Source organism: Sulfitobacter sp. 1A10359 (genome assembly GCF_043558145.1).
GTDB lineage: Bacteria > Pseudomonadota > Alphaproteobacteria > Rhodobacterales > Rhodobacteraceae > Sulfitobacter > Sulfitobacter faviae.
Window position 1 is genome coordinate 111,279 of sequence record NZ_JBIFGB010000006.1, and the last position, 56,719, is coordinate 167,997.

Annotated in this window: 51 protein-coding genes, 2 tRNA genes and 1 pseudogene (2 of these 54 only partly in view); 42 read left to right on the plus strand and 12 right to left on the minus strand. The window is 62.8% G+C overall.

Translation table 11 applies throughout. The features are described from left to right. Positions 1 to 792: the 3' portion of an amidohydrolase family protein gene (locus ACGYK2_RS13790; RefSeq protein ID WP_271688999.1), read on the plus strand. Its footprint begins 414 nt before the window's first position; the window shows 792 of its 1,206 coding nt (coding positions 415–1,206); its start codon lies off the left edge, out of view; its stop codon occupies positions 790 to 792. Beyond that, the gene (locus ACGYK2_RS13795; RefSeq protein WP_271689000.1) at positions 777 to 2,255 is read left to right on the plus strand and encodes a chlorohydrolase family protein; all 1,479 of its coding nucleotides are present in this window, start codon (positions 777 to 779) and stop codon (positions 2,253 to 2,255) included. Before ACGYK2_RS13790 ends, ACGYK2_RS13795 begins: the two co-directional genes overlap by 16 nt. Positions 2,256 to 2,352: 97 nt before the next feature. On the opposite strand, the gene ACGYK2_RS13800 is transcribed toward ACGYK2_RS13795, so the two are convergent. Together ACGYK2_RS13800 and ACGYK2_RS13805 are read right to left on the minus strand one after the other, a co-directional pair. Continuing rightward, entirely contained in the window at positions 2,353 to 3,771 is a 1,419-nt protein-coding gene (locus ACGYK2_RS13800) for an amidase family protein (RefSeq protein ID WP_271689001.1), read from the minus strand. Between the two features lie 146 nt (positions 3,772 to 3,917). Further along, positions 3,918 to 4,724, minus strand: a complete 807-nt coding sequence (locus ACGYK2_RS13805) for an IclR family transcriptional regulator (RefSeq protein ID WP_271689002.1) — start codon at positions 4,722 to 4,724, stop codon at positions 3,918 to 3,920. A 147-nt stretch (positions 4,725 to 4,871) separates the two neighbouring features. On the opposite strand from ACGYK2_RS13805, the gene ACGYK2_RS13810 reads away from it, so the two are divergent. The 7 genes from ACGYK2_RS13810 to ACGYK2_RS13840 all read left to right on the plus strand — a co-directional run bounded on the left by ACGYK2_RS13810 (position 4,872) and on the right by ACGYK2_RS13840 (position 14,082). Further along, positions 4,872 to 6,428, plus strand: coding sequence for a M81 family metallopeptidase (locus tag ACGYK2_RS13810; RefSeq protein ID WP_271689003.1), 1,557 nt, complete (start codon positions 4,872 to 4,874; stop codon positions 6,426 to 6,428). A 33-nt stretch (positions 6,429 to 6,461) separates the two neighbouring features. Further along, positions 6,462 to 8,072 carry an ABC transporter substrate-binding protein gene (locus ACGYK2_RS13815; protein WP_271689005.1) on the plus strand — a complete coding sequence of 537 codons (1,611 nt, stop codon included), beginning with the start codon at positions 6,462 to 6,464 and terminating at the stop codon, positions 8,070 to 8,072. A gap of 112 nt (positions 8,073 to 8,184) precedes the next feature. Next, positions 8,185 to 9,126, plus strand: coding sequence for an ABC transporter permease (locus tag ACGYK2_RS13820; RefSeq protein ID WP_067266948.1), 942 nt, complete (start codon positions 8,185 to 8,187; stop codon positions 9,124 to 9,126). Position 9,127: 1 nt separating this feature from the next. Beyond that, entirely contained in the window at positions 9,128 to 10,015 is an 888-nt protein-coding gene (locus ACGYK2_RS13825; RefSeq protein WP_271689006.1) for an ABC transporter permease, read from the plus strand. Positions 10,016 to 10,018: 3 nt separating this feature from the next. After that, a complete protein-coding gene (locus ACGYK2_RS13830; protein WP_271689007.1) occupies positions 10,019 to 11,704 on the plus strand; it encodes an ABC transporter ATP-binding protein in 1,686 nt (561 codons plus the stop codon). Further along, the gene (locus ACGYK2_RS13835; RefSeq protein WP_271689008.1) at positions 11,701 to 12,873 is read left to right on the plus strand and encodes a M20 aminoacylase family protein; all 1,173 of its coding nucleotides are present in this window, start codon (positions 11,701 to 11,703) and stop codon (positions 12,871 to 12,873) included. Before ACGYK2_RS13830 ends, ACGYK2_RS13835 begins: the two co-directional genes overlap by 4 nt. 69 nt (positions 12,874 to 12,942) lie before the next feature. Then, on the plus strand, positions 12,943 to 14,082 hold the full coding sequence (locus tag ACGYK2_RS13840) for a M20/M25/M40 family metallo-hydrolase (protein ID WP_271689009.1): 1,140 nt from the start codon (positions 12,943 to 12,945) through the stop codon (positions 14,080 to 14,082). Positions 14,083 to 14,112: 30 nt separating this feature from the next. Here the strand turns inward: ACGYK2_RS13840 and ACGYK2_RS13845 are convergent, their stop codons facing one another. Further along, positions 14,113 to 15,006 (minus strand): AraC family transcriptional regulator, encoded by an 894-nt coding sequence (locus tag ACGYK2_RS13845; protein WP_271689010.1) that lies wholly within the window; start codon positions 15,004 to 15,006, stop codon positions 14,113 to 14,115. A 154-nt stretch (positions 15,007 to 15,160) separates the two neighbouring features. On the opposite strand from ACGYK2_RS13845, the gene ACGYK2_RS13850 reads away from it, so the two are divergent. The 7 genes from ACGYK2_RS13850 to ACGYK2_RS13880 all read left to right on the plus strand — a co-directional run bounded on the left by ACGYK2_RS13850 (position 15,161) and on the right by ACGYK2_RS13880 (position 22,028). Then, a complete protein-coding gene (locus tag ACGYK2_RS13850) occupies positions 15,161 to 16,108 on the plus strand; it encodes an SDR family oxidoreductase (RefSeq protein WP_271689011.1) in 948 nt (315 codons plus the stop codon). Positions 16,109 to 16,342: 234 nt separating this feature from the next. Then, the gene (locus ACGYK2_RS13855; protein WP_067266961.1) at positions 16,343 to 17,473 is read left to right on the plus strand and encodes a TRAP transporter substrate-binding protein; all 1,131 of its coding nucleotides are present in this window, start codon (positions 16,343 to 16,345) and stop codon (positions 17,471 to 17,473) included. Between the two features lie 75 nt (positions 17,474 to 17,548). Then, on the plus strand, positions 17,549 to 18,133 hold the full coding sequence (locus tag ACGYK2_RS13860; RefSeq protein WP_093928097.1) for a TRAP transporter small permease subunit: 585 nt from the start codon (positions 17,549 to 17,551) through the stop codon (positions 18,131 to 18,133). Beyond that, positions 18,130 to 19,548: a TRAP transporter large permease subunit gene (locus ACGYK2_RS13865; RefSeq protein WP_067266963.1), complete on the plus strand. Its 1,419-nt coding sequence runs from the start codon at positions 18,130 to 18,132 to the stop codon at positions 19,546 to 19,548. The genes ACGYK2_RS13860 and ACGYK2_RS13865 overlap by 4 nt, the downstream gene beginning before the upstream one ends. Further along, a complete protein-coding gene (locus tag ACGYK2_RS13870) occupies positions 19,538 to 20,893 on the plus strand; it encodes an amidase (RefSeq protein ID WP_271689012.1) in 1,356 nt (451 codons plus the stop codon). Before ACGYK2_RS13865 ends, ACGYK2_RS13870 begins: the two co-directional genes overlap by 11 nt. 10 nt (positions 20,894 to 20,903) lie before the next feature. Then, the gene (locus tag ACGYK2_RS13875) at positions 20,904 to 21,065 is read left to right on the plus strand and encodes a hypothetical protein (protein WP_169306085.1); all 162 of its coding nucleotides are present in this window, start codon (positions 20,904 to 20,906) and stop codon (positions 21,063 to 21,065) included. Between the two features lie 3 nt (positions 21,066 to 21,068). Next, complete coding sequence (locus ACGYK2_RS13880; protein WP_271689014.1) at positions 21,069 to 22,028, plus strand: D-glycerate dehydrogenase; 960 nt, start codon at positions 21,069 to 21,071, stop codon at positions 22,026 to 22,028. 13 nt (positions 22,029 to 22,041) lie between these two features. Here ACGYK2_RS13880 and ACGYK2_RS13885 read toward each other — a convergent pair whose 3' ends face one another. Together ACGYK2_RS13885 and ACGYK2_RS13890 are read right to left on the minus strand one after the other, a co-directional pair. Continuing rightward, the gene (locus ACGYK2_RS13885; protein ID WP_271689015.1) at positions 22,042 to 22,977 is read right to left on the minus strand and encodes a DMT family transporter; all 936 of its coding nucleotides are present in this window, start codon (positions 22,975 to 22,977) and stop codon (positions 22,042 to 22,044) included. An 18-nt stretch (positions 22,978 to 22,995) separates the two neighbouring features. Next, entirely contained in the window at positions 22,996 to 23,529 is a 534-nt protein-coding gene (locus tag ACGYK2_RS13890) for a TetR/AcrR family transcriptional regulator (protein ID WP_271689016.1), read from the minus strand. Between the two features lie 88 nt (positions 23,530 to 23,617). Here ACGYK2_RS13890 and ACGYK2_RS13895 point away from each other — a divergent pair, with 88 nt between their 5' ends. From ACGYK2_RS13895 to ACGYK2_RS13950, 12 genes are all read left to right on the plus strand, one after another. Further along, on the plus strand, positions 23,618 to 24,688 hold the full coding sequence (locus tag ACGYK2_RS13895) for an alcohol dehydrogenase family protein (RefSeq protein ID WP_271689017.1): 1,071 nt from the start codon (positions 23,618 to 23,620) through the stop codon (positions 24,686 to 24,688). 197 nt (positions 24,689 to 24,885) lie between these two features. Continuing rightward, positions 24,886 to 26,013, plus strand: a complete 1,128-nt coding sequence (locus ACGYK2_RS13900) for an ROK family transcriptional regulator (RefSeq protein WP_271689922.1) — start codon at positions 24,886 to 24,888, stop codon at positions 26,011 to 26,013. Positions 26,014 to 26,016: 3 nt separating this feature from the next. Then, positions 26,017 to 26,943: a carbohydrate kinase gene (locus ACGYK2_RS13905; RefSeq protein ID WP_271689018.1), complete on the plus strand. Its 927-nt coding sequence runs from the start codon at positions 26,017 to 26,019 to the stop codon at positions 26,941 to 26,943. Positions 26,944 to 27,092: 149 nt separating this feature from the next. Then, complete coding sequence (gene zwf, locus ACGYK2_RS13910) at positions 27,093 to 28,556, plus strand: glucose-6-phosphate dehydrogenase (protein ID WP_271689019.1); 1,464 nt, start codon at positions 27,093 to 27,095, stop codon at positions 28,554 to 28,556. After that, a complete protein-coding gene (edd, locus tag ACGYK2_RS13915; protein WP_271689020.1) occupies positions 28,553 to 30,361 on the plus strand; it encodes a phosphogluconate dehydratase in 1,809 nt (602 codons plus the stop codon). The genes zwf and edd overlap by 4 nt, the downstream gene beginning before the upstream one ends. 3 nt (positions 30,362 to 30,364) lie before the next feature. Continuing rightward, positions 30,365 to 31,018, plus strand: coding sequence for a bifunctional 4-hydroxy-2-oxoglutarate aldolase/2-dehydro-3-deoxy-phosphogluconate aldolase (gene eda / locus ACGYK2_RS13920; RefSeq protein WP_271689021.1), 654 nt, complete (start codon positions 30,365 to 30,367; stop codon positions 31,016 to 31,018). Between the two features lie 148 nt (positions 31,019 to 31,166). Then, the gene (locus tag ACGYK2_RS13925; protein WP_271689022.1) at positions 31,167 to 32,198 is read left to right on the plus strand and encodes a LacI family DNA-binding transcriptional regulator; all 1,032 of its coding nucleotides are present in this window, start codon (positions 31,167 to 31,169) and stop codon (positions 32,196 to 32,198) included. Positions 32,199 to 32,313: 115 nt separating this feature from the next. Further along, positions 32,314 to 33,618 carry a sugar ABC transporter substrate-binding protein gene (locus ACGYK2_RS13930; protein WP_136720473.1) on the plus strand — a complete coding sequence of 435 codons (1,305 nt, stop codon included), beginning with the start codon at positions 32,314 to 32,316 and terminating at the stop codon, positions 33,616 to 33,618. 118 nt (positions 33,619 to 33,736) lie between these two features. Beyond that, on the plus strand, positions 33,737 to 34,603 hold the full coding sequence (locus tag ACGYK2_RS13935; protein WP_136720472.1) for a carbohydrate ABC transporter permease: 867 nt from the start codon (positions 33,737 to 33,739) through the stop codon (positions 34,601 to 34,603). Positions 34,604 to 34,615: 12 nt separating this feature from the next. After that, entirely contained in the window at positions 34,616 to 35,446 is an 831-nt protein-coding gene (locus ACGYK2_RS13940; protein ID WP_136720471.1) for a carbohydrate ABC transporter permease, read from the plus strand. 15 nt (positions 35,447 to 35,461) lie between these two features. Then, positions 35,462 to 36,466 carry an ABC transporter ATP-binding protein gene (locus ACGYK2_RS13945; RefSeq protein ID WP_271689023.1) on the plus strand — a complete coding sequence of 335 codons (1,005 nt, stop codon included), beginning with the start codon at positions 35,462 to 35,464 and terminating at the stop codon, positions 36,464 to 36,466. 72 nt (positions 36,467 to 36,538) lie between these two features. Next, on the plus strand, positions 36,539 to 38,044 hold the full coding sequence (locus tag ACGYK2_RS13950; RefSeq protein ID WP_271689024.1) for a mannitol dehydrogenase family protein: 1,506 nt from the start codon (positions 36,539 to 36,541) through the stop codon (positions 38,042 to 38,044). A gap of 3 nt (positions 38,045 to 38,047) precedes the next feature. On the opposite strand, the gene arsJ is transcribed toward ACGYK2_RS13950, so the two are convergent. From arsJ to ACGYK2_RS13965, 3 genes and pseudogenes are all read right to left on the minus strand, one after another. Continuing rightward, on the minus strand, positions 38,048 to 39,310 hold the full coding sequence (gene arsJ, locus ACGYK2_RS13955) for an organoarsenical effux MFS transporter ArsJ (protein ID WP_271689025.1): 1,263 nt from the start codon (positions 39,308 to 39,310) through the stop codon (positions 38,048 to 38,050). Continuing rightward, entirely contained in the window at positions 39,307 to 40,305 is a 999-nt protein-coding gene (locus ACGYK2_RS13960; RefSeq protein WP_271689027.1) for an ArsJ-associated glyceraldehyde-3-phosphate dehydrogenase, read from the minus strand. The genes arsJ and ACGYK2_RS13960 overlap by 4 nt, the downstream gene beginning before the upstream one ends. After that, positions 40,302 to 41,144, minus strand: a pseudogene (locus ACGYK2_RS13965) (helix-turn-helix domain-containing protein). The gene ACGYK2_RS13960 and the pseudogene ACGYK2_RS13965 overlap by 4 nt, the downstream one beginning before the upstream one ends. Before the next feature lie 621 nt (positions 41,145 to 41,765). On the opposite strand from ACGYK2_RS13965, the gene ACGYK2_RS13970 reads away from it, so the two are divergent. Together ACGYK2_RS13970 and ACGYK2_RS13975 are read left to right on the plus strand one after the other, a co-directional pair. Beyond that, complete coding sequence (locus tag ACGYK2_RS13970; RefSeq protein WP_271689028.1) at positions 41,766 to 42,485, plus strand: LuxR family transcriptional regulator; 720 nt, start codon at positions 41,766 to 41,768, stop codon at positions 42,483 to 42,485. Between the two features lie 66 nt (positions 42,486 to 42,551). Then, positions 42,552 to 43,259, plus strand: coding sequence for an SDR family oxidoreductase (locus ACGYK2_RS13975; RefSeq protein ID WP_271689029.1), 708 nt, complete (start codon positions 42,552 to 42,554; stop codon positions 43,257 to 43,259). A gap of 15 nt (positions 43,260 to 43,274) precedes the next feature. Here ACGYK2_RS13975 and ACGYK2_RS13980 read toward each other — a convergent pair whose 3' ends face one another. Next, positions 43,275 to 45,080: a histidine kinase N-terminal 7TM domain-containing protein gene (locus ACGYK2_RS13980; RefSeq protein WP_271689030.1), complete on the minus strand. Its 1,806-nt coding sequence runs from the start codon at positions 45,078 to 45,080 to the stop codon at positions 43,275 to 43,277. A gap of 437 nt (positions 45,081 to 45,517) precedes the next feature. Here ACGYK2_RS13980 and ACGYK2_RS13985 point away from each other — a divergent pair, with 437 nt between their 5' ends. From ACGYK2_RS13985 to ACGYK2_RS13995, 3 genes are all read left to right on the plus strand, one after another. After that, positions 45,518 to 47,017, plus strand: coding sequence for an MHYT domain-containing protein (locus ACGYK2_RS13985; RefSeq protein WP_271689031.1), 1,500 nt, complete (start codon positions 45,518 to 45,520; stop codon positions 47,015 to 47,017). Between the two features lie 323 nt (positions 47,018 to 47,340). Then, a complete protein-coding gene (locus ACGYK2_RS13990; RefSeq protein ID WP_271689033.1) occupies positions 47,341 to 48,789 on the plus strand; it encodes a sensor histidine kinase in 1,449 nt (482 codons plus the stop codon). Positions 48,790 to 48,795: 6 nt separating this feature from the next. Further along, complete coding sequence (locus ACGYK2_RS13995) at positions 48,796 to 49,155, plus strand: response regulator (protein ID WP_271689034.1); 360 nt, start codon at positions 48,796 to 48,798, stop codon at positions 49,153 to 49,155. A 28-nt stretch (positions 49,156 to 49,183) separates the two neighbouring features. On the opposite strand, the gene ACGYK2_RS14000 is transcribed toward ACGYK2_RS13995, so the two are convergent. Beyond that, positions 49,184 to 49,260 (minus strand) — tRNA-Arg (locus tag ACGYK2_RS14000). A gap of 104 nt (positions 49,261 to 49,364) precedes the next feature. Between ACGYK2_RS14000 and ACGYK2_RS14005 the strand changes: the two genes are divergently transcribed. After that, positions 49,365 to 49,886 carry a superoxide dismutase family protein gene (locus ACGYK2_RS14005; RefSeq protein WP_271689035.1) on the plus strand — a complete coding sequence of 174 codons (522 nt, stop codon included), beginning with the start codon at positions 49,365 to 49,367 and terminating at the stop codon, positions 49,884 to 49,886. Positions 49,887 to 50,132: 246 nt separating this feature from the next. On the opposite strand, the gene ACGYK2_RS14010 is transcribed toward ACGYK2_RS14005, so the two are convergent. Beyond that, positions 50,133 to 50,207, minus strand: a tRNA-Thr gene (locus ACGYK2_RS14010). Between the two features lie 85 nt (positions 50,208 to 50,292). Between ACGYK2_RS14010 and ACGYK2_RS14015 the strand changes: the two genes are divergently transcribed. From ACGYK2_RS14015 to ACGYK2_RS14045, 7 genes are all read left to right on the plus strand, one after another. Further along, entirely contained in the window at positions 50,293 to 50,469 is a 177-nt protein-coding gene (locus tag ACGYK2_RS14015) for a hypothetical protein (protein ID WP_168612795.1), read from the plus strand. Positions 50,470 to 50,472: 3 nt separating this feature from the next. After that, positions 50,473 to 51,744: a UDP-N-acetylglucosamine 1-carboxyvinyltransferase gene (gene murA / locus ACGYK2_RS14020; protein WP_067266613.1), complete on the plus strand. Its 1,272-nt coding sequence runs from the start codon at positions 50,473 to 50,475 to the stop codon at positions 51,742 to 51,744. Continuing rightward, a complete protein-coding gene (locus ACGYK2_RS14025) occupies positions 51,741 to 52,211 on the plus strand; it encodes a DUF2948 family protein (RefSeq protein ID WP_067266611.1) in 471 nt (156 codons plus the stop codon). The genes murA and ACGYK2_RS14025 overlap by 4 nt, the downstream gene beginning before the upstream one ends. A gap of 30 nt (positions 52,212 to 52,241) precedes the next feature. Further along, positions 52,242 to 52,571, plus strand: coding sequence for a hypothetical protein (locus ACGYK2_RS14030; RefSeq protein ID WP_271689037.1), 330 nt, complete (start codon positions 52,242 to 52,244; stop codon positions 52,569 to 52,571). A gap of 50 nt (positions 52,572 to 52,621) precedes the next feature. After that, the gene (gene hisD / locus ACGYK2_RS14035; RefSeq protein ID WP_271689038.1) at positions 52,622 to 53,923 is read left to right on the plus strand and encodes a histidinol dehydrogenase; all 1,302 of its coding nucleotides are present in this window, start codon (positions 52,622 to 52,624) and stop codon (positions 53,921 to 53,923) included. 148 nt (positions 53,924 to 54,071) lie between these two features. Beyond that, positions 54,072 to 54,575, plus strand: coding sequence for a UPF0262 family protein (locus ACGYK2_RS14040; protein ID WP_269451601.1), 504 nt, complete (start codon positions 54,072 to 54,074; stop codon positions 54,573 to 54,575). Next, a complete protein-coding gene (locus ACGYK2_RS14045) occupies positions 54,576 to 55,037 on the plus strand; it encodes a low molecular weight phosphatase family protein (protein WP_271689039.1) in 462 nt (153 codons plus the stop codon). Positions 55,038 to 55,041: 4 nt separating this feature from the next. Here ACGYK2_RS14045 and ACGYK2_RS14050 read toward each other — a convergent pair whose 3' ends face one another. Next, a complete protein-coding gene (locus tag ACGYK2_RS14050) occupies positions 55,042 to 55,404 on the minus strand; it encodes a hypothetical protein (RefSeq protein WP_271689040.1) in 363 nt (120 codons plus the stop codon). 214 nt (positions 55,405 to 55,618) lie between these two features. Here ACGYK2_RS14050 and lepA point away from each other — a divergent pair, with 214 nt between their 5' ends. Then, positions 55,619 to 56,719 carry the 5' portion of a translation elongation factor 4 gene (lepA, locus tag ACGYK2_RS14055; protein ID WP_067266602.1) on the plus strand. Its footprint extends 702 nt past the window's final position, so the window shows 1,101 of its 1,803 coding nt (coding positions 1–1,101); its start codon is at positions 55,619 to 55,621; its stop codon lies off the right edge, out of view.

Genomic DNA, 56,719 nt, shown 5'->3' on the forward strand with positions numbered 1-56,719 from the left:
GCGCGCTATGCGGATGTCATGCAGATCGAGACGGTCGCCTTTCCGCAATCGGGCCTGATGATCCGCCCCGGCACGCTGGAATTGATGGACGAAGCCCTGCGCGAGGGCGCCGATATCGTCGGCGGGCTCGACCCCTGCGGCATTGACCGTGACCCCAAGGGGCAGCTCGACGCGGTCTTCGGGCTGGCAGAGAGACACGGCAAGCCGATCGACATTCATCTGCATGAGCCGGGGGAGATGGGGGCGTTTAGCCTTGAGATGATCCTCGATCGGACCGAGGCGCTGGCGATGCAGGGCAGGGTGACGGTCAGCCACGCCTTCTGCCTCGGCATGGGGGATCAGGCGCGGGTGGCGGGGCTGCTCGACCGGATCGCGGCGCTGGAGGTCTCGCTGGCCACCACTGCCCCCGCTGCGCGCCCGGTGCCCTCGGTCGCCGCCTGCCGCGAGCGCGGCATCGCGATCTGCGCGGGCAACGACGGCATCCGCGACACTTGGACCCCATACGGCAACGCCTGCATGTTAGAGCGTGCCATGCTCGTCGGCCTGCGCAACAATTTTCGCGCGGATGTTGAGGTTGGCTGGGCGCTCGACACCTGCACCACCGAAGGCGCGAAGGTGATGGGGCTTGAGGGCTACGGCCTCGCCGAAGGCTGCCGCGCGGATCTGGTGTTGGTCGATGTCGAGGCGGTCTCGGAGGCCATCACCCTACGCCCGCCGCGCCGCTTGGTCCTGTCGGGCGGCCAGATCGTGGCCCGCAATGGCGAGACGGAGGCGACATGGCAGAGCGCTTGAAACGCAGCGCCCTGACCGCCGCTTGGGTCGTGGGGCATGAGGACGGGCAACACTGCCTCTACCGCAATGGCACCGTGGTCGTGGAAGGCGAAAAGGTGCTGCACGTCGGCCATGACTTCGCGGGCGACGTGGCCGAGACAATCGACTTTGGCGAGGCGCTGATCGGGCCGGGGTTCATCGACCTCGACGCGCTGGCCGATCTCGACACCACTGTACTTGGCTATGACAACCATCCGCCTGAGTTAAAGGGCCGGGTTTGGCCCGAGAGTTACATGGCCGCTGGCCCGCGTGAGATGTACACGCCCGAGGAACTGGCCTTTCAGAAACGCTATGCCTTCACTCGGCTGATCCGCAACGGCATCACCACGGCGCTGCCCATTGCCTCGCTCTTCTACCGCGCTTGGGGCGAGACGACAGAGGAATTCGATGCCGCAGCAGAGGCGGCGGCGGACCTCGGGCTGCGGGTCTACCTTGGCCCCGCCTATCGCAGCGGCAATCTGGTGGTGAATGAAGATCGGCAAATCGGTTTTCACTATGATGAACCGCGCGGCTTTGCGGGGCTGGCCGAGGCCGAAGCCTTTATCGCGCGGCACGAAAACACCCACGGCGGGCTGATCCGCACCATGCTGGCCCCCGACCGGATCGAGACTTGCACCCCCGAGCTTCTGCGCCGCAGCGGTGCGGCTGCCCGCGCCCTCGGCGTGCCGATCCGCCTGCATTGCTGCCAGTCGCGGCTGGAATATGATCTGGTGCTGCAACAGCATGGCAAAAGCCCGTTGGAACTGCTGCGCGATACCGGTTTTTTTGCTCCGTCCACAATCCTGCCGCATGGGCTGTTCCTGTCGGGCCTCAACGGCATCACCCATGCCGCGCCCGATCTCGAAATCCTGAGGGCCTCCGGTGCCGCCCTTGCCCATTGCCCGCTGGTGATGGCCCGGAGTGGCAAGATCATGCAGTCCTTCGCACGGTTTCGCGACCTTGGCGTCCCCATCGGTATGGGCACCGACACGCATCCCGCCGATATGATCCAGAACATGGCCCTGGGTGTGATGACCGCCCGTATCGCGGAGGGTGATCCGACCACCGTCCGCGCCGCCGATTTCTACGATGCCGCCACCCTCGGCGGCGCAGCGGCCCTGAACCGTCCGGATCTGGGCCGGCTGGCCCCGGGAGCCGCTGCCGACCTGAACGTCATCCGGCTGGACAGCCCCGACATCGGGCAGCGCATCGACCCCATTCAGACGATCCTGCTTAACGGCTCAGGCCGCGACGTATCGGATGTGATGATCGCGGGGCGGTTCGTCATGCGCGATGGTGTCATCCCCGGCGTCGACGACATGGCCTATCACGCCAAAGCGCAGGCGCAGTTCGACCGGATGGTCGCGCAATATCCTGACAGGACGTTGTTCCATCCCCCGGTGGAGGAAATTTTCACGGGCAGCTACGGGGTCAAAGGCCCATAGCCGCTGTGGACGAAGCCTGCGACCGCCTGAGTTACCGCTAGCCGTTGGCCCGCCTCACAGTAGATGCGGGCCATCGGCGTCACGCTTTGAGGCTACTTCACGCCCCCCACAACCGCGTGCAAACCGGGGCAATCTCACCTTCGATCGCGGCCATCGCGTCAACGATCAGGTCCTCGCGCCAGCGGCGGCCTGCGATTTGCACGCCGATGGGCTGCGGGCCTTGGGGCAGTTCCGCGATATGCGTGGGGATGTTGCCCGCGGGCAGGCCGGTGAAGTTCATGACGAAGGACCAAAGCCCCTTCCCCAAGACTTCGCGCACGCCCTCCGGGCCTTCGGTGTCGCGCCCGGCGGTGAAGAAGGGGGCGAACATGAAGGGGGTCAGCACGAGGGGGTAGTCCTCAAGAAACAGCGACCATTCGCGCGCGTAATGGGTGCGTTTGGCCAGCATGGCAAGCTGTTCGGTGCCTTTGAAGGGCGGGTATTCGGCGTAGTAATCCTCAAAAATCGCCTTCAGATCGTCGGAGCCGTGGGTTCGGATGTCCTCGCCCATCAGCGCTTCGACTTCGCCCATCAGGGCGCGATAGCCGTTTTTGCCGGCTTCATAGGCAAGGGGCGGTTCCACCTCTTCGACGGCGTAGCCTGCGTTGGACAGGGCAGAGGCGGCTTTGTCGAGTGCGGTGGCCACATCCGGATGCAGGCCAAAGCCGAAATCATCGCGGGTGAAGGCCACGCGGATCGGGCCTTCGATCGGCGCGCCGCGCCAGGGCAGAGGCACATGGAAGGGGTCGCGCGCATCTGCGGCGATCAGGCTTGGCATCGATAGATGCAGGTCAGCCGCCTTGCGCACGATCAGCCCCTGCACCGACATGGATTGCGCCAAGAGACCGCGCTCGGCCTTTTGGCTGGGGTTGTAGGCGGGCACCCGGCCTAGGCCCGGCTTGACCGTCACCGCGCCATTGGCCGAGGCGGGGAAACGCAAGGAGCCGCCGATGTCGTTGCCATGAGCCAGCGCGCCGATCCCGGCCATGACAGCCGCGCCCGCGCCGCCGGAGGAGCCGCCTGCCGACAGATGCCGCCCCCAAGGGTTGTAGGTGCGCCCATAAAGCGGGTTGTCGGTATCGGCGCGAAAGGAAAACTCCGGCGTGTTGGTGCGCCCGATGACGATGGCACCCGCCTGTTTGAGGTTGCGCACCACCGGCGCATCCTCGGGCGCGATGATGTCTTTGAAGGCGGGGACGCCGTTGCTTGTGGCATGGCCCTTTTGGTCGACGTTGATCTTGATCGTGACCGGAACACCATGCAGCGGCCCTTTGGGCGCGTCGCTTTTGTCGAGGGCGGCAGCCTTGGCGCGGGCCTCATCGGCGAGGGTCTCGACCACCGCGTTCAAAGCCGGATTGACCTCCTCCATGCGGGCAATCGCCGCCTCGGTCGCTTCAACCGCCGAGAGTTTTCCTGCGCGGGTCGCGCTTGCGATTTCCTGCGCGTCCCATTGCCAAAGCGGTTTACTGTCGGTCATTCCGGTTCCTTTCGTTCAGTCGTTTTCAAAGCGGCATCCGCACCCTGATGGCGCGAACTTCGGAGAAAGAATTTAGCAACGCAAGTAAATTCGCGGCGAAATGCGTTGTCGGCGGTGCGGCTGGCTACATTCGAGGCTTTCAGCGATCACCCGGCCATGATGGCGCTGGCGGCCTCTATGGCGAGGGGGGCAGCCTTGGCGACAAATTCCTCCGGCGTGTATTCCGAAAGGGAGCCTGCGAGATGTATCGCGCTGAGCGGCGCGCCGTTCCGGTCGGTGATGGCGACGCCCACCGCGACCTCGCCCAAGGCATATTCATCACAGACCACGGCAAAGCGGTTTTCGCGGGCGATGCTAAGCTCGGCTATGATCGCTTCGGGGTCGGTCTTGGTGCTGGCGGTGAAGGGGTGCAAGGGCGCGCGGGTGAGGATTTCGCGCGCCGCGTCATCGGGAAGCTGCGCCAGCGCGGCACGCCCGCCAGCGGTGCAGAAGGTCGGCACGCTATGGCCCACGAGGGTGGCGAAAAAGGTCTCGCGTTTGCTTTGCATGCGCAGGGCATAGATCAGGCGCGTTTCGTCATAGAGGCTGAGATCGACCCGCTCGCGCAGGGATTTGCGCAGTTCCAGCAGGACTGGCGTGGCTTTCTGCACCACGGGGTCGAGCCGCAGCAGATCAAGCGTGTGATCCAACAGTCGGATGCCGGGCAGGTATCCGCGATCATCCCCGCTACGCCGTATATACCCGCTCTTCGTGAGCGTATGCACAAGCCGTTGGGCTGCGGATCGGTCGATGCCTGCGGTCTTGGCGATGTCGGAAAGGGTCATCGGCCCGGTCGCGTTGTGAAAGGCGCCCAGCACCTGCATTGCGCGATCTGCCGCCCGGACGAACAAACGGTCGTCCTCTGCCTGATTCTGCGCCGCCTGCGGGGCATCTTCACGGAAAAATCTACTCATAAATGTCCTGTAGTTGACGAATCGTTAAAGCGCCGCTTACGCTTGCTGTGCACTATAGCTGTATTGCAATGCGATACACAATGGGCGTGGCCCGCGGATGACGGGGCCGAGAAGGCGAAGGAGACGGGTTTGGAAAGTGGTTCTGGAATGCGCGTGGCTGTTGCGGGCTTTCTGCACGAGACGAACACATTCGCCCCCAATCCGGCGGATATGCAGGCTTTCCAACTGGGCGGTGGCTATGTCCCCATGGTGCGCGGCGCGGCGATGTTGCCCGCCTTCGAAGAGGTCAACCTCGGCATGGCGGGCGCGCTGCGGGTGGGCCAAGGGCAGGGCTGGGACATCGTGCCGATCCTCTGGGCGGGGGCGATCCCTTCGGCCCATGTCAGCCGCGACGCCTATGAGACGATTGCGGGTGAGATCATCGAAGGCATTCAGGACGCCGGGCCGCTCGACGGGGTCTTTCTGGACCTGCACGGCGCCATGGTGGCGGAGCATCTCGATGACGGGGAAGGGGAGCTTGTCCGCCGTCTGCGTGCGGTCGTGGGGCCGGAGGTGCCCATCGCCACGGCGCTGGATCTGCACGGCAATATCTCTGAAGATTTCGTTGCGAATGTCGATGTGCTTGTCGGATTTCGCACCTATCCGCATGTGGACATGGCCGATACCGGCGCTGCCGCGGCCCGCCAGCTCGACCGGATCATGACCACCGGCCAGCGCCCGGCCAAAGCCTTCCGCCAGATGTCATATCTGGTGCCGATCCCGTTTCAATCGACCGAAATGTCGCCGGGGCGTGAGCTTTATGAAGGGGTCGCCGCCTGTGAAGCCGCGGGGGCGCTCTCGGCCAGCCTGTTCATGGGCTTCCCGGCGACGGATATTCCCGATTGCGGCCCCGTGGCTGTGGCCTATGGCGAGACGCAGACCGCAGCAGACGCCGCCGCCGACAGGCTTGCCGCGGCCTATGAGGCGGCCGCGCCCGCCTTCTTGGAAAATGAGGCCTATGATCCCGACAGGGCGGTGGCCGAAGCGCTGTCGCGTGCCGCCGGGCCGGGGCGTGGGCCTGTGGTCATCGCCGACACCCAAGACAACCCCGGCGCGGGCGGCGTTTCGGCCACCACGGGCATGTTGCGCGCGCTCGTCAAGGCCGAGGCCCAGAACGCGGCCATCGGGTTGATCGTTGACCCCGCCGCCGCCGAGGCGGCGCATCAAGCCGGGGTCGGAGCCGAGGTTAACCTGCGCCTTGGCGGCCATGCCGACATCGCGGATGACGCGCCATTTGAAACGGCGGCGACCGTGCAGCATCTGTCTGACGGAACGCTGCGCGCGACCGGCCCCTATTACGGCGGCACGGCGCTGGACCTCGGCCCTTCGGCCTGTCTGCGCATCGGCGGGGTCCATGTCGTCGTGACCAGCCGCATCGCCCAGATGGCCGACCGCGAGATGTTCCGCTTTGTCGGCATCCAACCTGAAGAGATGGATCTTTTGGTGGTCAAAAGCTCCACCCATTTCCGGGCAGACTTTGCCCCCATCGCGCGCGACATCCTTGTCGCCTGTGCGCCGGGGCCGATGCCCCTCAATCCAGCCGATTTGCCCTTCACGCGCCTGCGCGCAGGACTTCGGCTGTCTCCGAATGGCCCCCGTTTCGGGGCCAAGGGTGCCCAAAGCGCACCACCCGACCAGGGCGGCAAGACCGCCTTGGCCCAATAAAAACCAAAAGATCACTCAACAAGGGAAAACCACATGATACCTCTACGATCGGCACTGAAACAGTCGCGCGGGCTTGCCGCCGCCTTTGCCGCGACCACGGCGCTTTTGGCACCCGGCTCTCTGGCGGCGCAGGATGGCGAAACGACCATCACCGCGGTCATGCACTCGGGCCTGCGGGTTCTCGATCCGGTCATCACCACCGCGCATATCACCCGCAACCACGGTTATATGGTCTATGACGTCCTGACTGCCGTGGACGAAAACTTTGAGCCGCAGCCCCAGATGGCCAGCTGGGAGGTCTCGGATGACGGGCTCGTCTATACTTTCACCCTGCGCGATGGGCTGATGTTCCATGACGGCGCGCCGGTGACTGGCGAAGATGTCGTGGCCTCGCTTAAGCGCTGGGGCAAGCGTGACGGCGGCGGGCAGTTGATCTTTGACGTGACCGAGAGCCTTGAGGCCAGCGACGAAAAGACCGTCGTCTGGACCCTGACCGAGCCTTTCGGCCCGCTTTTGTCGGTGATCTCCAAACAATCGGCCGTGCCGCCTTTCATCATGCCCAAGCGCGTGGCCGAAACTTCGGCGGATGAGACGATCACGGAATATATCGGCTCCGGCCCCTTCGTCTTTAACCAAGATGAATACGAACCCGGCGTGAACGTCACCTACGAGAAGTTCGACGACTACGTCCCGCGCGACGAGGAAGCCTCGTGGATGGCGGGTGGCAAGGTGGTCAATGTCGACCGTGTGGTCTGGACCACGATGCCCGACGCGCTGACCGCGATCAACGCGCTTTCGGCAGGCGAGATCGACTACCTAGAGCAGGTGCAAATTGACCTGCTGCCGATCCTCGACGCCAGCCCCGAGGTCACGGTCGAGACCCGCGATGACCTTGGCTATGTCACCATCGGTCGGCCCAACCACCTGCACCCGCCCTTTGACAACAAGCTCGTGCGTCAGGCGGCGATGGCGGCGCTGGACCAAGAATCCATGCTGCAAACGATGCAGGGCGACCCGGCCTATTACAATGTCTGCGGCGCGATCTTTGGCTGTTCGACCCCTCTGGGCGACGAAGCGGATGCTGAGATCGTGACCGGCGGCGCGGATCCGGAAAAGGCGAAGGCCTTGCTCGAAGAGGCGGGATATGACGGCACGCCCATCGTGCTGATGGCGCCAACGGATGTGATCAGCCTGATCAACCAGCCGGTGGTGGCGGCCCAAGCCCTGCGCGAGGCGGGTTTCGAAGTCGACATGCAGTCGATGGACTGGCAGTCGGTCGTGCAGCGCCGCGCCCAGCAAAGCCCGGTCTCTGAGGGCGGCTGGAACATGTTCTTCACCAACTGGATGGTGCCCGAGATTTCGGACCCGCTGACCAATGTGATGGTCAGTGGCCGTGGCGACGAGGCGTGGTTCGGCTGGCCCGATGACCCCAAGGTCGAAGAACTGCGCGCGAAGTTCATGAAGGCCGAAGGGCCCGAGGCGCAAAAGGAAGTGGCCGTCGAGATCCAGAAACACGTCATGGATAACGTCAACTACATCATGATGGGTGAATATCTGATCCCGCAGGCGCGTCGCAACACGATCCAGAACATGCTGCCATCGCCCGTGCCGGTGTTTTGGAACATAACCAAAGAGGCGGAGTAATCCAGCCTTTCGGAGGGCGCGGCCGCCGCGCTCTCCACCGTCATCTCTGCCCGCAGGCAGCGCCCCCGCTTCCGGGCCTGCCTTCTTTCCGCCGAAAGGGACCTTCCGGAAAATGCTCGTCTATATCCTGAAGCGCGTTTTGGCCACGATCCCGGTCATGCTGATCGTCGCCATCTTCGTCTTCCTCCTGCTGCGTCTCACCCCCGGTGATCCGGCAGCCATTCTCGCCGGCGATGCCGCCACCCCCGCACAGCTTGAACGGATTCGTGACCGTCTGGGTCTGAACGATCCGCTGCTGACACAGTTCTTCACATGGATTGGGCAATTGCTGCGCGGCGATCTGGGCGTATCGCTTTTGTCGAACACCTCAGTGGCGGGCATGTTGGGCGACCGGCTGGGGCCGACCATCAACATCGCGCTGATGACCATCACCATCTCTGTCCTGCTGGCTGTGCCGATGGGCGTGATCGCCGCATGGCGTCACCGCACATGGGTCGACTTTCTGGTGATGTCCTTCTCGGTGCTGGGCTTTTCGGTGCCGGTCTTCGTGATCGGCTATATCCTGATCCAAATCTTCGCCATCGAACTGCGTTGGGTGCCGGTGCAGGGCTACAAGGCGCCTTCGGAGGGCATCGGGCCGTTCTTCTCGCGCGCCATTCTGCCCTCGCTCACGCTGGCCACCATCTATGTGGCGCTCATCGCGCGGATGACGCGGGCCTCCATGCTCGAAGTGCTGGGCGAAGATTACATCCGCACCGCGCGGGCCAAGGGCGTGCGCGAGAATGTCGTGCTGTTTCGCCATGCGCTGCGCAATGCCGCCGTGCCGATCCTGACCATCATCGGCACCGGTTTCGCGCTGCTGATCTCGGGCGTGGTGGTGACGGAAAGCGTCTTTAACATCCCCGGCATCGGGCGGCTTACGGTCGATGCAATCCTCGCGCGCGACTACCCCGTCATTCAGGCGATGATCCTGCTGACGGCGGGCATCTACGTCTTCGTGAACCTCTTGGTTGACGTCTCCTATTCATTCTTCGACCCAAGGATCCGGTACTGACATGATCGAGCAACACCAATCCCGTCACAGCGCCTTTCAGGTGCTGACCGGACTGCTTTCCCTGCCTGCGGGCGCAAGGGTCGGTATCGGCCCGCTGCTGGCGGCGCTTATCCTCCTGGCCATCGTGCTGGCGTCGATCTTGGCACCGCTTTACGTGCCATATGACCCGCTGGCGATGAACTCTGCCGCGCGGCTCAAGCCGCCTTCCGAAGAGTATCTTTTGGGCACCGACCCCTATGGCCGCGACACGTTTTCGCGGGTGATGACCGGCGGGCGCGTGTCGCTGCTGATCGGGGTTGGGGCGGCCTTGGTCAGCGTCGCCATCGGCTTGGCCATCGGCCTTGTCGCCGGTTTCTTTCGGGTGGCGGATGGCATCATCATGCGGATCATGGACAGCCTGATGGCGATCCCCGCGATCCTGCTGGCGATTGCGCTGGTGGCGCTGAACGGGCCATCGCTCGGCTCGGTTATCATCGCAATCACGGTGCCGGAGGTGCCCCGCGTGGTGCGGCTGGTGCGCTCGGTCGTGCTGTCGGCACGGGAGGAACCCTATGTGGAGGCAGCCATCGCGCTCGGCTCGTCGATGCCCAAGATCCTGATCCAGCACCTGATGCCCAATACCATGGCGCCGCTTATCGTCCAAGGCACTTATATCTGCGCCTCGGCGATCCTGATCGAGGCGATCCTGAGCTTCCTCGGCGCGGGCGTCAGCACGGAGATCCCCACATGGGGCAATATCATGGCCGAGGGGCGGACTTATTTCCAGATCAAGCCGGGGCTGATCTTCTGGCCGGGGCTGCTGCTGTCGCTTTGCATCCTGTCGATCAACCTTTTGGGCGATACCGCGCGCGATCTGCTCGACCCGCGCATGAAGAAACGGGAGGGCTGAGAGATGCAGTTCAAGACCAAAGACTTCTCGGAGGCGCGTGAGGTGCTCAAAGTGCGCGATCTGCGCATCGGGTTGAGCGGGCGTCCACAGGCCAAACCGGTGATTGACGGCATCGACCTGACCATCCGCGCGGGCGAGACGCATTGCTTGGTGGGTGAATCTGGCTCAGGCAAATCCGTGACCTCGCTGGCGGCTATGGGGCTTCTGCCGAAATCGGCGCTGGAGGTGCAAAGCGGCAGCATCACGCTGGACGATTTCGAGATCACCAGCGCCAGCCACGCGCAAATGCGCCAGCTGCGCGCGCGGCGGATCGCGATGATCTTCCAAGAGCCGATGACCGCGCTGAACCCGGTGCTGCGGGTGGGCGAGCAGATCATGGAAGTGCTCAACATGCACAGCGATCTGAGCCAATCCGAGGCCAAGAAACGCACGCTCGACATGATGGATCAGGTGCATCTGCCGGATGTGAACCGCATCTTCAGCGCCTTCCCGCACCAGCTTTCCGGCGGGCAGCGCCAGCGCATCATGATCGCCATGGCGCTGATCCTCGACCCCGATCTGCTGATTGCGGATGAGCCGACGACGGCGCTCGATGTGACCACGCAGTTGCAGATCCTCAAGCTCATCGCCGAGATGCAAGAGCGCCACGGCACCGCCGTGCTCTTCATCACCCATGACATGGGCGTGGTGGCCGAGATCGCGGATACCGTGACGGTGATGCAGCAGGGCAAGATCGTCGAACGCGCGCCGATTGAAAAGCTGCTGACCAAGCCGGAGAAGGAATATACCCGCACCCTGCTGACCGCCGTGCCCAACCTCACCCCGCGCCCCGCAAGGGCGGCGGCATCGCAAAGCGAAGTGGTGCGTGTGGCCGGGCTCGACATGACCTATGGCGGCGGCGGTTTCCTGCGCCGCAGCGAGGGTGTGAAAGCCGCGCAGGATGTCAGCTTTACCATCAAACCGGGGCGGACGCTGGGCATCGTTGGGGAGTCCGGTTCGGGCAAATCCACCGTGGCGCGGGCCATCATGCGGCTGATCGACCCGACAGCGGGGAGCGTGAATGTCGCGGGGACCGAGATCGCCAAACTCTCGCGCCGTCAGCTGCGCGATCACCGCAAACATCTGCAAATCGTGTTCCAAGACCCTTACCGCTCGCTCAACCCGCGTTGGACCGTGGCGCGCAGCCTTTGCGAAGGGCCGATCAACTTCGGCACCCCGCGCGAAGAGGCGATGCGCCATGCCGCTGAGCTGATGGAGCTGGTGGACCTGCCGCGCGACGCACTCGACCGCTACCCTCATCAATTCTCAGGCGGGCAACGCCAGCGTATCGCCATCGCGCGGGCGGTGGCGATGAAGCCCGATCTGCTGGTCGCGGATGAGGCTGTCTCGGCCCTTGATGTGAGCGTGCAGGCGCAGGTGCTCGATCTTTTGGATGACATTCAAGAGAAGTTCGGCGTGGCCATGCTGTTCATCACCCATGACCTGCGCGTCGCCGCGCAGATTTGTGACGAGGTCTTGGTCATGCAGCGCGGGCAGGTCGTCGAATACGGCCCCGCGGGCGATGTGTTGGCCAACCCGCATCACGACTACACACGCAACCTGATCGAAGCGGCGCCGGGCCGCCATTGGGATTTTGCCAACTACCGCGCGCTCGGCAGCGCCACCATGACGACAGGAGCCACCGCATGACCGTCCTTCCCAAGATCGAAGCCTTCGCCGCCGATCTCACCGCCATCCGTCAAGACATCCACGCCCATCCCGAACTGGGGTTCGAAGAGGTCCGCACCGCGGGCATCGTGGCCGAAAAGCTCCGCGCCTACGGTGTGGATGAGGTGCACGAAGGGCTGGGTGGCACCGGGGTTGTCGGCATCATCAAGGGCGCGGGCGGTGGCAACCGCCGTGTCGGGCTGCGCGCAGATATGGACGCGCTGCCGATTGTGGAGGATTCCGGCGTGCCCTATGCCTCGACCAACCCCGGGCGGATGCATGCCTGCGGTCATGACGGCCACACCACCATGCTTTTGGGGGCTGCACGCTATCTGGCGGAGACGCGCGATTTCGACGGCACCGTGGTGCTGATCTTTCAACCTGCCGAGGAAGGTTTGGGCGGCGCGCGCCGGATGCTGGAAGAGGGGCTCTTCGAGAAATTCCCCTGCGACGAGATTTACGGCATGCACAACGATCCAAACTCCGAGCCGGGCGTGGTCAATGTCACCCCCGGTGCGGCCATGGCCGGGGCGGCCTTCTTTGACATCACCGTCAAAGGCACTGGCAGCCACGCCGCCATGCCGCATCAGTCGCGCGATCCCATCGTCATCGGCACGGCGCTGGTGCAGCAGTTGCAATCCGTCGTCAGCCGCAACACGCCGCCGACCAAGCCGATCGTGCTGTCGGTCACCAAATTCAACGCAGGCTCGGCCTATAACGTGGTGCCGGATGCGGCCAGTATTGCGGGCACAATCCGTTATTTCCATGAGGATGTGATCGAAATGGCCGAGGCCCGGATGCGCGAACTCTGCGCCGGTATGGCCAGCGCCTATGGGATCGAGATCGAAGTCGACATCCGTAACGTCTTTGACGTGTTGATGAACGACCCCGAACTGACCACCGCCTATGTCGAAGCGGCGGCCAGCGTGGTGGGGGGCGAGAATGCCCATGTCTCGACCGAACAGGCCAGCGGGTCCGAGGATTTCGCCGATATGCTGAAGGTGGTGCCGGGGGCCTATTGCCGCGTGGGCCATGCGGGCAGCGTGCCTTTGCACAACCCCGGCTTCGTGCTGGACGACGCCATTCTGCCTGTCGGTGCCTCGATCTATGCGCGGATTGTCGAGACGCGCCTGCCAAAGGTCGGCGGCTAGGCCCTTGCGCCATTCTTTTAATTTAAGCCAACCGCCCGCTGTCGCGCGGCGGAGGAAAGGATATTGAACATGCCCAACCCGCTCGATCTGCCTTTTGATACCGAAGAGATGCTCACCGGGCTGCGCCCATGGATCGAAACCGAAAGCCCCACATTCGACGGGGCGGCGGTGAACCGGATGATGGATGTGGCGCAGCACGATCTGGCGGTCTTGGGCGCGCGGACAGAGCGTATTCCAAGCCCGATGGGGCTGGGCGACAGCCTGCGCGCTGAGATGCCCCATCCCCGCGCGGGCGAGGGGGGCATTCTGCTTTTGGGTCATATGGACACGGTTCACCCGCTCGGCACCTTGGCGAGCCTGCCTTACAAACGCGAAGGCGATATCTGCTACGGCCCCGGTCTGATGGACATGAAGGGCGGCAACTACGTCTACCTCGATGCGCTGCGCAAGCTACAGGCCGCCGGGGTCGAGACGCCGCTGCCGGTGACGGTGCTTTTCACCCCGGATGAGGAGATCGGCACCCCCGCCACACGCCGTCTGATCGAAGAGGAGGCGAAGCGCCACAAATACATCCTCGTCCCCGAACCTGCCCGCCCCGACGGCGGCGCGGTGATCGGGCGCTACGCCATCGCGCGGTTCAACCTCCAGACCCGGGGGCGCCCCAGCCACGCGGGCTGGGCGCTCGCCGAAGGCCGCTCGGCCATCGCGGAGATGGCCAAGGCCGTGGGCACGATCGAGGGCATGACCACCGAGGATTGCACCTTCTCGCTCGGGGTCTTTCACGCGGGCCAATGGGTCAACTGCGTGTCCTCGGTCTGCGATGCCGAAGTGCTCACCATGGCAAAAACGCAAGAGCAGCTCGACGCAGGCGTGGAAAAGATGATGGCGCTGAACTCGGACGAAGGCGACGTGATCATGGAAATCCGCCGCGGCGTCACCCGCCCGGTTTGGGAGCCCGACCAGCCCGGCACGATGGCGATGCTGAAGCTCGCGCAGGAGATTGGGGGCGAACTGGGGATCGAGATCACCGGAAGCTCTGCCGGGGGCGGATCGGACGGCAATTTCACCGGCTTTCTTGGCCTGCCGACGCTGGATTCCATCGGCGTGCGCGGCAAGGGTCTGCATACGTTGCAGGAGCATATCTATGTCGACAGCCTCACCGAACGCGCCAAGCTGGCGGCGGGGTTGTTCTGTCGGCTGACGGCTTAAGGGGGGGGGGGGGGGGGGCGGAGACCCCCTCTAAATCACCCCCGCTGCTATCTGCTGCGCGTCGCCCCATTCGCGGGGGGATTGGCCGTACATGCGTTTGAACTCTCGGCTGAATTGCGAGGCACTGACATAGCCCACCGCCATTGCCGCTTCGCCGACCGTGGCGCCGCCTGCGATTTTGACGGCGGCATTGTTCAGGCGCATGGATTTGACGAATTGTATCGGCGACATCGTCGTGACCTGTTTGAACTTGCGGTGAAATACCGCGCGGCTCATGCCCGCGCGTTGGGCCATCGCGTCGATAGAGATGGGCGCGTCGAGATGGGCCGCGACATGCGAGATGGCCCGCGCCACGGCATTGCCTGCCCCGAAGGCCCGCCGCGCGAAGAGCCCTGCCTCTCCTTTCAGGATGGCGTAGTAAAGTTCGCGCAGGCGCGCTTCGGCCAGCACGGCGCGGTCGGTTTCGCTTTCGCTCAATTGCAGCAGACGCAGCAGTGCGTCGGAGAAGGCCCCGTCCCATGCCGCGAGTTTGATCCCCTCGGCGCGCAGGTCGGCGGGGGCAGGGGGCAGCAGGCTCCCCGCGCTTTCCATTTCAAGCGAAAGCTCCGCCATAAGTCGCGCGTCCAGAGCGATGTAGACGCCGAATAGAGGGGTCTGGGGCGAGGCGCTTGGCGTGCCCGCTTTGACCGGCATCGACATGGGGCAGCACATATAGCGGCTGTCGTCATAGACATAGCGCTGACCGTCGAGCACGGCCTCTTTCGCGCCGCTGACGATGGCGATGACAGAGGGTTCATAGACCGCGGGCGCGCATGGGATCGCGCTGGTCGCCCGGAAATACTGAACGCCCTTGATGCCGGTCTCGGTCAGCCCGTCGGTATGGCTGTGCCGTTCGATGATATGGCGGATTTGGTCTTTGCTCATGCGTGCAGATTAGGACCGCATGAGTGTTTCATGCAATGGCTGTGAGAGGATCAGGCAAGTAATCGCGACGATCCGGTCTATTTCCGTAGGGGGCTGAGATTTATCTGCAGGGTCAACGGGGCGCGATGCCTCAGCAAAGCTAAGGAACGAGACCATGACAGATAAGACTTTCGGCGCGCACGGCTGGACCCCTGAGCAGATTGACGGGGTAGAGGGGAAGACCTTTGTGATCACCGGGGCCAATGCCGGGGCCGGGTTTCAGGCAGCGCGGACCTTGCTGAGTAAAGGTGCCGCGGTGGTGATGCTGAACCGCAGCGCGGAACGGTCGGCAGAGGCGGTGGCCAAGCTGAAAGACGAATTTGGCGCAGCGGCGCAGGTGCGTTTCATGCAGATGGACCTCGCCGATTTGCAGTCGGTGCGCCGCGCGGCGGCAGAGGTTCTGCGCGACATTCCCCGCATTGATGCGCTGATCTGCAACGCCGCCATCGCGCAGGTGCCAAACCGCCAGTTGACCAAGGCCGGCCACGAAAGCCAGCTCGGCACCAATCACTACGGCCACTTCCTGCTCTGCGGTTTGCTCTTCGACCGGATCGACGAAAGCAATGGGCGGATCGTGGTGGTGGCCAGCCTTGGCTACAAGATGGGCCTGCGCACCATCCAGTTCGACGACATGAACTGGGACAAGAATTACCGCGCCAACCCGGCCTATAGCCAAAGCAAGCTGGCGCAGATGATGTTTGCCTATGAGTTGCAGGACCGCGTCGCGCGGGCGGGGAGGAACGTGGCGGTCTATGTCTGCCATCCCGGCGCCTCGGCCACCTCTTTGATCAGCACCAGTGGCGGGCTGATGACCCGGTTCACTTGGTGGCTGATGTCGAAATTGCCGATCGTTCAAACGGCGGAGCGCGGCGCCTATCCCGAGGTCATGTGCGCCACCGAGGATGGGCTAGAGCAGCGCGCGCTTTACGGCCCCACAGGCCGGATGGAGATGGTCGGCCCCGTTGGGCGCGGCAGGTTGGAACCCTATGCCTATGACAAGGAGACGATGGTCAGCCTCTGGGAGCGGTCCGAGGTGGAAACAGGCTTTCGATGGGCGGTTTGAGGGGCGGGCGGGGCCTGTCTCCGCCCTGCTCAGAACGCGCGATATCCGCAGGCCATCCGCGCCGAAGGAGAGTGTCGATTTTTGCAGCTTTTGCACAATAAAGTTGCACTTGAAGAGTCCCTTGCGGACAATTCTTGCCAAATGAGATCATTTGGTTAGTCTCTGATCTCGGGTCGCCCGACCAATAGCGTATTTCAAGTAAGCAAAGGGGCGGCTACTCTGGGAGGAGGAAACATGACTGAGACTAAAAAGTTCAATCGACGTTCGTTCCTGACGAAGTCCGCACTTGCTGGGGGGGCGGCGACGGGGAGCATGCTGGCCGCACCGGCGGTGCTGGCTCAAGCGCCGATCGTCATCAAGATGCAGACGTCGTGGAACGACGCGAACATCTGGCAAGACTTTGCCCGCGACTACGCGACACGGGTCGAGGAGATGTCGGGCGGGCGTCTGAAGGTCGACGTGCTGCCCGCGGGCGCGGTCGTCGCGGCGTTTCAGGTGCTCGATGCGGTGAACGACGGTCTGATCGACGCGGCGCATTCGGTGCCCGTCTATTGGTACGGCAAGAACAAGGCCGCATCGCTCTTTGGCACCGGCCCGGTTTTCGGCGGCTCTGCCACCACGATGCTGTCGTGGTTCTATCAGGGCGGCGGTCAGGAACTCTATAACGAGCTGACGCAGGATATCATGGGCCTCGACGTTGTGGGCTACATGGGCTTCCCGATGTTCGCCCAGCCCTTCGGCTGGTTCAAGAATGAGGTCAATACCGTCGACGACCTGCAAGGCTTCAAATACCGCACCGTGGGTCTGGCCGCCGATCTGATGGCCAAGCTGGGCATGTCGGTGGCGCAATTGCCGGGCGGGGAGATCGTGCCCGCGATGGAGCGCGGCGTGATCGACGCCTTCGAGTTCAACAACCCTTCGTCGGACAAGGATTTCGGCGCGCAGGACGTGGCCAAGAACTACTACCTGTCGTCCTATCACCAAGCCTCCGAGAGCTTTGAGTTCCTGTTCTCCAAGATGTTCCTCGAAGACCTCGACCCCGATCTTCAGGCAATCTTGAAATACGCGGTCGAGGCGGCCTCGACCGCGAACACGGCCAAGGCGATGGACCGCTATTCGGCGGACCTTCAGTTCCTGCAAAACGAGGCTGGCGTGACCGTGCGGCGCACGTCCAAGGAAATCTTGGATGCGCAGCTTAAAGCATGGGATGAACTGATCCCCGAGCTGGAATCCGATCCCTTCATGAAAAAGACCCTCGACAGCCAGCGCGAATGGGTCGACCGCGTGGCCTATTACGAGTTGATGAACTCGCCGGATTACGGGCTTGCCTATGAGCATTACTTCCCCGGCAAGATCAAACTCTGATCCCGCAAACCCATAACATCACCGCGAACTCCGGCGCATGGCGTGCCGGGGTTCGTGCGAGATACCGAGGGCATCATGATATCTTTCATTCGGTTCGCCGATAACCTTTCCGCATGGTTCGGCAAGGCTTTTGCGTGGCTCATTTTGCTGATGTCCATCGGCACGGGCTACGAAGTTTTTGTGCGCTATGTGCTGAACAATCCCACGGCTTGGGCGCTGGATGTGTCCTTCATCATGTATGGCACGCTCTTTATGATGGGCGGGGCCTATACGCTGTCGCGGGGCGGCCATGTGCGGGGGGATTTCCTCTACCGGCTGTTCCAGCCGCGCACCCAAGGCATGATCGACCTCGTGCTCTATATCATCTTCTTTTTCCCCGGCGTCACCGCGCTGATCCTCGCGGGGTGGAAATACGCCGCACGGTCGTGGTCATATGGCGAAGTGTCGGTCAACAGCCCGGCGGGGGTTCCGATCTATCAATTCAAGGCGATCATCGTGGCGGCGGGGATACTGCTGTTCATCCAAGGCATCGCGCAGGTCTGCCGCTGTCTCATCGCCATACGTTCCAACTACTGGCTCGAAGCCGAGGAAGACGTCTTTGAGACCGAAGACCTCATGATGCGCGAAGCCAACAAGGCCGAAAAGGGCCATCTCACATGACCGATCCGCAAATCGCCCTGATGATGCTTGGGCTGTTCATCGTCTTTGTTTTCCTGGGCTTTCCGATTGCTTTCACGCTGATGGCGATGGGCATCGGCTTTGGCTATTACGCCTATTTCGACGCGCGCCGCATGTGGCGCAGTTTCGACCGGCTGGACGAGGGGGCCGGCCAATGGGAGCAATGGTCGACCTGGCTCGACGGGTTCTTCAACAACCGAATATTCGACCTTTTCGTGAACCAGACCTTCACGGTGATGTCGAACGAAGTGCTGACGGCGGTGCCGCTGTTCCTCTTCATGGGCTATATCGTGGAGCGGTCGAATATCGTCGACCGGCTGTTCACTACGCTCAACATCGCTTCCAAGAACATCCCCGGCTCCATGGGCGTGGCCGCGCTGATCACCTGCGCGCTGTTCGCCACCGCCACGGGCATCGTCGGCGCGGTGGTGACGCTGATGGGGCTGCTAGCGCTGCCCGCGATGCTGAAGGCGCGCTACAACCCGTCCTTTGCGGCAGGCATCATCTGCGCCGGCGGCACCTTGGGCATCCTGATCCCGCCCTCGATCATGCTGATCGTCTATGCGGCGGCGACGAATGTCTCCATCGTGCGGCTTTACGCGGCCGCACTGCTGCCGGGGCTGACGCTGGTGGGGCTCTACCTGATCTACATCATCGGGCGCTCGCTGTTGCAGCCCTCCTCGGCCCCGCGCCCCACGGCGGATGAGGTGCCAGACATGCCGATGGGCAAGCTGTTGCTGATGATCGCCACCTCCTTCCTGCCGCTGGCCTTCCTCATTTTCGCGGTGCTGGGCTCAATCCTCTTCGGCCTCGCCACCCCGACGGAGGCGGCCTCGATCGGGGCGCTCGGCGGCATCTTCCTCGCCTTCATTTACCGTGCGATGACATGGCAGCGGATGCGCGAGAGCGTGTATCTCACGGTGCGCACCACGGCGATGGTCTGCTGGCTTTTCGTCGGCTCCTACACCTTCTCGGCGGTGTTCTCCTACCTCGGCGGGGAGCATGTGATCTCGGAGTTCGTGCAGTCGCTGAACCTGTCGCCGATTATGTTCCTGATCCTCGCGCAGCTCATCATCTTCCTGCTCGGCTGGCCGCTGGAATGGTCCGAGATCATCATCATCTTCGTGCCGATCTTCCTGCCGCTGCTGGCCGTCTTCGAGATCGACCCGCTGTTCTTCGGCATCCTCGTGGCGCTGAACCTGCAGACCTCGTTCCTGACGCCACCGATGGCGATGTCGGCCTATTACCTCAAGGGAATCGCCCCGCCCGAACTGCGCCTGACGCAGATCTTCGCGGGTGTCATGCCCTTCCTGTTCTGCGTGATCCTGTCGATGATCTTGATGTATGTCTTCCCGCAGATCGTCTTCTACCTGCCGGAGGTGTTCTATGGGCGCTGAGGCACGGATGACCGCCCCGGCAGCCCTTGGCGTGGTCGAACTGCGGGACCGTTTGGCGACCGGCGCATTGGATGCGCTGGCGCTGGTGGAAAGCTACATCGCGCGGATCGAAGCGCGCGAGGAGGTGGTGGGCGCTTGGGCGTGGTTCGACCCCGAGTTTGCCCGCGCGCAGACCCGAACGCTCGACAATCATCGCCGGGCGGGCAGGCCGCTGGGGCGGCTGCACGGGCTGCCGGTGGGGCTGAAAGACGTGATCGACACGCGCAGCATTCCCACCGAAAACGGCGCGGCGCAGGACAAGGGGCGCGTGCCGCTGCGCGATGCTTTCATCGTGGAGCGGCTCAAGGCCGAAGGCGCGATCATCATGGGCAAGACGGTCACGACCGAACTGGCCTTCATGCATCCGAACAAGACCACCAATCCGCATAATCCGGCGCATAGCCCCGGCGGCTCGTCCCAAGGGTCGGCGGCGGCGGTGGCAGACGGGATGGTGCCCTTGGCCATCGGCACGCAGACCGGCGGGTCGGTGATCCGGCCTGCGTCCTTTTGCGGGGTTACCGGGTTCAAACCAACCTTCGGCGCGATCCCACGCCGGGGGGTGCTGACGCAATCGCCCTCGCTCGACACCATTGGCGTCTTTGCCAGCGATCCCGCTGGGGCCGCGCTGCTGGCCGAGGTGCTGTTTGGCCATGATCCCGAAGACAGCGCGACCGAGCTTGCCCCAACCCCCGCGCTCTTGGCCGAGGCGACCAGCGCGCCGCCGATCCCGCCGGTTTTCGGCTTTGTCCGCCCGCCGGGATGGGAGGATGCCGATCCGCAGTTGCACGCCGCTTTCGAGGAATTGGTCGCGGCCCTTGGCGATCAGGCTTTTGAGATGCCCCTGCCGCCGGTCTTTAACGAGGCTGCCGAGGCGCGCAAACGCATCAACTTTGCCGAGATGGCCTATCATTTCTACCCCTATCTGCGCGACGGGGCCGAGCTGCTCTCACCCGTGGCACGGGAGGCGATGGAGGCGGGCAATAAGGTGCTGGCCCGCGATTACCAATCGGCCCGCGACCTGCCCAAGGTGCTGACCGCCGCGCTGGAAGAACTGCTGACCCGTTGCGACGTGCTGCTCTGCCCCGCAGCCACCGGCCCCGCGCCGCGTGGGTTGGAGACCACCGGCGATCCGATTTTCAACGGTCTTTGGACGCTCTGCGGCAGCCCCTGTGTGTCGCTGCCGTTGATGACCTCGGAAGAGGGCTTGCCGATGGGGGTGCAACTGGTCGGCGGTCACGGTCAAGACGGGCGTTTGATGCGCAGCGCCCAGTGGCTTTTCGACTGGGCCGATGGTGCAACTGAATGAGGATGAGACCATGAACCGCCTACTTGCCCTGCTCGCCTTTGCCGCGATTGCGGTGTTTTTGCTGATCCTCGCCGTGGAGGTGCCCAGCATCGACCTGATCATCATCGTCGCGGTGACGCTGGCTTTTGTGGCCTATGACTTTTTCACCTCCAGTCGGAAAGATCGGGACTGAGCCATGGGCAAACCTGTCATTTGGATCACCCGGCAGCTCTCTGACGCCACACTCGACCGCGCGAGGCGGGATTACGAGGTGATCTGGGACCCCGCCGACAAGCCCGGCAGCGCTGAGGACATCATCGCGATGAGCGCGCGGGTCGATGGGATGATCCCCTGTCATTCCGAACATTTCAGCGCCGAGGTTGTGGCCCGGCTCGACCCTCGGCTCAAGATCATCGCGAACCATTCCGTGGGCGTCGATCACTGCGATCTGCCCAGCCTCAAGGCGCGGGGGATCGTGGTGACGAACACGCCCGGTGTTCTGTCGGATGCCACGGCGGAACTGGCGCTGATGTTGATGCTGGGGGCGGCCCGTCACGCGGTTGCCGGGGACCGGCTGGTGCGCAGCGGGCAGTGGCAGTCGTGGTCGCCTGCGATGCTTGTGGGCAAACAGCTTTCCGGCGCGCGGCTTGGCATCATCGGGATGGGTGGCGTGGGCCGGGCCTTTGCCCGCAAGGCGCGGGGGCTGGATATGGAAGTGCATTACCACAACCGCCGCCGTCTGGACCCGGAAGCGGAGGCGGGGGCGACTTATCACGCCGAATTGGACGACCTGCTGGCGGTCTCGGACTTCCTCTCGCTTCACTGCCCTGCCACGCCCGAGACGGTGGGCCTCATGAACGCCGCGCGTTTGGCGCGGCTGCCCAAGGGCTGCGTGATCGTGAACACCGCGCGGGGGAATCTGGTGGAGGAGGCGGCGCTGCTCGACGCGCTCACCTCGGGCCATGTCGGGGCGGCGGGGTTGGATTGCTTCGTGACCGAGCCGGGCGGCAACCCGGCCTTTGCGGCCCATGATAACGTGATGATGATGCCCCATGTCGGCAGCGCCACCGTGGCGACCCGTGATGCGATGGGCTTCAAGGCGCTGGACAATCTCGACCATTTCTTCCGGGGCGAGACGCCGCCGGATCAGCTTTAGCGGCAGCGGCCCTCTAGGTGGCGGGTGGCGGCGGAGCAGGGGTGTGCCGCCGCAGCCGTCGCGGGGCGGGCAGGGTGATGATGGCCAAACAGCCGATCACCAGCGCGACGCCGACCCAGCCCTGCGGGGGCAGGCGTTCGTCCACGATGACCACGGCCAGCACCGCCGCGACGACCGGCTCGAACAAGGTGATCACGGTGGCCGTGCTCGCCTCCACCCGGGCAAGGCCGTAGCCGAAGGCGATATAGCCCAGAAACATCGGCACAGCGGCCATGTAGAGCCCCACCCCGGCGTTGGTCCAAGAGGCCAGAAACGCCCCGCCCGAGACCGCCAGCACCGGCATCAGCAACAGCCCGCCCAGCCCAAAGGTCGCCCCCATGGCCACGGCAGAGCGGGTGCCTTGCAGCATCATCCGGCGCGCGCTCCACGAATAAAGTGCGTAGGTGAAGCCGCCGATCAGCCCCAGCAAAACGCCCAAAGGGACGGAAGGCGCGCTTGCCGCGCTGCCATGGGCATCGCCTTCGGCTAGGCAAATCAACCCCATGCCGATCAGCCCCACCGCCGCGCCAAAGGACCAGCGCAGGGTCAGGCGGCGGCCATCCAACAGGTATTCGATCAGCGCCGAGAGCAGCGGGGCGGAGCCGATGGTGATGACCGTCCCCACCGTCACCCCCGCCAGCCGCATCGCGCCGTAAAAGGCCAGCGGATAGACCGCCACGGCCAGCGCGCCGATGATCAGCAGGCGGCGCTGTTGCCAGAGCCGCGCGCGCTGGTTCAGAATGCCCCGACCGGCCCAGAGGGCCTGCGCGATCCCGCCTAGCCCCATGGCAGCGGCACCGATGGCGGCGGCGCTGACCTCGGGGGCGAAGGTGGCGGCGGTGCCGGTCGTGCCCCAGACCACGGCAGCGAAAAGGATGGCGATCACGCCCCATCGGTGGCCCTGCATCATGAAAACGTCCCTAGCATGTCATTGGTGCTGGCGCGCATCGCGCAGCAGCGTTTGGGCCAAATGCTGCGCGGCGGTCACCGCCTGCGCCCCGTGCAGCGGCCAAGTCTGTGTGAGCCCTTCGAGGATCAACAGCAACTCGGTCTCCGCACCCGGCAGATCGGCGGCTGCGGCGGCTTTGGCCGCGACCTCGGCCTTATGGCGTGAGAGCAAGGCGTGCAGTTTTTCGCTGCCGGGGTCGGCGGCGACGGCGGCGTGGAACAGGCAGCCGTGAGAGGTTTCCGTCGCCATCCACTGCCCGACGCGGGTCAGAATTGCCTCAAGCGCCTCGGTCGGGGTCTCGGGCAGATCGCCGAAGACCAGCGCCAGATAGCGTTGCTGCCGGTTCTCCAGCGCGGCCAGTACCATTTCGGCGCGGGAGGGGGTGTATTTGTAGAGCGTGCGCAGGCTCACCCCGGCCGCATCGCGCAGGTCTTCGACGCTGGGGTCGGCAAAGCCGCGGGTGGCAAAGGCACGTTCCAGCCCGGCGGCGATCTTGCTTTTGGTATCTGTCATGCTTGACGATGTAGAGGGGGCGCTCTACCTACGCAAGTAGAGTAATCATTCTACACTTTGCCATTCTGCCGCTGAAGGAGCCCGAGCGATGACCCTACCGAAGACCATGAAAGCGATGCTGCTGACCGGCCATGGCGGCTTGGACAAGCTGGAGTGGCGCGAGGATGTCGCGCTGCCAAAGCCCGCCGCCGGTGAGGTTCTGGTTCGCGTCGGCGCGGCGGCGGTGAACAACACGGATGTGAACACGCGCACGGGCTGGTATTCCAAAGCGGTGCGCGGCGACACCGGCTCGGCGGCGAGCGAGGGCTACGGCGGCGCGTCGGACGCCGATGGCGGATGGTCTGGCGCACTGAGTTTTCCGCGCATCCAAGGGGCCGATTGCTGCGGAGAGGTCGTGGCCGTGGGCGCGGGTGTCGATCAAGGCCGCATCGGCGAGAGGGTTTTGATCCGGCCCATGTACAGCCCTGCGGCCGCGGGGCCGGATGATCTCGTCACCTTCGGATCGGAGCGGGACGGCGGTTTTGCGGAATATGCCACCGCCGAGGCCAGCAATGCGCTGCGGGTCGATAGCGCGCTCACGGATGTTGAACTCGCCTCCTTTCCCTGCGCCTTTTCGACGGCCGAGGGGATGATCCAGCGGGCCGCCTTGGGGGCCGAACGTGTGTTGATCACCGGCGCCTCGGGCGGGGTCGGCTCGGCGGCGGTGCAACTGGCGAAACGGCGCGGCGCGCATGTGACGGCGGTGACCAGCCCCGGCAAGATGGAGGCGCTGAGGGCGCTTGGCGCGGATGAGACCTTCGACCGGGATGCGGCCCTGCCGGAGGACAGCTATGACGTGGTGCTCGACCTCGTCGGCGGGGCGGGTTGGCCCAAATTGCTTGACGCGCTGGTGACGCGTGGGCGCTATGTGACCTCGGGCGCGATTGCCGGGCCGATCGTGGAGTTGGACCTGCGCACGCTCTACCTCAAGGACCTGACCCTGATGGGCAGCACCCGGCAAGAGCCAAGCGTTTTTGCCGATCTGGTGGGCTATATCGAACGCGGGGAAATTCGGCCTGTCGTGGCGGAAAGCTATGCGCTGCGCGATCTGAAACAGGCGCAGGAAGCCTTTCTTGAGAAATCTCATATGGGGAAAATCGGCATTGCGGTGGTCGGTTAAACGCGAAGAAGGGCCGCTCATATCAGGATGAGCGGCCTTTCATCGCCAATAAGTAAATTAGATTGATTTAGTCGTTGACTTAACCCCTCCCATTTGGGATTTGTCCGTTGAAGTGCGGATGAACCGGAGGGGAGGCCAGTTTGCAGCAGCTACAGACTATCGCCGACCGGGCCGCGCGCGGGTCGAACCAAAGCGGGATGCGGGCCTATAACGAACGGCTCGTCCTGTCGCTGATCCGCCGCAGTGGCCCCACTTCGAAGGCCGAGATTGCCCGGCTTACGGGCCTTTCGGCGCAGACCGTATCCGTCATCATGCGCGCCCTCGAAGCCGAAGGTCTGCTGAAAAAGGGCGCGCGGGTGCGGGGCCGTGTGGGCCAGCCATCAGTGCCGATCAGCCTGAACGCGGAGGGCGCGTTTTTTCTGGGCCTGAAGGTCGGGCGCCGCAGTGTGGAATTGATCCTCACCGATTTCGAGGGGCAAGTGACCCGGCATAGCAGTGAGACCTATGCCCATCCCACGCCCGATGCGGTGATGACCTTTGCCGCGCGTGCTTTGCAAGATGCACTTGCCTCGCTTTCCGCCGAGCAGCAGGCGCGGATGGCCGGTCTGGGGGTCGCCCTGCCGTTCGGCATGTGGGAATGGGAGGTCGCCGGCGGCGATCTAAGCGCGTGGCAAACTTTTGATATCGAAGCCGCTTTGGCGGAGATGGTCGATCTGCCGATCTATATCTGCAATGACACCTCTGCCGCTTGTGGGGCGGAACTGGTCTTTGGCGCGCAGGACAAGCCGCGCGATTTCCTCTATTTCTACATCGGCTATTTCGTCGGCGGCGGGCTGGTGCTGGACAGCAAGCTCTACACCGGCAAAAGCGGCAATGCCGGGGCGCTCGGCTCTATGCCGTTGGCCGGGGATGCGGCGCGGCAATTGGTCGATGTGGCCTCTTTGGCGACTTTGGAAGGCGCATTGCAAAAGGCCGGAGAGACCCGCCGCGCCCCGTGGAGCGATCCGGCGGCCTGGGGCTTTGGCGGCGACATTTTGCACCCATGGCTCGACAGCACGACCGAGGCCTTGGCGCAGGCGATCCGCGCCGCGACATGTTTGATTGATTTCGACGCGGTGATGATCGACGGGTCGGTACCCGCAGAGGTTCGCGCCGAATTGGTCACCCGCACCCGCCGCCACCTCGCCGCCCGGCCCTTGCCGGGCGTCACCCTTCCCGAATTGCGCGAAGGCACCGTCGGCAGCGATGCCCGTGCGCTCGGCGCGGCGAGCCTGCCGCTTTCGGACCGTTTCCTCGTCGACCGTGACGCATTCTTGAAAGGCTGACAGATGATCCTTTGCTGCGGAGAAGCCCTGATCGATATGATCCCGACCCCGACCAAGGCAGGCCCCGATGGCTTTGTGCCCCATGCGGGCGGGGCGGTGTTCAACACGGCCATCGCATTGGGGCGGCTCGGCGCGCAGGTGGGGATGCTCTCGGGCCTGTCGTCGGACATGTTCGGGCGGCAGTTGGTCGACGGGTTGAAGGCAAGCCATGTGGATGTGTCGCATGTTGTCCTGTCCGACCGTCCGACGACGCTGGCCTTCGTGCGGCTGGTGGGCGGCCATGCGACCTATGATTTCTATGACGAAAACTCCGCCGGGCGGATGATCACGCCCGAGGATATGCCCGCCTTGTCCAGCGAGGTTTCGGCGCTTTATTTTGGCGGGATCAGTCTGGCCTGCGAGCCGGGGGCGGATGCCTATGCCGAGCTATTGGCGCGCAACGCCGAGGGGCGCGCGGTAATGATCGACCCCAACATCCGCCCCGGTTTTATCAAGGATATCGAACGCTATCGCCAAAGGCTCGACCGGATGCTGGCGCTGTCTGATATCGTGAAGGTGTCGGATGAGGATCTGAACTGGATCAACCCCGCGCCGCTGTCGCTGCGCGACAAGGTGGCCGAGTTGCTAAAGAAGGGCCCATCGGTTGTCATCCTGACCCGCGGGGGCGAGGGGGCGACCGGCTATCTGGCGAATGGCGAAGAGGTGCAAGTGCCCGCCGTGAAAGCCGAAATCGTCGATACGGTCGGCGCGGGCGACACGTTCAATGCAGGCGTTCTGGCCAAGATGTCGGAGCTTGGGCAGTTGCATAAATCTGCGCTTGTCACCCTCGCGCCAGAGGTGCTGTCCGAAGCGCTGGCCTATGGCGCGCGGGTTGCCGCCGTGACCGTTTCGCGGGCCGGGGCGAACCCGCCTTGGGTCGAGGAAATATGAAATGTTGAAGAACCGCTTATCTTTTTCGCTCAAATATGTTAGCGCTACCAGTAGCCGCCCGGAGGAGGGCGCGAAGGGGGTGGTGATGGCTTTGGGCAATCGAAAACAGGGTGCCATAGCGCACCTGCGCAGGCAGGAGGGCTGACCCCATGGTATCGCGCGTAATCCCCGTTGATCCTTTCGACCTCGTCATTTTCGGCGCGACCGGCGATCTTGCCCGGCGCAAGATTCTGCCCGGTCTGTTTCACCGCTTTACCGTCGGCCAGATGCCGGAGGCCGCGCGGATCGTCGGCGCGGCCCGTTCCGAGCTTGACGCCGAGGCCTTTCGCAAGATGATCCGCGACAGCCTGCTGGAGTTCGCCCCCAAGCTGGCCCAAGAGAGTGCCGCCTTGGAGCGGTTCCTTGTCATGGTGCATTACGTGCGCGTGGATGCCTCTGGCGATGCGGGCTGGGCGGATCTCAAAGACGTGATGCGCGATGATGTCGTGCGGGCCTTCTACCTCTCGGTTTCGCCGTCGCTGTTCGGCACGATTGGTGGCAAACTGCATGATCACGGCATCGCCACAGCCGAGAGCCGCATCGTCGTCGAAAAGCCCTTTGGCCATGATTTGGAAACCGCGCAGGCGCTGAACGCCGACTTGCGTGCCAACTTCGACGAAAGCCAGATTTACCGGATCGACCATTACCTTGGCAAAGAGACGGTGCAGAACCTCATGGCGCTGCGTTTCGCCAATGCGCTTTGGGAGCCGCTGTGGAATTCCACCCATATCGACCATGTGCAGATCACCGTGTCCGAAAGCCTCGGTGTCGAAGGGCGGGGCGAATACTACGATAAATCGGGCGCCATGCGCGACATGGTGCAGAACCACCTGATGCAGCTTTTGTGTCTGACGGCGATGGAGCCGCCTTCGCGCTTTGACCCCAACGCGGTGCGGGATGAGAAGGTGAAGGTGATCGAGGCGCTTGAGCCTGTGGCACAGAAGGACATCGCCCGCGGCCAGTACCGCGCCGCCAATGGCGCGGGCAGCTACCGCGACCATGCGGGCGACCCCGACAGCCGCACCGAAAGCTTTGTCGCGATGAAGGTCAAGATCGCCAATTGGCGATGGGCGGGCACGCCGTTCTACCTGCGCACGGGCAAAAAGCTGCGCGGGCGCAGTTCCGAGATCGCGGTGATCTTCCGCGACCCGCCGCATATGATCTTCCCCGCGATGGAGGGCCATAAGGGCAATGCGCTGATCATCCGGTTGCAACCGGATGAGGGCATCACCCTGCGCAACACCATCAAAGACCCCGGCCCCGGCGGCATGCGTCTGGCCGAAGTGGCGCTGGATATGACCTTTGCCGATGCCTTGGGCGAGCAGGGCACCCCGCAGGACGCCTATGAGCGGCTGATCATGGATGTGATCCGCGGCGATCAAACGCTCTTCATGCGCGGGGACGAGGTCGAAGCCGCTTGGGCTTGGGCCGATCCGATCATTCATGGCTGGGAAGAGACCCGGCAACCTCCGTATCCCTATGACCCCGGCAGCTCCGGCCCCGAAGAGGCGCTGATGCTGATGCACCGCGACGGCCGCCGCTGGCGCGAGATCACACGAAAGGACGAGACATGACCCTGCATTCCACGATTGACCGCGTCACCGACCGTATCATCGCCCGCAGCGAGGCGACCCGGCGGCCCTACCTCGACCGGATGGAGACCGCCCGCGCCAAGGGACCGGCCCGCGCGCATCTGTCTTGTAGCGGGCAGGCCCATGCCTATGCCGCCTCTGGCGCGGATAAGGACCGGCTGGCGACCACCAGCGCGGGCAACCTCGGGATCGTGACGACCTATAACGACATGCTTTCGGCGCATCAGCCGTTTGAGCGCTACCCCGATCTGATCCGCGAGGCCGTGCGTGCGGCGGGGGGCACCGCGCAGGTCGCGGGCGGGGTGCCCGCCATGTGTGATGGCGTTACTCAAGGCGAAGCGGGGATGGAACTGTCGCTTTTCTCGCGCGATGTGATCGCCTTGGCGGCCTCCGTGGCGCTCAGCCACAACACCTTTGACGCGGCGGTCTTTCTTGGGGTCTGTGACAAGATCGTGCCCGGGCTGGTGATCGCGGCGCAGGCTTTCGGCCATCTGCCCGCCGTCTTCCTGCCTGCCGGGCCGATGGAAAGCGGGCTGTCGAATGATGAGAAGGCCAAGGTACGCCAGCAGTTCGCCGCGGGCGAAGTCGGGCGCGACGCGCTGATGGCCGCCGAGATGGCAGCCTATCACGGGCCGGGCACCTGCACCTTCTACGGCACCGCCAACACCAATCAGATGCTGATGGAGTTCATGGGACTGCACCTGCCGGGGGCGAGTTTTGTGCCGCCGAACGGGTCTTTGCGCGATGCGCTGACCCAAGAAGGCGCGAAACGCGCGCTAGCGCTGAGCGCTTTGGGCAATGATTATACCCCCCTCGCCTCGGTTCTGGATGAAAAGGCCTTCGTGAACGGGATCGTTGGGCTCAATGCTACGGGTGGGTCGACCAACCTGCTGATCCACCTCATCGCCATGGCGCGGGCCGGGGGGATCATTCTGGATTGGGAGGATTTCTCGGATATTTCCGACGTCACGCCACTGCTGGCGCGGGTCTATCCCAACGGTCTGGCGGATGTGAACCATTTCCACGCCGCCGGGGGCTTGGGCTATATGATCGGCGAATTGCTCAACTCCGGCCATCTGCACCCCGACACCCATACCGTCGCGGGGCAGGGGCTGGAGCATTACACCGCCGAGCCGAAGCTGAAGGCCGAGGGTCTGGTCTGGGAGAAGGGCGCGGGCGAGAGCCTGAACGAGAAAATCCTGCGCCCTGCCAGCGATCCTTTCCAGCCCACCGGCGGGCTGCGCCGCATGGCCGGATCACTCGGCACCGCCTGTATGAAGGTCTCTGCCGTGGCACCCGAACACCACATCATCGAAGCCCCGGCGCGGGTCTTTGCAGATCAGAACGAGGTGAAGGCCGCTTTCAAGGCAGGCGAGCTGACCGACGACGTGATCGTCGTGGTCCGCTTCCAAGGGCCAAAGGCCAATGGCATGCCTGAGTTGCACAGCCTGACGCCGCTTCTGTCGATCCTTCAGGGGCGCGGGCAGAAGGTGGCGCTGGTCACCGATGGGCGCATGTCGGGCGCGTCGGGCAAGGTGCCTGCGGCGATCCACGTCAGCCCCGAGGCGGTCGACGGCGGCCCCATCGCGCGGGTGCAGGATGGCGATTTGCTGCGGGTTGATGCCGTGGCAGGGACGCTCGACGTGCTGGCCGAAGGATTCGACGACCGTCCCAACGTCACCGTTGATCTTTCTGCTTATCATGCCGGGACGGGGCGCGAGTTGTTCGCTATGTTCCGCGACACAGTCGGTTCTGCTACCACCGGCGCAACGATTTTTGGAGGCTGATCCATGACCCTTACTGCAAAAGACGCCAGCCGTCGCACCCGCGAAATCTGCGCGCTTGCCCCGATCGTGCCCGTGCTGGTGATCGAAGATGTCGCCGACGCCCGGCCCTTGGCCGAAGCACTGATCGCCGGGGGGCTTCCTGCTTTGGAGGTGACCCTGCGCACGCCTGCCGCACTCGACGCGATTGCCGCCATGGCGGAGGTCGCGGGCGGACATGTGGGGGCGGGCACGCTGGTCACCCCCGAAGACGTCCGCGCGGCGAAACGGGCGGGGGCGACCTTTGGTGTCTCGCCCGGTGCCACCGACGCGCTGATCGCGGCCTGCGAGGAGGAAGAGCTTCCCCTGTTGGCCGGTGCCGCCACGGCGAGCGAGGCGATGCGGCTGTTGGAGCGCGGCTATGACATGCTGAAGTTCTTCCCCGCCGAAGCCTCGGGTGGCGCGCCCGCGCTCAAGGCCATCGGCGCGCCCCTGCCGCAGATCACCTTCTGCCCGACGGGCGGTGTCAGCCCCGACAATGCGGAAAGCTACCTAAGCCTGCCAAATGTGCTTTGCGCGGGCGGCAGCTGGGTCGCGCCGAAAAAGCTGATCGATGCCGGGGACTGGGCCGGGATCGAAGCGCTGGCCCGCGCCGCGGCACAATTGGGCAAGGCCGGCTAACCCCGAAAGAAGGCCGGGCGCGGGCTTTCCGTTGCCCCCCGAAGGGCCGCGGAAAGCCTGACGCCACCAGACCCTTGCTGGCCGGCCGAACTCATCTCTATATTGACTTTAGTTTACGCGCGCAGCGTTTCGTCAAGGGAGGGTTAAGATGGGCCAGCAGAAGATCCGCAATATGGAGGAGTTTGCCGCCGTGAGCGGCATTTCGCGGCCCACTCTGTCGAAATACTTTAACGATGCCGACAGCGTGCGGCGCTCGACCCGGGAGCGGATCGAAGCGGCGCTGAGCCAGTATGACTATCGCCCGAACGTCTATGCGGTGAACCAGAACCGCCGCAAAACCCGCAACATCGGCGTGGTCGTGCCCAACCTTGCCGACCCGTTCTTTTCCGAGATTGGCCGCGAGGTGGAACTGGCCTGTCTGGCCGAGGGCTATAGCCCGATCTTGCTCAGCTCTCACGGCAATCCGGCGCAGGAGCGGGCCAATCTCGACTCGCTTCGGGCGCTGAAACCGGCGGGCGTGCTGCTGGCGCCCTTCGGCAAAGCCTCGGACCGCGACGAGATCGCGCGCTTTTGCAAGGACGTGCCAGTGGTGGCCTTTGACGCCAATGTCGAAGGGGTTTGCGAGGCTTTCGTCGGCACGGACAACTTCCAAAGCGTTGATTTGATCGTCGAATACCTTTGTCGCAGCGGTGAGCCGCCCTGTTTTTTCGAGATGAAGACCCCCAGCAACCCCAACGCCAACAAGCGCCGCCAAGCCTATCTGGAAGCGATGGAGCGGCACGGCTTTGCGCCGCATATCCATCAGGTGCCGGGTGAGGGGTGGAACTTTGAAGAGATCGGGGCGACCGAGGGCGGGAAGCTGATTTCGGCAGGGGCGTTTGAGACGGATACAGTGCTGTGCTCAAACGACCGTCTGGCCATCGGGATGCTATCGGCGGCTTATGAGCTGGGTCTGCGGGTAGGCCACGGCAAGGATTGCGCCATGCGGATCGCGGGGCAGGATGACCACCCGTTCTCGCGCTACACCTGCCCACCGCTGACCACCATCGCGCAGGATTACGGGGCCATCGCGAATCGTGCCGCCAGTACCCTGTTTCGCATCATCGAAAGCGAAACCCGGCTGGCCGAGCGCGAAGAGACGCTATTTGACGGCAAGCTGGTGATGCGTGCCTCTGCCTAAGCCATTGAGTTCGCAAGTTGCTCAGAAAATAGTTATCGCGCGTAAAATTTAATTTGACTGCGCGTTGCGTGGGTCGTTAGTCTCGGTGCATCATCTATAGAGGGAGGAACTATCGATGTTCTGCGATAAATCACTTTACGCCGCGACGGCCTTGGGCCTGATCATGGCGGGCGGCGCGGTTGCCGAGACGATCACCATCGCCACCGTCAACAACGGCGACATGATCCGCATGCAAGGCTACACCGACAAATTCACCGAAGAGACCGGCCACGAAGTGGAGTGGGTCACCTTGGAAGAGAACGTCCTGCGCCAGCGCGTCACCACCGACATCTCGACCAAGGGTGGCTCTTTCGACATCATGACCATCGGCATGTATGAGACGCCGATCTGGGGCGCGAACGGCTGGCTGGTGCCGCTGGATGACCTCAGCGAAGAATACGACGCAGACGATATCCTGCCCGCCATGGCCGGTGGCCTGAGCCACGACGGCACGCTTTATGCGGCACCGTTCTACGGCGAAAGCTCCATGATCATGTACCGCACTGATCTGATGGAAAAAGCCGGCATGGAAATGCCGAAAGACCCGACATGGGAATTCATCCGCGAAGCCGCCGCCGCGATGACCGATCGTGAAAACGACATCAACGGCATCTGCCTGCGCGGCAAGGCCGGTTGGGGCGAGGGCGGTGCGCTGATCACGGCGATGTCCAACTCCTTTGGCGCGCGCTGGTTCGATGAAGACTGGAATGCCCAGTTCGACACCGAGGCATGGGCCAACACGATCAACTTCTACAAAGACCTGATGGATGAAAGCGGCCCGGCGGGCTATGCCTCCAACGGCTTCAACGAGAACCTCTCGCTGTTCCAGCAAGGCAAATGCGGCATGTGGATCGACGCCACCGTGGCGGCCTCCTTCGTGACCAACCCCGAGGATTCCACGGTGGCCGACAAGGTTGGCTTTGCGCTGGCACCGGACACGGGCCTTGGCAAACGCTCCAACTGGCTCTGGGCATGGGCGCTGGCAATCCCGGCGGGCACTCAGAAAGAAGATGCCGCGAAAGAGTTCATCGAATGGGCCACCTCGAAAGACTATATCGAGATGGTTGCCGAGAACGAAGGCTGGGCAAACGTTCCTCCCGGCGCGCGCAAGTCGCTTTACGAGAACCCCGAGTACCAGAAAGTGCCCTTCGCGCAGATGACGCTCGACTCGATCCTCTCGGCCGATCCTGAGAACTCCACCGTCGATCCGACTCCTTACGTCGGTGTGCAATTCGCCGCGATCCCCGAGTTTGCAGGCATCGCGACCGACGTGAGCCAAGAGTTCTCTGCCGCCTATGCCGGTCAGCAGACCGTCGAAGAGGCACTTGAGAAGGCACAGGACCTGACCAACGACGCAATGGAAGCTGCTGGCTACCGTTAAGCCGCCGCTTCCACGGCTCAAAGGGCGGCGAACACCGCCGCCCTTTTCCGCCCCACCACCCGATATGATACCCTTCACCTAACAGCGGCATCCGCCGCCGGCAGAGGAGATGTGCCCGATGGCTACCCAACATTCCCGATCAGCGGCACGCCTGATGATGGCCCCGGCGGTGGTCTTGCTGCTTGGATGGATGCTCATCCCGCTGACCATGACGCTCTACTTCTCTTTCAAGAAATACCTGCCGATGCGCGGCGGTGATCTGGGTTGGGTCGGCTTCGACAACTATGTGCGCTTCGTCACCTCCAGCTCTTTCTGGCCCTCGGTGATGACCACGCTGATCATCGTCGGCGGTGTGCTGGCGATCACGGTCTGCCTTGGCATCCTACTTGCCCTTCTGTTGAACCAGCCGATGTGGGGGCAGGGCTTTGTCCGCATCCTTGTCATCGCGCCCTTCTTCGTCATGCCCACCGTGTCGGCGCTGGTGTGGAAGAACATGTTCATGGACCCGAACTATGGTCTCTTCGCGCATCTGTGGGAGTTCTTTGGCGCCACCCCGGTGCAATGGATGAGCCAAGCCTCGCTGTCGTCGATCATCATCATCGTATCCTGGCAATGGCTGCCCTTCGCGACGCTGATCCTGCTCACCGCGATCCAGTCGCTTGACCGCGAGCAGCTGGACGCCGCCGAGATGGACGGCGCGCCGGTGACCAAACGTTTCGCCTATATCACCCTGCCGCATCTGGGCCGCGCGATCACCGTGGTGATCCTGATCCAGACGATCTTTCTCTTGTCGATTTTCGCGGAGATTTTCGTGACCACGGGCGGGGCCTTTGGAACCAAAACACTGACCTATCTCATCTTCCAGCGCGTGCTGGAGAGCCAGAACATCGGCCTCGGATCGGCGGGCGGTGTCTATGCAATCATTCTCGCCAATATCGTCGCCATCTTCCTGATGCGCATCGTCGGCAAGAACCTGGACGCCTGAGGAGGAGACATCATGGCACGCGCAGTCACAAGGCAACGCAAGATCGTCAACACGGCCCTCGCTTGGGGCATTGGTTTCCTGATCTTCTTCCCCATCCTTTGGACCATCCTTACCAGCTTCAAGACCGAAGCACAGGCCATCGCCGATCCGCCGATCTTCCTCGGCTTCGATTGGACACTGGCGAATTACGAGGCGGTTCTGGAACGGTCGAACTACGGGCGCTTCCTGTGGAACTCCATCGTCATCGCGGGTGGCTCGACCATCCTTGGCATCATGATCGCGGTGCCTGCCGCATGGTCGATGGCCTTCGTCCCCGGCAAGCGGACTAAGGATATCCTGCTCTGGATGCTCTCGACCAAGATGCTCCCCGCGGTGGGCGTGCTCTACCCGATCTATCTGCTCTGCATCCAGTTCGGCGTGCTCGACAGCAAGATCGCCTTGGTCATCATCCTGATGCTCATCAACCTGCCGATCATCGTCTGGATGCTCTACACCTACTTCCGCGAAATCCCCGGTGAGATTTTGGAAGCGGCACGGATGGACGGGGCAAGCCTGCGCGAAGAGGTGCTTTACGTCCTCACCCCCATGGCGGTGCCGGGCATTGCCTCCACCCTGCTGTTGAACTTCATCCTCGCATGGAACGAAGCCTTCTGGACGCTCAACCTCACCGCGGCCAAGGCCGCACCGCTCACCGCCTTCATCGCGAGCTATTCCAGCCCCGAGGGCCTCTTCTACGCCAAGCTCAGCGCGGCCTCCACCATGGCCATCGCGCCAATCCTCATCCTCGGCTGGTTCAGCCAGAAACAACTCGTCAGCGGCCTGACTTTCGGCGCGGTCAAGTAAGCAAGGGACAGTCACATGGGACAAATCAAACTCAATCAGGTTTCCAAAAGCTTCGGCGATGTGGAAGTCATTCCGCCCCTTGATCTGACCATCGAAGATGGCGAGTTCACGGTCTTCGTCGGCCCTTCGGGCTGCGGTAAATCAACCCTGTTGCGGCTGATCGCGGGCCTGGAGGACATCACCTCGGGCCATATCGAGATCGACGGCACCGATGCGACCCATGTGCCGCCCGCGAAACGGGGTCTGGCGATGGTGTTCCAATCCTACGCGCTTTATCCGCATATGTCGGTGCGCAAAAACATCGCCTTTCCGATGAAGATGGCCGGGCTGCCCGTGGATGAGCAGAACCGCCGGATTGAAGCGGCTGCCAAAGCGCTGAACCTGACCGACTACCTTGACCGGCGTCCGGGCCAACTCTCGGGCGGTCAGCGCCAGCGGGTTGCCATTGGCCGTGCCATCGTGCGCGAACCTTCGGCTTTCCTTTTCGACGAGCCGCTGTCGAACCTCGACGCCGCGCTGCGGGTGGGTATGCGTCTTGAGATCAGCGAGCTGCACAAGCGGCTGGCCACGACGATGATCTACGTCACCCACGATCAGGTCGAAGCGATGACCATGGCCGACAAGATCGTCGTGCTGCGGGCGGGCCATATCGAACAGGTCGGCTCCCCGCTTGAGCTTTACTACAAGCCGCGCAACGAATTTGTCGCGGGCTTCATCGGCTCGCCCAAGATGAACCTGATCAAGGGCGCCGAAGCCGAAGCGCGCGGCGCGCCGACCATCGGCATCCGGCCCGAGCATTTCGACGTCTCCACCACCGAAGGCGCATGGGAGGGTACCATCGGCGTGGCCGAGCATCTGGGCTCCGACACCTTCTTGCACGTCCATGGCGTAGCGGGCTGCGACCCGATGACCGTGCGCGTGGATGGCGAATTATCGGTCCGACATGGAGACCGGATTTTCCTGACCCCACAGGCGGACAAGCTGCACCGGTTCGACGCGCAGGGCCTTCGGGTCGAGTAATGCAAGCGGCAGGAATGACAGGCCGACCCCCGCACCCTTTCCCCGGTGCGCGGCCCTTTAAGGATGTGGATCATGGATAAACTGGTAGACCTCTCGAACGCGACGCTGGGTGATCTCGACATCGCCCACCCCAGCTATGACCGCAGCGCCCTGACCCCCGGCATCGTGCATATCGGCGTGGGCAATTTCCACCGCGCGCATCAGGCGTGGTATCTGCATCGTTTGATGCAGAACGGCCAAGCGCATGACTGGGCGATCCTCGGCGCGGGCGTGCGCCCCTATGATGCGGCCATGCGCGAGAAGCTCTTGGCGCAGGATTGTCTGACAACGCTGATCGAACTCGACCCCGCGCAGACCTCGGCCGAGGTTGTGGGCTCGATGATCGACTACTTGCCAATCGAAGAGGGCAACGGTGCCCTGATCCGCGCCATGGCCGATCCGGCCATTCGCATCGTCGGGCTGACCGTTACCGAGAGCGGCTATTACATCGACCCGGTGAGCAAGGGGTTCGACGCGACCCATGCCGATATCGTCCATGACGCGGCGAACCCTGACACTCCGCGCACCGCCTTTGGGGCCATGGTCGCGGCCCTGCGGCTGCGCCGTGATGCGGGGCAGGGGCCGTTCACCGGGCTGAGCTGTGATAACCTGCAAGGCAATGGCGATATCCTGCGCCAAGCGGTCGTGTCGCTGGCGCGCATGTCCGACCCGGCGCTGGCCGATTGGATCGAGGCAAACGCCAGTTTCCCCAACTCCATGGTCGATTGCATCGCCCCGGCCACCGGCCCCGCCGAGATCGCACAGGCGCGGGAGTTCGGCGTGAACGACGCCGCCCCCGTCACCCATGAAGCCTTCCGCCAATGGGTGATCGAAGACGATTTCTGCGCGGGCCGCCCGGATTGGGATCAGGTGGGGGCCACCTTCTCGGACGAGGTGCACGCCTATGAGAAGATGAAGATCCGCATCCTCAACGCGGGCCATCAGGTCTTGGCCAATGTCGGTGAGGTGCTGGGGATCAAGACGATTTCCGGCACCATGGCGCATCCGGCGATCCGTGCGATGTTCCACCGCGTGCAGGCCGAAGAGATCACCCAGACGGTCGCCCCGGTGCCCGGCATGACACCGCTGGCCTATCTCGATCTGATCGAACAGCGGTTCTCGAACCCGCGCATCGTCGACACCACCCGCCGCGTGGCCTTTGACGGTTCGGCCCGGCACACCGGCTTTGTCCTGCCGATTTTGCGGGATCAACTGGCGGCGGGGCGTTCGGTCAGCGGTCTGGCCTTGGTCGAAGCGCTCTGGGCCCGGATGTGTGCGGGCACGCGCGAAGATGGTAGCGAAATCGTGGCCAACGATCCGATCTGGGACGCGCTGAAAGCCGTGGCGCAGGCCGCGCGGGAACGGCCCGAAGCCTGGCTTGAGCAAGAGCGCCTCTACGGTGATCTGGCGCAGGCCGAGGCGTTCCGCGATGCCTTTGTCGCTTGGCTCTCGCTCATCTGGAACGCAGGCGCAGTCGCGGCGATGAACGTCTATACGCAGGCCGATGAAAGCAACGGTCGCGCCAGCAAGGTGGGCTGAGGGCTAACTCTGGTCGGGTTTCAAGAACCCGACCAGCAGCGCCGACAGGGCCACCATGATCGCCGCCGCGCCCAGCATCAGGGGCAGGCCGCCGATCTGATAGCTCAGCCCCGACATCAGCGTGCCCAAGAGCCGCCCGGCGGCATTGGCCATGTAGTAAAACCCCACATCCATCGTCACCCGCTCAGCTTTGGTGAAAGAGAGGATGAGGTAGGAATGCAGCGATGAGTTTATCGCAAAGACCGCGCCAAAGGCCAAGAGGCCGATCACAAGCGTCACGGTAAGCCAGCCCTGCGGCCCGTCGCTGAACAGCGCCGCCAGCGTGAGCGCCGCGGGCACGGCGGCCAGCGACCATGCCCAGCCCTTCGCGGCTGAGATCAGGTCTTCTGCAGGGCGGGATTTCGCGCGGAGCAGGCGTGGGGCGTAGATTTGCACCAGCCCGTAGAGGATCACCCAGACCGCCATAAAGGTGCCGATCATGAAAAAGGCCGCGCGGTTGCTTTCCTCCGTGCCATCCGAGAGGACCGCGTAGAAATAGATCGGGATGCCCACCACGAACCACACATCCCGCGCGCCGAAGAGAAACACCCGCGCCGCGCTGAGCCAGTTCACATTGGCGGATTTTGAGAAGACTTCCGAGAACTTCGCCCCCTTGCGGCCCTTGGGCAGGCCGGGCGGCATGGCGGTCAGCACGGCAATCAGGATCAGCGCAAGGATCGCGGCCATCCCGAGCACCGCCCAGACAAAGCCAAGCGTCGCCAGCAAAGCCGCGCCAAGCAGAAAGCCCAAGCCTTTGACCATGTTCTTGGACCCGGTCAGCAGCGCCACCCAGCGGAACAACCCGCCATCTTCAGCCGGGGCCAGCAGCTTCACGGCGGATTTCGACGACATTTTGGCCAAATCCTTGGCCACCCCGCTTGCACCCTGCACTAGCATGACGAACACCACCGAGGCACCAACCGCCCAGGTGGGGTCAAGCTGTGCCAGCGCCAGCAGCGCCACGATCTGCAACCCAAGCCCGGCATAGAGCGTCGAGGCCAGCCCGAAGCGCGCCGCGATCCAGCCCGCGCAGAGGTTGGTGACAACGCCCGCGATCTCATACAACACAAAGAGATAGGCCAGTTGCACCGGCGAAAAGCCAAGCCGGTGGAAATGCAGCAACACCAGCATGCGCAACGCGCCATCAGTCAGCATGAAGGCCCAATAGGCCGCCGTGACCGCGATATAGGCCGAAAGCCCCTCGGGGCGGGTCGCGCTCTGGCTCACAGGCTTGCCCCGACCATCAGCGCCACATCGACCAGACGGTGGGCATAGCCCATCTCATTGTCGTACCACGCATAGATTTTCACCTGCGTCCCGTTCACCACCATGGTGGAGGGCGCATCGACGATGCTGGACCGCGTATCATTGGTGTAATCGGTCGAGACCAGCGGGCGCTCCTCATAGCCAAGGATGTCTTTTAACTCTCCTTCGGCCGCGGCCTTGAACAGGGCGTTCACCTCTTCCACGGTCGTCTCCCGCTCCACCTCAAAGACACAGTCGGTCAGCGAGGCGTTCAGCAGCGGCACCCGCACCGCATGGCCGTTCAGCCGGCCTTTGAGTTCGGGGTAGATCAGGGTGATCGCCGTGGCGCTGCCCGTGGTCGTCGGGATCAGGGAGTTCAGGGCCGAACGGGCGCGGCGCAGGTCCTTGGCGGGGCGGTCGACGATGGTTTGTGTGTTGGTCACATCATGGATCGTGGTGATGGAGCCGTGTTTGATCCGCAGCGCCTCATGGATGACCTTCACCACCGGGGCGAGGCAGTTGGTCGTGCAGCTTGCCGCCGTGACGATCCGGTGCCGGGCGGGATCATAGACGCCGTCATTGACGCCATAGACGATATTGGCCGCATCCCCGTCTTTTACGGGGGCCGAGATCACCACCTTCTTCACCCCGGCTTCGAAATAGGGGGCGAGTTTCGCCTCGGTCTTGAAGACGCCGGTGCAATCGATCACCACATCCACCCCGTCAAGCGGCAGCGCGCTGAGGTCACGCGTGCCGATGAAGGGCAGGCGGGTGCCGTTGATCGTCACGCTGTCGGCGTCATGGGCGAAATCGGCCTGCCAGCGCCCGTGCACCGTGTCGAATTCCAGCAGATGCGCGTGCATTTCCGGGTCATCCACCGCATCGTTGATCCATGCAATCTCGGCCCCTTGGTCCAGCAGCGGTTTCAGGGCGAGCTTGCCAATACGGCCAAGGCCGTTGATCGCGTAGGTGGTCATGCGGGAGATCCTTCTTTGTCGGTTTGGCCAGCGTCATCCAGCGCCTTTTGCAGCGAGATACGGTCGAGCGAGGTAAGCGGCAGGCTGGTAAAACCCAGCATCCGGTTGCGCAGGGTGCCATAGGCCTGCTGGAAAGCGAGGCTCTTTTCTGCGTCGGAGCCTTCGACCTTGACCGGGTCGGGCAGCCCCCAATGGGCGGTGATCGGCTGGCCCGGCCATGTGGGGCATTCCTCATTGGCGGCCTGATTTCAGACGGTAAAGACGAAGTCGAAGGCCGGCGCATCCGCGGCCTGAAACTCAGAGATATGTTTTGACCTGAGGTGGGTCACGTCATGGCCCTTTTGCTTGAGCACTTCGACGGCGAAAGGGTTCAGCTTAGACTGTGGCCGGGTGCCTGCGGAGTAGACGTTGAACCGGTCCCCTGCGAGGTCGCGCAGGATGCTTTCGGCAAAGATCGACCGGGCGGAGTTGCCGGTGCAGATGAACAGGACGTCGAACTTGTCATCGGTCATGGGTGCGTTTCCATCTGAAGAGGTGAGGGGGAGGCAAATTTCGGGCCGGCCACGGCAGCAGTCGTTCAGCAGGTAGCCGATGGTGTCCCGCGCCGCCTCGATATCGATCGCATAGCGCAGGGATGTGCCCTGCCGTTCTTGGCTCACCAACCCCGCCTGCATCAGCGCGCCGATATAGGTCGACAGGGTGTTGGGCTTGAGGCCGAGCGCCTGCGCCAGTTCGGTCGCGGGAACCCTGTCTGGGTAGCGGCGCATGAGCAGCCGAAACAGCGCGAGGCGCTGCGGATGGCCGAGGGTGGCAAGGCGGTTGGGGATCACTTGTTCCATAATTCATGAATTGCAGAATTAATGAGCTTTGCGCCAGTGAAGTTTTTGTAACAGCGTCAAATCGCCTGCGCCCGTATCGCCCCTATCCACCGCGATTCATCGAAACCTATAAATATTACCAGCTTTACAGATGCGCCCCGGCGCGCGCAGTCAAGATGCGCCGGAAATTTAATCAAACTATAACAAATGCTTGAAGAACGACGGGGCGAATCTTGCTATCCGAGTTTGCGGCTGTGCTGAATGGCCGTCAGACATAAGATGCGCGCTCAGGCTGACGCGACCTTTTGACAGGGCCTGCCATTTGGCTCTGTTTCGGTCCCCGCTTTCGGAAGCTGCGCCCCTGTCCGCTGTGTTGGACGACCGTGTTTTTGTAAGGGGCGCATTGGTTTTCGGGCGGGGGCCGCTTTATGCTCTGCACCGCTTCGCGGGCAGGCGGACGTGCCGACCTTTCGTCGGGCGGCTCTTTCGCTTGACCCTTGGTCATCGGGGCAAAATTGCAACGTTTTGGCCGGTTTCCCTTATTCCGAGAAATCATTCGACGGCGGGCATGTTCCCTCACTGGTTGAGGTGCCCTAACTGAATGCTCAGTTTTTAATCACATGAGCTTTTGAACGCCGCCCTATGGTGACACCGCTTTCCGACCGCTACCTCCTATTGAAAGAACAACGCCCCGACATCAAACCCGCCGAGATGTTGCAGGTCTTGGCGCAGGATATGGGGCTGAACAACCTGTCCTATCTGGGATTTCACAAGACCGGCGCCAGCGGCAGCGATCCGGTCATTCACTCGACCTATGATCCCGCTTGGCTGAAACGCTACCAAGAGGAAAACTACCATCTGATCGACCCGGCGGTCGACAAATCCCTCGAAGGCACCCTGCCGGTGGATTGGAGCGAGCTGCCCAAGGTCGACCGGACCACGCGCAATTTCTTTGGCGAGGCGATGGAGTTCGGCGTGCGCCAGAACGGTGTGTCGATCCCCATTCGGGACCACGCGCATGGCAAGGCGGTGCTGACGCTGAACTCTGACCTGCGCATTCACGAATGGCGCAAGTACAAGCGCGGGATCATCGCCGATGCGATCTATCTGGGCTGTCTGATCCAAAGCGATATGGTAGCGGATATCGCCCCCGCCGCGCCGGGGCCACGGCTGAGCAACCGTGAAAAGGAAGTGCTGAAATGGGCCGCGGTGGGCAAAACGGCATGGGAGACGGCGCAGATCATGACGGTGGCGGCCAGCACGGTGAACCATCATCTGTATAATGCCTGTGCCAAGCTGGACGTGACCAACAAGACCCATGCGGTGGCCAAGGCGATCCGGGCGCAGATCATCACGATCTGATCGGGCGGGCAGGGCTTGGCGGCGGCTTCGCCGCGCGGTAAGCCGCCTGCAACATAGGAGAGCGATATGGAACTGCGCGACAAACGTATTTTGGTCACCGGCGGCAGCGACGGGATCGGGCGCCACATCTGTTTGAAATTGGCGGAGGCGGGTGCGCGGCTGGCCATTCTGGGCCGGGATGAGACACGTCTTCAGGCCGTGGCCGAAGCCTGCCGAGCCGCTGGCGCGGCAGAGGCGGTGGGGCTGACCTGCGATCTGCAAGACTCTTCGGCAATCGACCAGACCGCCGCGCACGTGGTGGAACGCTTTGGTGGCTTGGATATCCTGATCAACAACGCAGGGATTTGGCACAAGGCAGGGCCGCTCGACACGATCGCGCCTGAGATGGTGCAGGCTACGGTGCAGACCAATCTGACCGGCCTGATGCAGATGACACAGGCCACGCTGCCCGCGCTGCGCGACAATGACGAGGCGATCATCCTCAATGTCGTCTCAAAATCCGGTGTCGTGGCGCAGGCGGGGCAGTCGGTCTATACGGCCACGAAATACGGCGTGCGCGGCTTTACGGAGGTGCTGAAGGCGGATGAGGAGAGCACCGGCGTGCGGGTTGGCGGGCTGTATCAGTCTGGCACCAACACCGGCATGTTCGCCAAGGCCGGAGAGGACGTGCCGAACCATATTTTCACCGAGCCGGATGATCTGGCCGATGTGGTGGTCTTTGTCCTGTCCCGCCCGCCGAAGCTATGGATTCACGATATCCGTATCGAACTTTAAGCGCGGGCGCGGCGCTCAGTCGGTGCTTTGCAACGCGCTTGGGGCGGCTTGCGGGGTGGTCTCTGCCCCGGCGCCGATGCCGAACTCGACATGGAAGGTCGATCCGACGCCGACTTCGCTTTCGTAAAACAGATCCCCCGCCATCTGCCGCGCCAGTTGGCGGGAGATATGCAGGCCGAGGCCGGAGCCTTGGGTCGATTTCTGCCCATCGTCGTCAAGCTGCCCGAAACGGCCAAAGACCTTTTCCTCCATCCCCTCAGGAATGCCGCGCCCATGATCGCGGATCGAGACCCGCACGCGGCCGTTGTTGGTGGTCAGCGTGCCCTCCACAGTATCCCCCACATTCGAGAATTTCACCGCGTTCGAAATGAGGTTGTCGACCACCTGCCGGATGGCAAAGGCATCGCCCAAGACCACGGCGGGCTGGCCCACGCTGCCGATATCCAGCCGCACGCCGCGCTCATGGGCATACATGCGGTTTTCCTCGATGCTTTCGCGCAGCAGGGCGGGCAGGTCGACCGGCAGCCATTCGAGCGAGAGCGCCTGCACCTCAAGCTTTTGCACCAGCAGGATATTATCGACCAACCGCGACAGGCGCACCCCGTTGCGATGGGCAATGTCGAGCGAGGAGCGCAGCGGGCCTTTGATCTCACCCAGCTTACCGCTGAGAGCCAGAGCCAGGCCGCCTTTCAATGAGGTCAGCGGCGTGCGCAGCTCATGGCTGACGACCGAGATGAATTCATCCTTGGCGCGGTTCGCCTCATCCGCCTCTCTCAGCGCCCGCTCTAGGGCCGTGGTGGTGGCGATCCGCTCGGTGACATCGACGAAAGTAACGCTCCATCCGATGGCGGGGCCAGCGGGGGCGAGGGGGTTTTCGATGGGTTGAACGCGCGGCTCATAAAGCCGTTCGTTACAGGTGATATGGGCCGAGCCGTTCTGCGCCATTTGTGCTTCGATCCCCGCGATCAGATCGTGGCTCAATGTTGGATCGGACAGAAGCCCGCTGCGCTTGGCCGCGGCGTTCGAGCGGATGACGCGGCGCCGCGCGTCCAAAAGGATCAGCGGTTCGCTCATCGTGTCAAACAGGGTCGATTGCCCGACCGAGGGCATGTCCATCGTCTTGTTCGTGACCAGCAACCACGAAAAGGCGAAGATGCCCAAGGTGAACATGAAGGCGGTCGGATCAAGGCCGACGACAGTAAACCCAAGCAGCGCATAGGCCGCGTTCGCGCCCAAGGGGATCAGCGTGATCACCACCAGCATCGTCAGCAGCGGCCAAGCGGCCCGTTTCGCGCGAAAGAACGCCCGGCCCAGCCAGATGAGCGTCGCCATCACGAAGCAATAGAGCCCGGCAAGAACGAGGAAATACCCCGGCCCATGTTCAAAGGTGATCTGATCGTCGCCCGGCTGAAGCGCGGTCTCGGCGGTATAGATCAGGTGGTGCCAATCGTTCGTCGCGGCAAGGCCGAAGGCTGCAAGCGGCACGGCGATCAGGGCCAGAAGGCTCACCCACCCGCGCGACCGGCTGGAGGGACCGACATATTCGAAGATAAAGAAGGACCACGCCACCGGCACCATCCCATGCCCCAGCCACGCAAGCTGCGCCTGTTGCATCTGGCAGGCGTAGGCGGGCGTTGCAGCTTCGGCCCCGACCATCATCAGGGTCCAGATCATCCCCAAGAAGGTGAGCGCATAGTAAATTTTGCCATGGAACTCTTGGAACTTGAGCGTCCAAAAGGCGACAGCTGCGGCGATCGTGCTGACGGCGAGCACGGTCCAATAGACCGGGTCGAGCATCAGCCCTTGGAAACACGTTAGCATGGCGGAAATACCTATGAACCAAAATGAATGTGCGCAGACCAGCATTAAAATGCGGCGCAAGTTTGGCGCTGTAGTGGCGTATTATGGCCAGCAAGTGCAACCCTTGGATGTGATTTGGGGCCGCAAGTACCGTTCGTCATGCGTGCAGGCGGGCCGGTTGCCTCTGCGAAAGAGGGGGCGAAGGGCGCTGAGAACGGGGTTCAAGGTACAGTCGAAGGCAGCAGCGCGTAGCGGCATTTCGCCGGATGCTTGTTCAAAGACGGTATGGGGGGCATCCGGCGCAATCAGGCCCCGCCCGCGGTTTTGCCAGATGGAATTACCGCCAAAAAGAACGCACTCGAACAATGTTTCGACGCAATCCTTGCGCAACACTGGCCTCATTATCTTGAGGTTTAAAAATGCTGACTGTGGCTCATTCTATGCACTCGGACCACGATATGACGCTGGTCTTGCTTGCCGCGCTTTTGTGCGCATTCGGCAGCTGGGTGATCGCAAACCTTTACCGGCACGCGCTTAAACAAACGCCGCGACAGGCGTTGTTGTGGTATTTTCTGACCGCCGTGACCTCGGGCATCGCCATCTGGTGCACGCATTTCATCGCCATGCTGGCCTATCAGCCCGACGCGCCGGTCAGCTTTGATTTCGGGCTGACCTTCGCCTCGCTACTGATCGCGATTATCGGGTCTACGGTGGGCATTCTGATCGCCGGGATGTTCCGCAGGCGGGTCACCACCGTGATTGGCGGGGTGATCTTGGGGCTGTCGATCTCGGCCATGCATTACACCGGGATGGTCGCCTATCGGATCGAGGGGGTCATCTTTTGGGACAAGACCTATCTCGTCGCCTCGGTTCTGCTGGCCATGGTGTTGTCGACCGTGGCTTTGTTCTTTGGCGCGCAAAACGGGAAATACGCCACGGGCAAGATGACGGCCAGCTTTGCGCTGGCGATTATCGGGCTGCATTTCACCGGCATGGCCGCCTTTCATGTAACGCCGACCTGTTTGACCGGCCATAGCAACCCGGATGAATTCAGATTGCTGGCGATGGTCATCGCCGGGACGGCTGCGATGATCGTGCTGGGCGGGCTTTTCACCTATTTCATCGAAAACCGCACTCGGATGGAGAACATCGTGGAGCTGCGCCAAGCGCGGGATGAGGCTCGCGATGCCAGCCGCGCCAAGTCGGAGTTCATGAGCGTTCTGAGCCATGAGCTGCGCACGCCGCTGACCATCATCAACGGCTACGCCAGCTTCCTGACCAACCTCAAAGGCCATACCATGGCCAAGCTGAAACCGAACGAGCCGATCTCAAAGGTGCATTTCGATGAGTTGGGCGACCAGACAGAGCGCTACGGCGGGCGTATCAAATCGGCGGGCGACCATCTGCTGACCATCATTAATGAGCTGCTTGACTATACGAGCATTGAATTGAATTCCGTGAAGCTCAACAGAACCTCTTTCGCGGCGGGCGATTTGCTGGCCGAATTGGCAGAGCAATTTCAGGGGCTGGCCAAGGAAAAACAGGCGATGCTGGAAATCGAATATGATGAATTCGACGTTTTCGCCGACCGCGGGCGCTGCAAACAGATCCTGATCAATCTCTTGGGCAACGCGCTGAAGTTCTCTTCGGCCTCCAGCATTCGCATGCGCGCCAAGCAGGTCGGCGATACATGCCGACTTGAGGTCGAAGACAACGGTTGCGGGATGCCGGCAGAGGATTTGCAGCGGATTTTCCAAGCCTTCATTCAAGCGGAAACAGCCAGCAAAAGCGCTGATGGCGGCACTGGTCTTGGCCTTGCGATCAGCAAAAAACTCGCCGCTGCACATGAGGGGGACATCAGGGTAGAGAGCACCGTTGGCATTGGGACGAAGTTCACCGTCGATCTGCCCCTCTGCGCCTCGGAGATCGCGGCAGAGGAAGCGCTTGTGGCCGCGTGATCGGCCCTTTCCCAATTCGGGGCGGGGCCTCTGAATACGCCCGTCGAGTAAGCGAATGCGCGCAGTCTTAATTCAATTGGCACGCCTCAGGGTGCTGCGGCTTGAATAGAGGCGCAAAAGCGCCAATCGTAAAAAGACGCGCCATTTATGCGCGTCATTCATTACCTGAGTTCTTAGCTTGCCGAATAATTGAGCGGGTCATCATTTGCTGCGGCGCGCCGCCATATCGCTGCTTAACTTATATCAAGGAGGCTGAGCTTTTCTGTTCAAAGTTAGGGGGATATGGTGGCCAGAGAGATTGAAGGAAGTTTATAGGGAAGAATATGGGTGGTGAAAGATCGGCGAACGGTAGCGTGTCGAGATCTGCAATTTTTGCGGCATCCCCCCACGGGTATCTCGTTCTAGATACCGATTTGAAGATTATCGACGTGAATGACCGGTACCTATTCATCACCGGGTCAGAAGCGGAGGACCTCGTAGGGAAACATCTGTTCGACGCTTTCCCGGATGACCCTTCCGACGCGACGGCAGATGGCACCAATAATCTGGGCAAGTCGCTTGAGATCGTCGCCGCCACGGGAAAACAGCACCGCATGGCCGTGCAGAAGTACAATATTCCCATTCGCGACAGCGCCGACGGAGCCTTTGAAGAGAAATATTGGCAACCGTTGAACACGCCCGTGTTCGAAGATGGCAAGCTGGTCGCGCTGATCCACCATGTCGAGGATGTCACCTCGGAATTTATCGGTCGCCGTGATCAGGCGATACGGCTCAATCTGGCCAAGCAGGTGTCGGGGATCGGCTATGGCGAGTTGGACCTTCAGACGGGGACCGCGAATATCTCGCAGGAATTGGCCAATCTGTTCGGCTATGCCGATACCGAGGGGACAATCCCCATGGCCAAGCTGTTCCGGCGTATCCATCCCGATGATCTGGCGCATGTGAACCAAAGCTTGGGCGAAACGATGGCCAATGATGCCACGGTGAACGCCGATTATCGGATCGTCTTGCCCAATGGGGAAACCCGGTGGCTGAACACGCGTGGTGAAGTTCTTTTCGAACATGACAAGCCCGCGCGGTTCATCGGTGCCACCCTCGATCTGACCCATTCCAAGAAGCGCGAAGAGGTCTTGCAGAAGACCCTGACCGAGCGTGACAAGCTTCTTGAGCAGAAGGAAACACTGCTTGGCGACGTGAACCACCGGATCAAGAACAGCTTGCATCTGGTGTCGAGCATTCTGCGTCTCGAAGCCGCGTCGGTGGATGATGCGTCTGTCAAACACAGCCTGCAACAGGCCTCGCTTCGGGTGCATGCGGTAAGCTCCGTCCATGAACTTATCTATAAATCTCATAACGTTACCCATGTGGATGTCGGTGAATACATCCCGCAGCTTGTCGATTTCCTTTCAGCCAGCACCGAGACCGACAGCAAGCAGATCGACACAATCGTCGACGCGCCGTCGGTCACCGTGCCGACCGATTTGGCCATCAACCTTGCGCTGCTGATCAATGAGCTTGTGACCAACGCGCATAAACATGCCTTCGTCGCGCGGGAACAGGGCAGGGTTGATGTTCGTTTGCATCAAGAGGGAGACCTTTTGACGTTAACGGTGTCGGACGATGGGATCGGCAACGCGGAGAGTGTAGGTAGGGTCGGTCTCGGTTCGAAGATCGTGGCGGGCATTGTCGGCCAGCTTGGGGCGGCGATGGATAAGAGGACAACAGAGCATGGTTATTGCGTTGAGATTGAGGTTCCCATGCCCGCCGGGTGATGCCCGGTGAATATTCTGATTGTCGAAGACGAATTTTTGATTGCCTTGGACCTTCAGATGCAGCTCGAACAGCTTCAACATTCCGTCCTTGGCCCGGTCAAGGATTTCGCGACCTGCCGGGAGGTGGTGACGCAGACCCGGCCCGATCTGGCCTTCATGGACCTGCGGCTCGCCAATGGCGATTCCGGTGAAGAGGTGGCGCAGTGGCTGCTGGCAGAACACAACATCCGCTGCGTCTTCATGAGCGGCAATCTGGACGATCTCACCCAGCAACGGCTAAGCGCGCTTGAGCCTGTCGCCATGCTTGGCAAACCGACCTTCCCGCACCTAATCGCCGCGGCGATCGAGGATTTTTCGCGCGCGTAGGTGTAGAGGGCCCAAGTGTGGAGGAAAGTGGCGCTCCCTGAAGGATTCGAACCCTCGGCCTGCCGATTAGAAGTCGGCTGCTCTATCCAGCTGAGCTAAGGGAGCACTCGGCCGCTTATAGGGGCAAGCCTCGCCCTGCATCAAGAGGAACCCGACGCGGTCCGGGTGGGTTGAGCCGTCATCGGACATATAACCCAAAGGAGGAAGCCATGTATCTGCGCAATATCCTACTCGGGGCCGCTTTGGCCACAACAGGCGCCGTGGCGGCGCAGGCCGAAAGCCATATGCAAACGGCGGCGACGGCCCAGGTCGCGGGCAATTCGAACGGAATTTCGGGCAATGTTTCGCTGAACACGACCGCATCGGGCCGCACCTTGGTTCAGATCGACGTGACCGGCGTGCCTGCGGGTACCCACGGCGTGCACCTGCATGAGACCGGTGATTGTTCGGCCGAGGATTTCAAATCCGCCGGTGGCCATATCGCGGGGGACCGCAAGCACGGTGTGCTCGTCGAAGGTGGGCCGCATCCCGGTGATATGCCCAATATGGTCGTGGGTGAAGATGGGGTGCTGGAAGCCGAAGTCTTCCTCGACCTGCTCGATATTGAGACCATGATCAAAGATGATGATGGTGCGGCCTTCATCATCCACAGCGGCGCAGACGACTACGAATCGCAGCCATCGGGCGACGCGGGTTCGCGTATCGCTTGTGGCGTGTTTGAGGCGTCGTGATTTAATGTGAATTTTTGGCACCTCCGTCCCGGGTTGTCGGAGCGGGGGTGTCGATTCGATCTGTAAGGGTGCTTGAGGTGTCGAGGGACCATCGCTCTTGCGAGGCATAGTTGGAAACAAGGAAGATTAATGGTGCTGCTGGAGAGAATTGAACTCTCGCACTCAGACTGACGCGTAGCGTCGGGCGTAAGTCGAGAGACCAGCGCTCGTGCTAGACGTTACATATCCGGAAATAAGGAAGATTAATGGTGCTGCTGGAGAGAATTGAACTCTCGACCTCTCCCTTACCAAGGGAGTGCTCTACCTCTGAGCTACAGCAGCGCCGTGGGCGGGTGATTAGCCGCAATCGAAAGGGGGCGCAACCCCTGATCTGGACCCTTCTTGCCCCCTGCGCTAGATAGGCGGCATGGCAAAGCAAAACGCCCCGGAAAAGAACGCGAAAACACCCTCTGCGCGGGAGGCGCGGCTGAAGGCTGCGCTCAAGGCAAATATGGCGCGGCGCAAGGCGCAGGCGCGCGCGCGGGCCGAGGATGTGGCGCAGGATACAGGCAATGGCCCCGAGGGGCCGGAAAAGGACAGCTGAACGATGGATTCCATTCTGGTCAGGGGCGGCGGTGCGCTCAACGGGCAAATTCCCATCGCGGGTGCTAAAAACGCCTGTCTGGCGCTGATGCCCGCCACATTGCTGAGCGAAGAGCCGCTGACGCTGACCAATGCGCCGCGTCTGAGCGATATTCGCACGATGACGCAGCTTTTGCAGTCTCTCGGCGCCGAAGTGGCCGCGATGCAGGACGGTAAGGTCATCACCATGGCAAGCCATGGGGAGATCAATACACGGGCCGAATATGACATCGTGCGCAAGATGCGCGCGTCGAATCTGGTCTTGGGGCCGCTTTTGGCGCGGGAAGGTCATGCCGAAGTTTCGCTCCCCGGCGGCTGCGCGATTGGTGCGCGCCCGATGGACATTCACACCGACGGTCTGGCCAAGATGGGCGCGGAGATCGACCTTCGCGACGGCTACCTTTACGCCAAGGCCGCGGGCGGTAAACTGAAGGGGGCGGTGATCGACTTCCCCTTTGCCTCTGTCGGGGCGACCGAGAATATCCTCATGGCAGCGACCCTTGCCAAGGGCACCACCGTCATCAACAACGCCGCGCGGGAGCCTGAGATCGTCGATCTGGCGGATTGTCTGCGGGCCATGGGCGCGCAGATCGAAGGCGATGGCACGTCCAGCATCACCATTCAGGGAGTCGACAGCCTGCATGGCGCCACCCATAAGGTCGTGACCGACCGGATCGAGCTTGGCACATATATGCTGGCCCCCGCCTTCTGCGGCGGTGAGGTTGAGCTTCTGGGCGGGCGAATCGATCTGCTGGAGGCGTTTTGCGAAAAGCTCGACGCGGCGGGCATCGACGTGAGTGAGACTGATGCGGGCCTCAAGGTCGCACGGCGCAACGGGCGGATTTCGGCAGTGGATGTCACCACCGAGCCGTTCCCCGGCTTCCCGACCGATCTTCAGGCGCAGATGATGGCGCTGCTCTGCACGGCTGAAGGCACATCGGTTCTGGAAGAGAAGATTTTCGAGAATCGCTTCATGCACGCGCCGGAGCTGATCCGCATGGGAGCGCGGATTGATGTGCAGGGTGGTACGGCCAAGGTCACCGGGGTCGAAAAGCTCAAAGGGGCGCCGGTTATGGCGACCGATCTGCGGGCGTCGATTTCGCTCATCCTCGCCGGGTTGGCCGCCACTGGAGAGACCACGGTCAGCCGGGTCTACCACCTTGATCGCGGCTATGAGCATGTGGTCTCCAAACTGCGCGGCGTTGGGGCGGATATCGAAAGGATCAGCGACAAATGACCGAAGATGCACGTTTCGAAGATGGCCGCGAAGCGCCGCTGAACCTTGGAGCATTGGATGCCGAGGATCTGACGGTGATCGCCTCGCTGACCCAAGACGCGGTCTTTCCCGCCTCCGAAATGCGCTGGCACCGCGCGGGCGCGCGCTTTGCGCTGCTGCTGAACCGTTTGCGGCATGAGGATACGGGGGCGGCGCGTCACGCGCCCGAGCGGGTGCAATCGGTGCTGATGTTCAACAACGTACAACGTGTCGCCAGCCAAGGTGTGCCGCAGGGCGATGCCGATACGATCCTGTCGCTGCTCGACATCGCGTTTGAAGAGGGCGACGCGCCCTCGGGCCATGTGACGCTGACATTGGCCGGAGACGGCGCGATCCGGCTAGAGGTCGAAGCGCTTGAGGTGACGCTCAAGGACGTGACCCGCCCCTATGTCGCCCCGTCCAAGAAACGGCCCGTTCACCCTGAGTGACGCCGCCGCATGGCGGGCAAGGATCGCAAGATGCCTGAACTGAAACAGAATAGATTTACCCGGGGCCGGATCACCGCGCTGCTGACCGAAGTGTCCGGTTGGGCGCTGATCCTCTTGGGCTGCGTCTTGGGCGCGGTGCAACTCATCGCGTCGCTCTCGGTCGCGACCTTGGTGGTGCCGCTCGCGCTGGTCTCTGGCGGTCTCTCCGCCATTTTGGTGGCGCAGGTGGCGCGTGCGATTTTCGACAATGCCCAAGACACCCGCGCCATGCGACTGGCGCAGCGCTCCGCCCCCGCTGCCACCTCTAAAACCGCGGGCCTGCGGGCCGAGCCCAGCCTGCGCCGCCCGCAGGCGTCTTAACTTTTTCGGGCCAGCCCTGCGCGGCGGCCCCTCTACGAAAGCTTGAACCCATGCCCGTCACGCTCGATGCCTCCGCCGCCGATTTCGAAGCGGCCTTTGACAAACTGCTGAACGCCAAGCGCGAGGACAGCCCCGATGTCGATGCCGTGGTGGCCGAGATCATCGCCGATGTGCGCGCCCGTGGCGATGCCGCCGTGATCGACCTGTCGCAGAAATTCGACCGCGTGACCCTGACCGCCGAAACCCTGCGCATCCGCGCGGAAGAGGTCGACGCCGCCGTGGCCGAAGTCTCTCCCGAAGACCGCAAGGCGCTGGAACTCGCCGCCGACCGCATCCGCGCCTATCACGCCCGGCAATTGCCCGAGGATGCGGAATGGACCGACCCCGATGGCGCCACGCTGGGCTGGCGCTGGACGCCGGTTTCCGCCGCGGGCCTCTATGTGCCCGGCGGATTGGCGAGCTACCCGTCCTCGGTGTTGATGAACGCGGTCCCGGCCAAAGTGGCGGGAGTGGCCCGTCTGGCCATGGTCGTACCGACGCCCGATGGCGTGCTGAACCCGCTTGTACTGCTGGCCGCCCGCATCGCCGGGGTGGATGAGATTTACCGCATCGGCGGCGCGCAGGCCGTGGCGGCGCTGGCCTATGGCACCGAAACGATCCCCCCGGTGGACAAGATCACCGGCCCCGGCAACGCTTTCGTCGCCGCCGCCAAACGCCGCGTTTTCGGCAAGGTCGGCATCGACATGATCGCGGGGCCATCCGAGATCCTTGTCATCGCTGATGGAGAGAACGATCCAGATTTCATCGCCCTTGATCTGCTCAGCCAAGCCGAACATGACGAGAGCGCGCAGAGCATTCTGATCACCACCGACCCTGCCTTTGCCCGCGCGGTGGAAGAGGCGGTTGAGAAACGTCTGCTCACCCTCGAACGCCGCGCCATCGCGGGCGCAAGCTGGCGCGACAATGGGGCGATCATCACCGTGCCGGACCTCGACGCCGCCGCCGCCCTCAGCAACCGCATCGCGCCGGAGCACCTTGAGCTTTGCGTGGCGGACCCGAAGGCGCTGTCGGACAAGATCACCCACGCCGGGGCGATCTTCCTTGGCCAATGGACGCCCGAGGCGATCGGCGATTACGTCGGCGGGCCGAACCACGTGCTGCCCACGGCGCGCTCGGCGCGTTTCTCCTCTGGCCTGTCTGTGCTGGATTTCATGAAGCGGACGACCCTGGCGCAGATGTCGCCCGAGGCGCTCAAGGCCATCGGCCCCGCGGCAGAGCGGCTGGCCCAGTCCGAAAGTCTTGAGGCGCATGGCCTGTCGGTCACCGCGCGTCTGCGCAAACTCAACGACTAGGGCAGGGGCAGCGCTGCCCCCGCCTGCGCGCTCTCGGTGTTGCCGATGCTTCTGACGTATCGTCAAATGCGCTGGCGGGGCGCAATCGCGGGCGCGCGTGTTCTCGCGCATTGCCCCCTCCCCACCGCTGCGCTATCCACGAAAGGGTATCGCCAGCAAAAAGGATGCGCCGATGACCCGCATCACCCATATCGCGCTTGATGACGCGAACATGCCGCCGCCCACGCCCGAGATCGATCAGGAGCGCAAGGTGGCCATGTTCGACCTGCTGGAAGAGAACAGTTTCATCCTGCCCGAACGCGAAAAGGGGCCGGTGCCCGAAGGGCCTTACCATCTGTCGCTCTCGATCCGCGACAAACGGCTGGTCTTTGACGTGCAGACCGAAGCGGCTGAAAAGGCAGCGGAATTTCACCTCTCCCTCGGCCCCTTCCGGCAGGTGGTGAAGGATTACTTCCAAATCTGCGAAAGCTATTTCGAAGCGGTCAAGAAGCTGCCCCCCAGCCAGATCGAGACGATCGACATGGCCCGGCGCGGCATCCACAACGAAGGCTCCCGCGTGCTGCAAGAGCGGCTCTCGGGCAAGGCTGAGATCGACACCGACACCGCCCGGCGGCTATTTACCCTGATTTGCGTTCTGCATTTCGGCGGATAAATGACGCAGCCGCTGCCTCAATCCGTTCTCTTCTGCTGCGATCACAACGCCGTCCGCTCCCCCATGGCCGAGGGGTTGATGAAGAAGTTCTACGGCACCGGCACCTATGTCCAATCCGTCGGCGTCAAGAACGATACGGAGATTGACGGCTTCTCCATCGCCGTCTGCAGAGAGTTGGATGTGGAACTCGACCGCCACCGCAGCCGCAGTTTCGACGAGATGGAGGAATGGGGCGACGATCTGGGGTCATTTGACCTTGTGATCGCGCTTAGCCCTGCCAGCCAGCGCCGGGCGCTGGAACTGACGCGGTTCTATCATCTCGACGTGGAATATTGGCCGATCCTTGACCCCACGGGGCTGGGCGAGGGGCGCGAGGCCAAGCTCACGCAGTTTCGCGCCGCCCGCGATCAAATCGTCGGACGGCTGATTAACCGTTTTGGCCAACCGCTCAGCCAAGACTGAGCAATCAGGTGTTGGAACAGGCCGCCGCGGCGCTTTGGCCAAAGGCTTTCCATGTGCTCCAGAAAGCATTGTCGCTTTTGTTGTCGGATTGGCGCATTTCCTGCAAACGGTGCGGGTCGCGGAAAATCTTGGCGCCTTGGCGCTGGTCCGAGCGCGACAGCGTCTGATCCGCCACCGCCTGCACACAGCCGCAGCGTGCATGACTGGAGCCGCGGCGCCCATCGGCCAGACAGGCCTTTTGGATCGGCCCCGTGGCGAAAAGAACCGGTGTGGGGGAGAAACGTCCGACGGCGGCATCGCTGGAATAACGTGTGCCGCCACAACCCGCCAAGATGGCGAGCGCCATCAAACTTGCAACTGTCCGCATTGATTTGCCCTATTGTTCTGGACCATGGGGTTTTCCCCTTGTCGGCCCGGTCTGCTCTGCCCGTCACTATGCCGCAAAACGGGGCTTCGCGCAATTCTCCTTTGGGGGGCTGCGCCCTTCGACCCGCGATAAAGCGCCGTGACGTGCGGGCAGGGGGCATGGGCGCGTTCATGGCCAATTGACGCAGGCGCGGCTCTGCGCCATATCCCCTTGCATGACACCGCTTGAAAACATCCGCAACTTCTCCATCGTGGCGCATATCGACCACGGCAAATCCACGCTGGCCGACCGGTTGATCCAACTCACCGGCACGGTCGCCGAACGCGACATGCAAAGCCAGCTTCTGGACAACATGGATATCGAGCGGGAGCGGGGCATCACCATCAAGGCGAACACCGTCCGCATCGAATACCCGGCCAAGGACGGCAAGACCTATGTGTTGAATCTGATCGACACGCCCGGACACGTCGATTTTGCCTATGAGGTCGCGCGCTCCATGCAGGCGGTCGAGGGCTCGCTGCTTGTCGTGGACGCCACGCAGGGTGTCGAGGCGCAGACGCTGGCCAATGTCTATACCGCCATCGACGCGGATCATGAGATCGTGCCGGTGCTGAACAAGGTCGACCTGCCCGCCTCCGACCCCGACCGCGTGCGCGAGCAGATCGAGGATGTGATCGGCATCGACGCCTCCGAGGCCTGCCTGATCTCGGCCAAAACCGGCGTCGGCATCCCGGACGTTCTGGAAGCCATCGTCAACAAGCTGCCCGCGCCCACGGGCGGCGACCCCGACGCGCCGCTCAAGGCGATGCTGGTAGACAGTAAATACGACCAATACCTTGGCGTCATTTGTATCGTGCGCATCGTGGAGGGCACCCTGAAGAAGGGCGACCGCATCCGCATGATGAAAACCGGCGGCACTTATGATGTGGACGACGTGGGGGTCTACCGGCCCAAGATGGTCGGCGTCGACAGTCTCGGCCCCGGCGAGATCGGCTATCTCAACGCCTCGATCAAACAGGTCCGCGACACCCGCGTCGGCGACACGATCACCCATGAGAAACGCAAATGCGAAACCGCGCTGCCGGGCTTCAAACCCTCGGTGCCGGTGGTCTTCTGCGGCCTCTTCCCGGTTGACGCTAATGATTTCGAGGACATGCGCGAGGCGATCGAGAAACTCGCCCTGAACGACGCCTCCTTCACCTATGAGATGGAGACTTCCGCCGCGCTTGGCTTCGGCTTCCGCTGCGGCTTCCTTGGCCTTTTGCACCTTGAGGTGATCCGCGACCGGCTTGAGCGCGAGTATGACATCGACCTC

Bases quoted from the DNA above. Each gene is read 5' to 3' on its own strand.
- ACGYK2_RS13795 (WP_271689000.1), top strand. From the start codon at position 777: ATGGCAGAGCGCTTGAAACGCAGCGCCCTGACCGCCGCTTGGGTCGTG.
- ACGYK2_RS13800 (WP_271689001.1), bottom strand. From the start codon at position 3,771: ATGACCGACAGTAAACCGCTTTGGCAATGGGACGCGCAGGAAATCGCA.
- ACGYK2_RS13805 (WP_271689002.1), bottom strand. From the start codon at position 4,724: ATGAGTAGATTTTTCCGTGAAGATGCCCCGCAGGCGGCGCAGAATCAG.
- ACGYK2_RS13810 (WP_271689003.1), top strand. From the start codon at position 4,872: ATGCGCGTGGCTGTTGCGGGCTTTCTGCACGAGACGAACACATTCGCC.
- ACGYK2_RS13815 (WP_271689005.1), top strand. From the start codon at position 6,462: ATGATACCTCTACGATCGGCACTGAAACAGTCGCGCGGGCTTGCCGCC.
- ACGYK2_RS13820 (WP_067266948.1), top strand. From the start codon at position 8,185: ATGCTCGTCTATATCCTGAAGCGCGTTTTGGCCACGATCCCGGTCATG.
- ACGYK2_RS13825 (WP_271689006.1), top strand. From the start codon at position 9,128: ATGATCGAGCAACACCAATCCCGTCACAGCGCCTTTCAGGTGCTGACC.
- ACGYK2_RS13830 (WP_271689007.1), top strand. From the start codon at position 10,019: ATGCAGTTCAAGACCAAAGACTTCTCGGAGGCGCGTGAGGTGCTCAAA.
- ACGYK2_RS13835 (WP_271689008.1), top strand. From the start codon at position 11,701: ATGACCGTCCTTCCCAAGATCGAAGCCTTCGCCGCCGATCTCACCGCC.
- ACGYK2_RS13840 (WP_271689009.1), top strand. From the start codon at position 12,943: ATGCCCAACCCGCTCGATCTGCCTTTTGATACCGAAGAGATGCTCACC.
- ACGYK2_RS13845 (WP_271689010.1), bottom strand. From the start codon at position 15,006: ATGAGCAAAGACCAAATCCGCCATATCATCGAACGGCACAGCCATACC.
- ACGYK2_RS13850 (WP_271689011.1), top strand. From the start codon at position 15,161: ATGACAGATAAGACTTTCGGCGCGCACGGCTGGACCCCTGAGCAGATT.
- ACGYK2_RS13855 (WP_067266961.1), top strand. From the start codon at position 16,343: ATGACTGAGACTAAAAAGTTCAATCGACGTTCGTTCCTGACGAAGTCC.
- ACGYK2_RS13860 (WP_093928097.1), top strand. From the start codon at position 17,549: ATGATATCTTTCATTCGGTTCGCCGATAACCTTTCCGCATGGTTCGGC.
- ACGYK2_RS13865 (WP_067266963.1), top strand. From the start codon at position 18,130: ATGACCGATCCGCAAATCGCCCTGATGATGCTTGGGCTGTTCATCGTC.
- ACGYK2_RS13870 (WP_271689012.1), top strand. From the start codon at position 19,538: ATGGGCGCTGAGGCACGGATGACCGCCCCGGCAGCCCTTGGCGTGGTC.
- ACGYK2_RS13875 (WP_169306085.1), top strand. From the start codon at position 20,904: ATGAACCGCCTACTTGCCCTGCTCGCCTTTGCCGCGATTGCGGTGTTT.
- ACGYK2_RS13880 (WP_271689014.1), top strand. From the start codon at position 21,069: ATGGGCAAACCTGTCATTTGGATCACCCGGCAGCTCTCTGACGCCACA.
- ACGYK2_RS13885 (WP_271689015.1), bottom strand. From the start codon at position 22,977: ATGATGCAGGGCCACCGATGGGGCGTGATCGCCATCCTTTTCGCTGCC.
- ACGYK2_RS13890 (WP_271689016.1), bottom strand. From the start codon at position 23,529: ATGACAGATACCAAAAGCAAGATCGCCGCCGGGCTGGAACGTGCCTTT.
- ACGYK2_RS13895 (WP_271689017.1), top strand. From the start codon at position 23,618: ATGACCCTACCGAAGACCATGAAAGCGATGCTGCTGACCGGCCATGGC.
- ACGYK2_RS13900 (WP_271689922.1), top strand. From the start codon at position 24,886: ATGCGGGCCTATAACGAACGGCTCGTCCTGTCGCTGATCCGCCGCAGT.
- ACGYK2_RS13905 (WP_271689018.1), top strand. From the start codon at position 26,017: ATGATCCTTTGCTGCGGAGAAGCCCTGATCGATATGATCCCGACCCCG.
- zwf (WP_271689019.1), top strand. From the start codon at position 27,093: ATGGTATCGCGCGTAATCCCCGTTGATCCTTTCGACCTCGTCATTTTC.
- edd (WP_271689020.1), top strand. From the start codon at position 28,553: ATGACCCTGCATTCCACGATTGACCGCGTCACCGACCGTATCATCGCC.
- eda (WP_271689021.1), top strand. From the start codon at position 30,365: ATGACCCTTACTGCAAAAGACGCCAGCCGTCGCACCCGCGAAATCTGC.
- ACGYK2_RS13925 (WP_271689022.1), top strand. From the start codon at position 31,167: ATGGGCCAGCAGAAGATCCGCAATATGGAGGAGTTTGCCGCCGTGAGC.
- ACGYK2_RS13930 (WP_136720473.1), top strand. From the start codon at position 32,314: ATGTTCTGCGATAAATCACTTTACGCCGCGACGGCCTTGGGCCTGATC.
- ACGYK2_RS13935 (WP_136720472.1), top strand. From the start codon at position 33,737: ATGGCTACCCAACATTCCCGATCAGCGGCACGCCTGATGATGGCCCCG.
- ACGYK2_RS13940 (WP_136720471.1), top strand. From the start codon at position 34,616: ATGGCACGCGCAGTCACAAGGCAACGCAAGATCGTCAACACGGCCCTC.
- ACGYK2_RS13945 (WP_271689023.1), top strand. From the start codon at position 35,462: ATGGGACAAATCAAACTCAATCAGGTTTCCAAAAGCTTCGGCGATGTG.
- ACGYK2_RS13950 (WP_271689024.1), top strand. From the start codon at position 36,539: ATGGATAAACTGGTAGACCTCTCGAACGCGACGCTGGGTGATCTCGAC.
- ACGYK2_RS13960 (WP_271689027.1), bottom strand. From the start codon at position 40,305: ATGACCACCTACGCGATCAACGGCCTTGGCCGTATTGGCAAGCTCGCC.
- ACGYK2_RS13970 (WP_271689028.1), top strand. From the start codon at position 41,766: ATGGTGACACCGCTTTCCGACCGCTACCTCCTATTGAAAGAACAACGC.
- ACGYK2_RS13975 (WP_271689029.1), top strand. From the start codon at position 42,552: ATGGAACTGCGCGACAAACGTATTTTGGTCACCGGCGGCAGCGACGGG.
- ACGYK2_RS13980 (WP_271689030.1), bottom strand. From the start codon at position 45,080: ATGCTAACGTGTTTCCAAGGGCTGATGCTCGACCCGGTCTATTGGACC.
- ACGYK2_RS13985 (WP_271689031.1), top strand. From the start codon at position 45,518: ATGACGCTGGTCTTGCTTGCCGCGCTTTTGTGCGCATTCGGCAGCTGG.
- ACGYK2_RS13990 (WP_271689033.1), top strand. From the start codon at position 47,341: ATGGGTGGTGAAAGATCGGCGAACGGTAGCGTGTCGAGATCTGCAATT.
- ACGYK2_RS14005 (WP_271689035.1), top strand. From the start codon at position 49,365: ATGTATCTGCGCAATATCCTACTCGGGGCCGCTTTGGCCACAACAGGC.
- ACGYK2_RS14015 (WP_168612795.1), top strand. From the start codon at position 50,293: ATGGCAAAGCAAAACGCCCCGGAAAAGAACGCGAAAACACCCTCTGCG.
- murA (WP_067266613.1), top strand. From the start codon at position 50,473: ATGGATTCCATTCTGGTCAGGGGCGGCGGTGCGCTCAACGGGCAAATT.
- ACGYK2_RS14025 (WP_067266611.1), top strand. From the start codon at position 51,741: ATGACCGAAGATGCACGTTTCGAAGATGGCCGCGAAGCGCCGCTGAAC.
- ACGYK2_RS14030 (WP_271689037.1), top strand. From the start codon at position 52,242: ATGCCTGAACTGAAACAGAATAGATTTACCCGGGGCCGGATCACCGCG.
- hisD (WP_271689038.1), top strand. From the start codon at position 52,622: ATGCCCGTCACGCTCGATGCCTCCGCCGCCGATTTCGAAGCGGCCTTT.
- ACGYK2_RS14045 (WP_271689039.1), top strand. From the start codon at position 54,576: ATGACGCAGCCGCTGCCTCAATCCGTTCTCTTCTGCTGCGATCACAAC.
- ACGYK2_RS14050 (WP_271689040.1), bottom strand. From the start codon at position 55,404: ATGCGGACAGTTGCAAGTTTGATGGCGCTCGCCATCTTGGCGGGTTGT.